Annotated in this window: 55 protein-coding genes and 1 tRNA gene (1 of these 56 running past the window's edge); 23 read left to right on the top strand and 33 right to left on the bottom strand. The window is 66.4% G+C overall.

The genetic code is table 11. From position 1 onward, the window contains the following. Positions 1-1,024, bottom strand: the 5' portion of a protein-coding gene (gene purD / locus OQF70_RS04615) for a phosphoribosylamine--glycine ligase (protein WP_280536122.1). 260 nt of this gene lie to the left of the window's left edge; only the first 1,024 of its 1,284 coding nucleotides appear in the window; the start codon lies at positions 1,022-1,024; its stop codon lies beyond the left edge, outside the window. Between the two features lie 229 nt (positions 1,025-1,253). Here purD and OQF70_RS04610 point away from each other — a divergent pair, with 229 nt between their 5' ends. After that, entirely contained in the window at positions 1,254-3,518 is a 2,265-nt protein-coding gene (locus tag OQF70_RS04610; RefSeq protein WP_280536121.1) for a thioredoxin domain-containing protein, read from the top strand. 43 nt (positions 3,519-3,561) lie between these two features. Here OQF70_RS04610 and OQF70_RS04605 read toward each other — a convergent pair whose 3' ends face one another. The 4 genes from OQF70_RS04605 to OQF70_RS04590 all read right to left on the bottom strand — a co-directional run bounded on the left by OQF70_RS04605 (position 3,562) and on the right by OQF70_RS04590 (position 6,585). Then, the gene (locus OQF70_RS04605; protein WP_280536120.1) at positions 3,562-4,422 is read right to left on the bottom strand and encodes a hypothetical protein; all 861 of its coding nucleotides are present in this window, start codon (positions 4,420-4,422) and stop codon (positions 3,562-3,564) included. A 363-nt stretch (positions 4,423-4,785) separates the two neighbouring features. Next, complete coding sequence (gene pyrI / locus OQF70_RS04600; protein ID WP_092815271.1) at positions 4,786-5,247, bottom strand: aspartate carbamoyltransferase regulatory subunit; 462 nt, start codon at positions 5,245-5,247, stop codon at positions 4,786-4,788. Beyond that, positions 5,244-6,161 carry an aspartate carbamoyltransferase gene (gene pyrB / locus OQF70_RS04595; protein ID WP_280536119.1) on the bottom strand — a complete coding sequence of 306 codons (918 nt, stop codon included), beginning with the start codon at positions 6,159-6,161 and terminating at the stop codon, positions 5,244-5,246. Before pyrB ends, pyrI begins: the two co-directional genes overlap by 4 nt. Before the next feature lie 79 nt (positions 6,162-6,240). Beyond that, a complete protein-coding gene (locus OQF70_RS04590) occupies positions 6,241-6,585 on the bottom strand; it encodes a 2Fe-2S iron-sulfur cluster-binding protein (RefSeq protein WP_280536117.1) in 345 nt (114 codons plus the stop codon). Positions 6,586-6,720: 135 nt separating this feature from the next. Between OQF70_RS04590 and mvaD the strand changes: the two genes are divergently transcribed. Further along, on the top strand, positions 6,721-7,713 hold the full coding sequence (mvaD, locus tag OQF70_RS04585; protein ID WP_280536116.1) for a phosphomevalonate decarboxylase MvaD: 993 nt from the start codon (positions 6,721-6,723) through the stop codon (positions 7,711-7,713). A gap of 199 nt (positions 7,714-7,912) precedes the next feature. Continuing rightward, positions 7,913-9,253, top strand: a complete 1,341-nt coding sequence (locus OQF70_RS04580) for a DEAD/DEAH box helicase family protein (protein ID WP_280536115.1) — start codon at positions 7,913-7,915, stop codon at positions 9,251-9,253. A gap of 29 nt (positions 9,254-9,282) precedes the next feature. On the opposite strand, the gene OQF70_RS04575 is transcribed toward OQF70_RS04580, so the two are convergent. Beyond that, the gene (locus tag OQF70_RS04575; protein ID WP_280536114.1) at positions 9,283-9,684 is read right to left on the bottom strand and encodes a hypothetical protein; all 402 of its coding nucleotides are present in this window, start codon (positions 9,682-9,684) and stop codon (positions 9,283-9,285) included. Positions 9,685-9,815: 131 nt separating this feature from the next. Here OQF70_RS04575 and OQF70_RS04570 point away from each other — a divergent pair, with 131 nt between their 5' ends. Continuing rightward, positions 9,816-11,327, top strand: a complete 1,512-nt coding sequence (locus OQF70_RS04570; protein WP_280536113.1) for a DUF790 family protein — start codon at positions 9,816-9,818, stop codon at positions 11,325-11,327. 130 nt (positions 11,328-11,457) lie between these two features. On the opposite strand, the gene OQF70_RS04565 is transcribed toward OQF70_RS04570, so the two are convergent. Further along, positions 11,458-12,549: a tyrosine-type recombinase/integrase gene (locus OQF70_RS04565; protein WP_280536112.1), complete on the bottom strand. Its 1,092-nt coding sequence runs from the start codon at positions 12,547-12,549 to the stop codon at positions 11,458-11,460. Next, a complete protein-coding gene (locus OQF70_RS04560) occupies positions 12,542-12,946 on the bottom strand; it encodes a DUF5805 domain-containing protein (RefSeq protein ID WP_280536111.1) in 405 nt (134 codons plus the stop codon). The genes OQF70_RS04565 and OQF70_RS04560 overlap by 8 nt, the downstream gene beginning before the upstream one ends. A gap of 1,396 nt (positions 12,947-14,342) precedes the next feature. Here OQF70_RS04560 and OQF70_RS04555 point away from each other — a divergent pair. After that, on the top strand, positions 14,343-15,062 hold the full coding sequence (locus tag OQF70_RS04555) for a hypothetical protein (protein WP_280536109.1): 720 nt from the start codon (positions 14,343-14,345) through the stop codon (positions 15,060-15,062). Between the two features lie 19 nt (positions 15,063-15,081). Here the strand turns inward: OQF70_RS04555 and OQF70_RS04550 are convergent, their stop codons facing one another. Both OQF70_RS04550 and OQF70_RS04545 read right to left on the bottom strand, forming a co-directional pair. Further along, positions 15,082-16,185 carry a DoxX family protein gene (locus tag OQF70_RS04550; RefSeq protein WP_280536108.1) on the bottom strand — a complete coding sequence of 368 codons (1,104 nt, stop codon included), beginning with the start codon at positions 16,183-16,185 and terminating at the stop codon, positions 15,082-15,084. Between the two features lie 206 nt (positions 16,186-16,391). Then, entirely contained in the window at positions 16,392-16,574 is a 183-nt protein-coding gene (locus OQF70_RS04545) for a hypothetical protein (protein ID WP_280536107.1), read from the bottom strand. Between the two features lie 77 nt (positions 16,575-16,651). On the opposite strand from OQF70_RS04545, the gene OQF70_RS04540 reads away from it, so the two are divergent. Next, on the top strand, positions 16,652-17,053 hold the full coding sequence (locus OQF70_RS04540) for a hypothetical protein (RefSeq protein WP_280536106.1): 402 nt from the start codon (positions 16,652-16,654) through the stop codon (positions 17,051-17,053). A gap of 28 nt (positions 17,054-17,081) precedes the next feature. Here OQF70_RS04540 and OQF70_RS04535 read toward each other — a convergent pair whose 3' ends face one another. The 4 genes from OQF70_RS04535 to OQF70_RS04520 are packed head-to-tail and all read right to left on the bottom strand — an operon-like array spanning position 17,082 to position 22,523. After that, positions 17,082-18,089, bottom strand: coding sequence for a cytochrome b/b6 domain-containing protein (locus OQF70_RS04535; protein ID WP_280536104.1), 1,008 nt, complete (start codon positions 18,087-18,089; stop codon positions 17,082-17,084). After that, positions 18,086-18,475, bottom strand: a complete 390-nt coding sequence (locus OQF70_RS04530) for a hypothetical protein (protein WP_280536103.1) — start codon at positions 18,473-18,475, stop codon at positions 18,086-18,088. The genes OQF70_RS04535 and OQF70_RS04530 overlap by 4 nt, the downstream gene beginning before the upstream one ends. Continuing rightward, positions 18,472-19,128: a 4Fe-4S dicluster domain-containing protein gene (locus OQF70_RS04525; RefSeq protein WP_280536101.1), complete on the bottom strand. Its 657-nt coding sequence runs from the start codon at positions 19,126-19,128 to the stop codon at positions 18,472-18,474. The genes OQF70_RS04530 and OQF70_RS04525 overlap by 4 nt, the downstream gene beginning before the upstream one ends. A gap of 11 nt (positions 19,129-19,139) precedes the next feature. After that, positions 19,140-22,523: a molybdopterin-dependent oxidoreductase gene (locus OQF70_RS04520; protein WP_280536099.1), complete on the bottom strand. Its 3,384-nt coding sequence runs from the start codon at positions 22,521-22,523 to the stop codon at positions 19,140-19,142. 186 nt (positions 22,524-22,709) lie between these two features. On the opposite strand from OQF70_RS04520, the gene OQF70_RS04515 reads away from it, so the two are divergent. Next, complete coding sequence (locus OQF70_RS04515) at positions 22,710-24,863, top strand: hydrogenase iron-sulfur subunit (RefSeq protein ID WP_280536098.1); 2,154 nt, start codon at positions 22,710-22,712, stop codon at positions 24,861-24,863. Next, on the top strand, positions 24,863-25,510 hold the full coding sequence (locus OQF70_RS04510; RefSeq protein WP_280536097.1) for a molecular chaperone TorD family protein: 648 nt from the start codon (positions 24,863-24,865) through the stop codon (positions 25,508-25,510). The genes OQF70_RS04515 and OQF70_RS04510 overlap by 1 nt, the downstream gene beginning before the upstream one ends. Positions 25,511-25,586: 76 nt before the next feature. On the opposite strand, the gene OQF70_RS04505 is transcribed toward OQF70_RS04510, so the two are convergent. From OQF70_RS04505 to OQF70_RS04490, 4 genes are all read right to left on the bottom strand, one after another. Further along, positions 25,587-25,724 (bottom strand): hypothetical protein, encoded by a 138-nt coding sequence (locus OQF70_RS04505; RefSeq protein WP_177167428.1) that lies wholly within the window; start codon positions 25,722-25,724, stop codon positions 25,587-25,589. Between the two features lie 100 nt (positions 25,725-25,824). Next, positions 25,825-26,157: a hypothetical protein gene (locus tag OQF70_RS04500; RefSeq protein ID WP_280536094.1), complete on the bottom strand. Its 333-nt coding sequence runs from the start codon at positions 26,155-26,157 to the stop codon at positions 25,825-25,827. Continuing rightward, positions 26,154-26,300, bottom strand: a complete 147-nt coding sequence (locus tag OQF70_RS04495; RefSeq protein ID WP_280536093.1) for a hypothetical protein — start codon at positions 26,298-26,300, stop codon at positions 26,154-26,156. The genes OQF70_RS04500 and OQF70_RS04495 overlap by 4 nt, the downstream gene beginning before the upstream one ends. Further along, positions 26,297-26,551, bottom strand: coding sequence for a hypothetical protein (locus tag OQF70_RS04490; RefSeq protein WP_280536092.1), 255 nt, complete (start codon positions 26,549-26,551; stop codon positions 26,297-26,299). The genes OQF70_RS04495 and OQF70_RS04490 overlap by 4 nt, the downstream gene beginning before the upstream one ends. Positions 26,552-26,734: 183 nt before the next feature. Here OQF70_RS04490 and OQF70_RS04485 point away from each other — a divergent pair, with 183 nt between their 5' ends. Continuing rightward, positions 26,735-26,884 carry a hypothetical protein gene (locus tag OQF70_RS04485; RefSeq protein WP_280536091.1) on the top strand — a complete coding sequence of 50 codons (150 nt, stop codon included), beginning with the start codon at positions 26,735-26,737 and terminating at the stop codon, positions 26,882-26,884. A gap of 83 nt (positions 26,885-26,967) precedes the next feature. Here the strand turns inward: OQF70_RS04485 and OQF70_RS04480 are convergent, their stop codons facing one another. From OQF70_RS04480 to OQF70_RS04470, 3 genes are all read right to left on the bottom strand, one after another. Beyond that, complete coding sequence (locus OQF70_RS04480) at positions 26,968-27,873, bottom strand: hypothetical protein (RefSeq protein WP_280536090.1); 906 nt, start codon at positions 27,871-27,873, stop codon at positions 26,968-26,970. 160 nt (positions 27,874-28,033) lie between these two features. Beyond that, positions 28,034-29,518 (bottom strand): hypothetical protein, encoded by a 1,485-nt coding sequence (locus OQF70_RS04475; protein ID WP_280536089.1) that lies wholly within the window; start codon positions 29,516-29,518, stop codon positions 28,034-28,036. Positions 29,519-29,749: 231 nt separating this feature from the next. After that, positions 29,750-30,592: an MBL fold metallo-hydrolase gene (locus OQF70_RS04470; RefSeq protein WP_280536088.1), complete on the bottom strand. Its 843-nt coding sequence runs from the start codon at positions 30,590-30,592 to the stop codon at positions 29,750-29,752. A 122-nt stretch (positions 30,593-30,714) separates the two neighbouring features. On the opposite strand from OQF70_RS04470, the gene OQF70_RS04465 reads away from it, so the two are divergent. After that, positions 30,715-31,695, top strand: a complete 981-nt coding sequence (locus OQF70_RS04465) for a cysteine synthase family protein (RefSeq protein ID WP_280536087.1) — start codon at positions 30,715-30,717, stop codon at positions 31,693-31,695. A gap of 53 nt (positions 31,696-31,748) precedes the next feature. Here OQF70_RS04465 and OQF70_RS04460 read toward each other — a convergent pair whose 3' ends face one another. The 3 genes from OQF70_RS04460 to OQF70_RS04450 all read right to left on the bottom strand — a co-directional run bounded on the left by OQF70_RS04460 (position 31,749) and on the right by OQF70_RS04450 (position 33,546). Next, the gene (locus OQF70_RS04460; RefSeq protein ID WP_280536086.1) at positions 31,749-32,162 is read right to left on the bottom strand and encodes a hypothetical protein; all 414 of its coding nucleotides are present in this window, start codon (positions 32,160-32,162) and stop codon (positions 31,749-31,751) included. A 69-nt stretch (positions 32,163-32,231) separates the two neighbouring features. Beyond that, positions 32,232-33,215, bottom strand: coding sequence for a hypothetical protein (locus tag OQF70_RS04455; RefSeq protein WP_280536085.1), 984 nt, complete (start codon positions 33,213-33,215; stop codon positions 32,232-32,234). 100 nt (positions 33,216-33,315) lie between these two features. Next, positions 33,316-33,546, bottom strand: coding sequence for a hypothetical protein (locus tag OQF70_RS04450; protein WP_280536084.1), 231 nt, complete (start codon positions 33,544-33,546; stop codon positions 33,316-33,318). Positions 33,547-33,675: 129 nt separating this feature from the next. Between OQF70_RS04450 and OQF70_RS04445 the strand changes: the two genes are divergently transcribed. Next, the gene (locus OQF70_RS04445) at positions 33,676-35,961 is read left to right on the top strand and encodes a PAS domain S-box protein (protein WP_280536082.1); all 2,286 of its coding nucleotides are present in this window, start codon (positions 33,676-33,678) and stop codon (positions 35,959-35,961) included. 98 nt (positions 35,962-36,059) lie between these two features. Then, a complete protein-coding gene (locus OQF70_RS04440) occupies positions 36,060-37,304 on the top strand; it encodes a PAS domain-containing sensor histidine kinase (protein ID WP_280536080.1) in 1,245 nt (414 codons plus the stop codon). Positions 37,305-37,348: 44 nt separating this feature from the next. On the opposite strand, the gene OQF70_RS04435 is transcribed toward OQF70_RS04440, so the two are convergent. The 4 genes from OQF70_RS04435 to OQF70_RS04420 form a co-directional block, all read right to left on the bottom strand. Further along, positions 37,349-37,804: a ferritin-like domain-containing protein gene (locus OQF70_RS04435; protein ID WP_092815355.1), complete on the bottom strand. Its 456-nt coding sequence runs from the start codon at positions 37,802-37,804 to the stop codon at positions 37,349-37,351. Positions 37,805-37,883: 79 nt separating this feature from the next. Next, the gene (locus OQF70_RS04430) at positions 37,884-40,709 is read right to left on the bottom strand and encodes a TRAP transporter fused permease subunit (protein WP_280536078.1); all 2,826 of its coding nucleotides are present in this window, start codon (positions 40,707-40,709) and stop codon (positions 37,884-37,886) included. Then, a complete protein-coding gene (locus OQF70_RS04425; RefSeq protein ID WP_280536077.1) occupies positions 40,706-41,203 on the bottom strand; it encodes a DUF1850 domain-containing protein in 498 nt (165 codons plus the stop codon). Before OQF70_RS04425 ends, OQF70_RS04430 begins: the two co-directional genes overlap by 4 nt. A gap of 172 nt (positions 41,204-41,375) precedes the next feature. Continuing rightward, the gene (locus OQF70_RS04420; protein WP_280536076.1) at positions 41,376-42,407 is read right to left on the bottom strand and encodes a TAXI family TRAP transporter solute-binding subunit; all 1,032 of its coding nucleotides are present in this window, start codon (positions 42,405-42,407) and stop codon (positions 41,376-41,378) included. 201 nt (positions 42,408-42,608) lie between these two features. Here OQF70_RS04420 and OQF70_RS04415 point away from each other — a divergent pair, with 201 nt between their 5' ends. Both OQF70_RS04415 and OQF70_RS04410 read left to right on the top strand, forming a co-directional pair. Then, on the top strand, positions 42,609-43,094 hold the full coding sequence (locus OQF70_RS04415) for a CoA-binding protein (protein ID WP_280536075.1): 486 nt from the start codon (positions 42,609-42,611) through the stop codon (positions 43,092-43,094). A 107-nt stretch (positions 43,095-43,201) separates the two neighbouring features. Further along, entirely contained in the window at positions 43,202-43,432 is a 231-nt protein-coding gene (locus OQF70_RS04410) for a hypothetical protein (RefSeq protein WP_280536074.1), read from the top strand. A gap of 55 nt (positions 43,433-43,487) precedes the next feature. Here the strand turns inward: OQF70_RS04410 and OQF70_RS04405 are convergent, their stop codons facing one another. Further along, complete coding sequence (locus OQF70_RS04405) at positions 43,488-44,189, bottom strand: TVP38/TMEM64 family protein (protein WP_280536073.1); 702 nt, start codon at positions 44,187-44,189, stop codon at positions 43,488-43,490. Between the two features lie 106 nt (positions 44,190-44,295). Here OQF70_RS04405 and OQF70_RS04400 point away from each other — a divergent pair, with 106 nt between their 5' ends. After that, positions 44,296-44,943: a thioredoxin domain-containing protein gene (locus tag OQF70_RS04400; protein ID WP_280536072.1), complete on the top strand. Its 648-nt coding sequence runs from the start codon at positions 44,296-44,298 to the stop codon at positions 44,941-44,943. 70 nt (positions 44,944-45,013) lie between these two features. After that, a complete protein-coding gene (locus OQF70_RS04395) occupies positions 45,014-46,351 on the top strand; it encodes an MFS transporter (protein ID WP_280536071.1) in 1,338 nt (445 codons plus the stop codon). 297 nt (positions 46,352-46,648) lie between these two features. Here the strand turns inward: OQF70_RS04395 and OQF70_RS04390 are convergent. Further along, positions 46,649-46,722: transfer RNA gene (locus tag OQF70_RS04390), tRNA-Lys, on the bottom strand. A gap of 197 nt (positions 46,723-46,919) precedes the next feature. Between OQF70_RS04390 and OQF70_RS04385 the strand changes: the two genes are divergently transcribed. Then, positions 46,920-48,380: a DHH family phosphoesterase gene (locus tag OQF70_RS04385; protein WP_280536069.1), complete on the top strand. Its 1,461-nt coding sequence runs from the start codon at positions 46,920-46,922 to the stop codon at positions 48,378-48,380. A gap of 54 nt (positions 48,381-48,434) precedes the next feature. On the opposite strand, the gene OQF70_RS04380 is transcribed toward OQF70_RS04385, so the two are convergent. Next, positions 48,435-48,731, bottom strand: coding sequence for a PRC-barrel domain-containing protein (locus OQF70_RS04380; protein ID WP_280536067.1), 297 nt, complete (start codon positions 48,729-48,731; stop codon positions 48,435-48,437). Positions 48,732-48,944: 213 nt separating this feature from the next. Between OQF70_RS04380 and OQF70_RS04375 the strand changes: the two genes are divergently transcribed. Then, positions 48,945-50,783, top strand: coding sequence for a DNA mismatch repair protein (locus OQF70_RS04375; protein ID WP_280536066.1), 1,839 nt, complete (start codon positions 48,945-48,947; stop codon positions 50,781-50,783). A 110-nt stretch (positions 50,784-50,893) separates the two neighbouring features. On the opposite strand, the gene OQF70_RS04370 is transcribed toward OQF70_RS04375, so the two are convergent. Beyond that, positions 50,894-51,550, bottom strand: a complete 657-nt coding sequence (locus tag OQF70_RS04370) for a DUF6517 family protein (RefSeq protein WP_280536065.1) — start codon at positions 51,548-51,550, stop codon at positions 50,894-50,896. 278 nt (positions 51,551-51,828) lie between these two features. Between OQF70_RS04370 and OQF70_RS04365 the strand changes: the two genes are divergently transcribed. Both OQF70_RS04365 and OQF70_RS04360 read left to right on the top strand, forming a co-directional pair. After that, positions 51,829-52,023: a hypothetical protein gene (locus tag OQF70_RS04365; protein WP_280536064.1), complete on the top strand. Its 195-nt coding sequence runs from the start codon at positions 51,829-51,831 to the stop codon at positions 52,021-52,023. 98 nt (positions 52,024-52,121) lie between these two features. Continuing rightward, complete coding sequence (locus OQF70_RS04360; protein ID WP_280536063.1) at positions 52,122-52,796, top strand: phosphate ABC transporter permease; 675 nt, start codon at positions 52,122-52,124, stop codon at positions 52,794-52,796. A gap of 29 nt (positions 52,797-52,825) precedes the next feature. Here OQF70_RS04360 and OQF70_RS04355 read toward each other — a convergent pair whose 3' ends face one another. Beyond that, a complete protein-coding gene (locus OQF70_RS04355; RefSeq protein ID WP_280536062.1) occupies positions 52,826-53,038 on the bottom strand; it encodes a hypothetical protein in 213 nt (70 codons plus the stop codon). Between OQF70_RS04355 and OQF70_RS04350 the strand changes: the two genes are divergently transcribed. From OQF70_RS04350 to OQF70_RS04340, 3 genes are all read left to right on the top strand, one after another. Next, positions 53,026-53,721, top strand: a complete 696-nt coding sequence (locus OQF70_RS04350; RefSeq protein WP_280536061.1) for a helix-hairpin-helix domain-containing protein — start codon at positions 53,026-53,028, stop codon at positions 53,719-53,721. The two genes, OQF70_RS04355 and OQF70_RS04350, sit on opposite strands and share 13 nt — an antisense overlap. A 174-nt stretch (positions 53,722-53,895) precedes the next feature. Then, the gene (locus tag OQF70_RS04345; protein WP_280536060.1) at positions 53,896-54,711 is read left to right on the top strand and encodes an aldolase; all 816 of its coding nucleotides are present in this window, start codon (positions 53,896-53,898) and stop codon (positions 54,709-54,711) included. Then, positions 54,711-55,595, top strand: coding sequence for a class 1 fructose-bisphosphatase (locus tag OQF70_RS04340; RefSeq protein ID WP_280536059.1), 885 nt, complete (start codon positions 54,711-54,713; stop codon positions 55,593-55,595). The genes OQF70_RS04345 and OQF70_RS04340 overlap by 1 nt, the downstream gene beginning before the upstream one ends. Positions 55,596-55,721 lie beyond the last annotated feature (126 nt).

The raw sequence follows: 55,721 nt of genomic DNA, 5'->3' as shown, positions 1-55,721 counted from the left end.
CACCCGCGTCCGGGTCCGTCGGGTAGCCATCGGGTACGGCGTACTTACAGACGGTGGCTCGCTCGGCGAAGGACAGCTCCGGCAGCGGCTCGCCGTCGCGAGCGGCGGTGATCACGTCGATGAACGGCGTCTCGAGCACCGGGAGCGTGTTCATCGCCTCCGGGTCGCCGAACCGGGCGTTGAACTCGACGACCTTCGGTCCCTCGGCGGTGAGCATGAACTGTCCGTAGAGGACGCCCGTATACTCCGGCAGCGCCTCGATCACCGACTCGATGACCGTGACGGCGTCGTCGTAGTCTCCGTCGTCCATGAACGGCAGCGAGAACTCGGCGTCGGAGTAGGAACCCATCCCACCCGTGTTCGGTCCTTCGTCGCCCTCGTAGGCGCGTTTGTGGTCCTGGACCGCCGGCGTTGTCCGCACGTCGCCGTTGGCGACGAACGCCTGGATCGTGAACTCCTCGCCGACGAGTCGTTCCTCCAACACGACGCGGTCGTACTCTGATTCCCGGAGGTATTCCTTCGCTTCGCCGGCGGTGACCTGGTCGCCGATCACCTTGACGCCCTTCCCGCCGGTGAGTCCGGCGGGTTTGACGGCGAGGTCGCCGTCGTACTCGTCGATGTACGTGCAGGCGGCCTCCATATCGGTGAACGTCTCGAAATCCGGACAGCCTGGAACGTCGTTGTCCCGCATAAACCGCCGCTGGTAGGCCTTGTCCGTCTCGATCCGCGCCGCCTCCTGCCGCGGTCCGAACGTGTACACGCCGGCGTCATCGAGAGCGTCGGCGACGCCGGCGGCAAGCGCCGATTCGGGACCGATCACGGCTGCGTCCGCATCGATCGACTCGGCGTACTCCGTGATCGCCGCCGCGTCCGTCTCCGAGGTAGTCTCGAACCCCGCCGCGAGCCGGGCGATCCCGGGGTTCCGGTTGCTCGCACAGGCGTGAAGTTCACAATCCGGAGCGAGTGCGCGGGCGATCGCGTGTTCGCGGCCGCCGCCACCGATCAGCAACACGGTCTCGGTCATACGCGAGGGGTTTCCGCACGGTAGTGTAAATCTTGTCGTTACATCCGACGGATACCACCACGATCGTGGATCAGGACCGTGTGTCGACGCCGTCGATCACGGGGGTCGTCGATTCCGGTCGTCGCCGACCTCAACCGCCGTCGAGCCGAGACTCGAGCATTCCGGTCGACGGCGCGCTCGGAGCTTCGAGTGTCGACGGCTTTTCACCGTGGCCGCCGTACCGACGGCTATGTCCACACCGACCGACCGGAACCGGCTGTCCACGGAGGGAAGTCCGTACCTCCGTCAACACGCCGACAATCCGGTCAACTGGCAGCCGTGGGACGATCGTGCCTTCGAGACCGCCGCCGAACACGACGTCCCCCTCTTCGTCTCGGTCGGCTACGCCGCCTGCCACTGGTGTCACGTGATGGAGGAGGAGAGCTTCTCGGATCCCGCTGTCGCCGAGACCCTCAACGAGTCCTTCGTCCCGATAAAGGTCGACCGCGAGGAACGGCCCGACGTCGACGACGTGTTGATGACCGTCTGTCAGCTCGTCTCCGGCGGCGGCGGATGGCCCCTGTCGGCGTGGTGTACCCCCGACGGGAAACCATTCTACATCGGGACGTACTTCCCGCGGGAGCCGACGCGGGGACGGCCCGGGTTCCTCGAGCTCTGCGACCGGATCGGCGACTCCTGGAGCGATCCGGAACAGCGAGCCGAGATGGAGTCCCGGGCCGACCAGTGGATGGCCGCGGCCCGCGATGAGGTCGAGTCCGTTCCGGATCAGCCCGGAGACCCCCCGGGATCGACGGTCCTCGAGGATGCAGCCGCGGCCGCGGTTCGCGGATACGACGAGGAACACGGAGGCTTCGGAACGAGTGGCCCGAAGTTCCCCCAGCCGCGTCGGCTCGATCTGCTGCTTCGAGCCGGTGGTTCCGCCGACCGAACCGCCGACGGAACGACTGACCGGAGCGCCGATGGAACGACTGACCGAACCGACGTCGATCGTGAGGCGGCTACGGACCGGAACGCGGCCCTACAGGCCGCGACGGGGACTCTCGACGCGATGGGTGCTGGCGGGCTGTACGATCACGTCGGCGGCGGGTTTCATCGCTACGCGACCGATCGCTCCTGGACGGTGCCACACTTCGAGAAGATGCTGTACGACAACGCGGAGCTCCCTCGCGTGCTTCTCGACGCGTTTCAGGCGACGGGGACCCCACGATACGGGCTCCTCGCACAGGAGACGTTCGCATTCCTCGATCGTGAACTCTCCCACCCGGACGGCGGCTTCTTCAGCACCCTCGATGCCCGGAGCGTTCCGCCCGCTTCCCGTCGCGGGTCGACGACGGATGCGTCGGAGGCGGCGCCCGATCCGGTTGAAGGTGCATTCTACACCTGGACGCCCACGGAGATCGACGCCGTCCTCGAGGAACCGGATGCATCACTCGTTCGCGACCGGTTCGGCGTGACCCCTGCCGGAAACTTCGAACGCGGGACGACGGTGCTTACCGAATCGACGTCGATCGAGGAACTCGCGACCGACCACGGACTCGACCGATCAACGGTTCGCGACCGGCTGCGTGCGGCCCGCCTCGATCTGTACGAGGCCCGCGAGCGCCGGCCGCGTCCGGCACGGGACGAGAAAGTGATCGCGGGCTGGAACGGGCGAGCGATCTCCGCGTTCGCGGCTGGCGCACGTGCGTTGGACCCGGGGCTTTCGGAGCGGGCGACCGCGGCCCTCGAGTTCGTTCGCGATCGGCTGTGGGACGCGACGGACCGTCGGCTCGACCGGCGATGGATCGACGGCGACCGAACGGGGCCGGGCTATCTCGACGACTACGCGTTCCTCGCGCGCGGCGCTTTCGACACGTATCAGGTGACCGGCCGTCCCGATCAGCTCGGGTTCGCCATCGAACTCGCCGATCGGATCGTTGCGGATTTCTACGACGAGGAGGCAGGCACGATCTACTCGGTTCCGAGCAAGCCCGCCGACGAGCCCACTGATGGGGCTGCTCGTCCGAGCGACCTCTCGGTCCGTCCGCAGTCGTTGACCGACCGATCGCTACCCTCGAGCGTCGGCGTCGCGGTCGAACTGCTCGCCGAGCTCGACGGGTTCGTTCGCGACCGTCCGTACCGATCCGTCGCGGAGACCGTTCTGGAGACACACGCCGACCGGATCCGGGCCGGACCGCTCGAACACGCGTCGCTCGTTCTGGCTGCTGATCGCGTCGCGAACGGGGGGATAGAGCTCGTGTTCGCCGCCGATGACCGTCCCGAATCGTGGCGGGAAACGCTCTCGAAGTGGTTCCTCCCTGGAGCAGTCGTCGCTCCGCGCCCCGCGACTTCGGCGGCAACCACCGACTGGTGTCGGGAGATCGGTGTGGAAGGGGTTCCCCCAATCTGGGACGGTCGGGATGCGATCGACGGGGAGCCGACCGTCTACGCGTGCCGTGGGTTCGCGTGTTCGCCGCCGGAGACCGATATCGAGGCCGCACTCGATTGGCTGTGATCGGCTCTCCACCGGATCGAAGACTGCTCACCCCCGAAGCCCATCACTCCGGCCGGTGCACTTCGCCGCCCCGCGCGTCCGCGTCTCGTCGCCGGAGCGCCGCGGCGGCGTTGGCCGCCTCATAGCCGAACAGGACGTCCTTCGCGTAGGGTTCGACCGCTTCGGTCGCCTCGATCAACGCATCGACGTCGACGTCCGCGGCGTACAACTCGACCGAGAGCGGCGTCTCCGGCGGTGCACCGTGAACGTCGTAATCGCCGCCGAGCCGAGATCGAAACCCCCGAACGATCGTCTCGAGCCAGTAGGTCGTCGCGTACTCGGTGTCGTAGATCGGTACCACGAACTCGTCGACGTGCTCGGCCACCGCGTCGACGTCGATCCCCGATCGCGTGCGAAGGTGTCCCGGGTACGGGTCCGGATGGACCGAGAGATAGGTCCGCCCGGACACCCGATCGGCGGCTGCGGCGACGAAGTCGGTGATCGTGGCCGCCCGCCAGTCCGCCCACTCGTCGTGGTCGCTCTCGTCGAACAGCCGCTCACAGCGTTCACACCGACAGTATCCTTCCCGTGGGAATCCAACGTCGTCGAGCCTGACGTCGGGGGCAACCGCGGCACAGTCCTCAACCATCTCGAGCAGTCCGCGACGGTACTCGGGGTGGGTCGGACAGATGTGGGTCCACTCGAACTCCGGCCGGTCGCGACTTGCCGGTAACCCGCGGTCGTCGACCGGAACGAGCCCCGAGTCATCGTCGGCTGCCGCGGTATCACCGAAACACGACACCATATTGACCGCGTTCGCGATCGGCTCGGCCGCCCGCCCGGTGACGTCTTTCACCTCGTAGAACCCGCGATCGAACTCGCCGATCGATACGTCGTCGGCGTTGCGCGTGACCACCCCGTACATACACGAGGCTACTCGATGGCCGTGGTTAAAAGGGATGTTCGAGAGCCGGACGGGATCGGGTTCGGAGGGAGCGGTATGACCCGACCGGCTCCGTGGTACCGCACGTGTCCGAACGACTCGTTACTCGACTTCCACCGGCTCCTTATCGCCGGAGACGATGAAGTAGACGGTGGCTACGAGGGCCAATGCGACCAGGAGTTTCGCTTTCGTGCCCATATGTAACGGTACGTATCGGATGGCTAAAAACTACCGGGACGGTTCGCATCCAGCGACGGTTCGCGTGCCCGACGTCGGTTTCTCGTGTGGCGTCGATGGGCGACCGTTCCATGAACCTCCGCAGCGTACTTCCCGTGGATCTCTGCCTCACACGTCGATGTGTTCGGCGATCCGGTCACGCAGGATCTCCGAACAGTAATCACATCGCACGCCGTCGTCCATCACCGCAAAGCGCGTCTCGACCGGCTCGTCGTCGTTCGAGATGCAGTTCCGGTTGGGACACGAGAGCACGCCGACGACCTCCGTCGGTCGCTCGACCCGGTTCTTCTCGACCACCTCGTAGTCGCGGACGATGTTGATCGTCGCCTCCGGCGCGATGAGCGAGAGGACGTCGACCTCGGACTGACTCAACTCCCGCCCCTCGACCTTGAGGATGTCCTTGCGGCCGAGCCGATCCGAGGGAACGTTCATCCCGATCGAGAGGCTGAACTCCTCGGATCCGTCGATCCCGAGGATCGCGAGCACGTTCAGCGATTGTCCGCCGGTGATGTGGTCGATGACCGTCCCGTTCCGGATCTTCGAGACGCGGAGTTCACGGTCCGGACTCATGCCGAATCACCGCCAAGGAGCATATCCAAAAGCGCCATCCGAACCGGGACCCCGTTGTGTGCCTGTTCGAAGTACCGGGCGTGGGACGTCTCGTCGACGTCCGCCGCGATCTCGTCGACGCGGGGCAGCGGATGCATCACGGTCAGGTCCGGATCCGCAGCCGACAGTGTGTCGGCGTCGATCCGATATTCACCCGCTATCTGGTGGTATTCGTTCTCATCGGGGAACCGCTCACGCTGGATCCGGGTCACGTATAACACGTCGAGTTCCGGGAGCACCGCGTCGAGTTCGGTGTGTTCGCGGACCTGGGCACCCGACTCGTGCAGATCGAACCTGACGGACCGGGGTAGCCGCAGCGATTCGGGGCTGATGAAGTGCTGGGTCGCGTCGAAGTTCGTCAGCGCGGACGCCAGCGAGTGGACCGTTCGTCCGTACTTCAGATCGCCCATGATCCCGATCGTGAGGTCGTCGAGCCCGTGTCGTTCCCGGATCGTGTGGAGGTCCAAGAGCGTCTGTGAGGGGTGTTGACCCGCGCCATCGCCGGCGTTGATGACCGGCACGTCGACGAACTCGGAGGCCATCTTCGCGGATCCCTCGCTTGGGTGTCGCAAGACCAACGCGTCCGCGTATCCCTCGATCACGCGGACCGTGTCGGCAAGGGACTCGCCCTTTTTCACTGATGAGGACTCGATCGACCCCATATCGATCGTCTCCGCACCGAGCCGTTTCGCGGCGGTCTCGAAGCTCATCTTCGTCCGGGTACTCGGTTCGAAAAAGCAGAGCGCGAGCACGGACCCCGAATATCGTTGCTCGAACGCCTCCCGTGACCCGTCGATCTCGCGGGCCCGATCGAGTACCGCCTCGATGTCGGGCCGCGAGAGCTGTGTCGCGGTGATGAGGTGGTCCTGACGCATCGTCTATCCGGCGGTCGGGGAGCATCTTGAATCCGTCGGGTCCGCAAGCACCGTCCGTTCGGACTCGACGATGGGCCACTCAGTCGTCGGCCGTCGCCGCCCCGGTGGCGTCCGGTTCGGCGTCGTCGCCGGTCGCATCCTCGATGCTCGATGGATACACGCCGCGTTCAAGCGTCAGATCCGATTGCGGACGGGCCATACAGGTGAGTGCGTACTCCTCAGCCTCCTCGTCGGTCAGTCCCCGTGCTGCGGGCTGAGTGACCTCCCCCTCGAGAATATGGGCTGAACAGGCGAGACACATCCCGACTCGACAGGAGTACTCCTGGGCGATCCCCTCCTCGAGACAGGCGTTGAGGATCGTCTGGGTGTCGGACACCTCGATCGACTCGCCGGTGCCGGCGAACTCGACGGTGTACTCGGACATACTGACCGGATTCGCCCAGGGTCGGCAAAACTCTTGCCATCGGATCGGTCCGCAGAACCGGATCGACGATCGTGACCGAACGGCCGGAGCTGACCATTCGCAACGCTAATCCCGCGTTACCCGTTGTGGTGGGGTATGAAAGCCACCGCTCGAGCCCACCCGATACAGGGACTCGTGAAGTACCACGGGATGCGCGACGAGCAGCTTCGGCTCCCGTACCACGACAGCATCAGCCTCTGTACGGCGCCGACGGCGACCACCACCACGGTCGAGTGGGAGCCCGACGCGGCGGACGACACGTTCGTCATCGACGGCGACGTCGTCGACGGGCGGGCCGCCGAGCGGATCGATCTGGTGACCGACTACGTTCGGGAACTGGCCGGGATCGACCACGCGGTCCGTTTCGAGAGCCGAAACTCGTTCCCCTCGAACATCGGGTTCGGGTCCTCTTCCTCCGGGTTTGCGGCGGCAGCGATGGCGCTCGCTGACGCTGCTGGCCTCGACCTGTCGCGTCCGGAGATCTCCACGATCGCTCGCCGTGGGTCCTCGTCGGCGGCGCGCGCGGTGACCGGCGCGTACTCCGTCCTCGAGACGGGACTCAACGACGAGGACTGTCGATCGCGGCGGCTCCCGGTCGGAGAGGGCGAGGACGGGTTCGATCCCGAGGAGGACCTCCGGATCGTCGCGGCGCACGTCCCGGCGTACAAGGAGACCGAGGAAGCACACCGGGAGGCGGCCGCGAGCCATATGTTCGACGCGCGGATGGCACACGTTCACGAGCAGTTGGCCGAGATGACCGACGCGCTCCGTGCAGGGTCGTTCGACCGGATATTCGAACTCGCCGAACACGACTCGCTCTCGCTGACGGCGGCGACGATGACCGGCCCGTCCGGGTGGGTCTACTGGCAGCCCGAGACGATCGCGGTGTTCAACGCCGTTCGAGAGCTCCGGGAGGAGGGCGTTCCGGTCTACTTCTCGACCGACACCGGAGCGTCGGTGTACGTGAACACGCGTAAACAGTACGTCGACGAGGTCGAGTCCCGGATCGCCGAGATCGGGATCGAGACGGACGTCTGGTCGGTCGGCGGCCCCGCCCGCGTTCTCGACCCCAGCGAGTCGCTGTTCTGATAGTACGTCGCTGTGGCGAACAGGCGGAACGGACTCCCCATCACTCGGCGTGTCCGTCCCGCACACCCGCGTGCCACGCCGAGGCGACGTGCTATCGCACGGTGTCGGTGTGTCCCCATCCGATTTGAACCCGATCCCCGTCAGTCGGTGTTCCTTTACCGACGGCTCGCGCAGTACCGGCATACGGAGGAATCGAGGAATGACCGTACGGCTCCGCTATGCGGACGGAACGATCCGGATCGACGCCGACGAGCCGCTGCCACCGCTGCCGGGCGTGACCGAGGACGCTCGCAGCGGGGACCTTCGCGCGCCCGCGTTTCGGTACGCGGAGATCCGCCGCGCACTGAAGGTGGCCGGGCGATCCGTCGACGACGACGTGGTATCGACCGATCCGCTGTCGCTCTCGACTGCCTACGACCTGCGGCCGTATCAGCGTGAGGCGCTCGATGCGTGGGCCGACGCCGACCATCGCGGCGTCGTGGAACTGCCGACCGGCGCCGGCAAGACGGTCGTCGCGATCGCGGCGATGGTCGATCGGGGACGACCGACGCTCGTGGTCGTGCCGACGATCGATCTCCTCGACCAGTGGCGATCGGAACTGGAACGCGAGTTCGAGATGCCGATCGGCCAGTTCGGCGGCGGCGAGCAGCGCCGCGAGCCGATCACGGTCTCGACGTACGACTCGGCGTATCTGAAGGCCGACGACGTGGGCGACTCCTTCGGCCTCGTCGTCTTCGATGAGGTACACCATCTCGGCGGCGAAGGGTATCGGGACATCGCCCGCTTGTTGCCCGCGCCCGACCGACTCGGGCTGACGGCAACCTTCGAGCGACCGGACGGTGCCCATCACGCCATCGAGGACCTCGTCGGCCCGGTCGTCTACTCCGTCGACGTCGACGACCTCGCCGGTGAGCACCTCGCGCCGTACGACGTTCGGCGACTGGAGGTCGAGTTGACCGACGCGGAACGGGAGCGCTACGAGCGCGAACAGGGCGTGTTCGTCGAGTATCTCCGCGATTCGGGACTCACGCTGACGAGCGGCAGCGATTATCAGAAACTCGTCAAGCGGTCGGGGCGGGACCCGCGGGCACGGGAGGCGCTGTTGGCGAAACAGCGCGCGAGAGAGATCATGATGAACGCCGATCGAAAGCGGGACGTCCTCGAGCGGCTCCTCGACCGCCACCGCGACGATCGCGTCATCGTCTTCACCGCCCATACGGACCTCGTCTACGACCTCTCCGAGCGGTTCCTCCTGCCGGCGATCACGAGCGAAACCGGCGCGGCGGAACGACGGGAGATACTCGATCGATTCCGTGAGGGAACGTATTCGCGGGTGATTGCCGCCAACGTCCTCGATGAAGGCGTCGACGTTCCCGACGCGAACGTCGCGATCGTGTTGTCGGGATCGGGGAGCGAACGCGAGTTCACGCAGCGTCTCGGCCGCGTGTTGCGTCCGAAGGAGGACGGCGGTCGAGCGACCCTCTACGAGCTCGTTACCGCCGACACCGCGGAGGAACGCGTTGCGGATCGACGTCGATGAATCACGGGCGTCGCCGAGTGGCTCGTACGTTACGGTTCGACGTTTACCGAGAGACTCCCGCCGTTGATGAACGCCTCGTAGAGGAGATCGAACGTGACCGTGACCTCGATCTCCGCCCCGGGATCGACCGATACCTCCCGCGTCTCGGTCGCCTCCTCCTCGGGCGTCGCCGCCGTTACCACGAGCGTCCCGGTTCGTCGGTCGGCGGCCGTGTTCCCGATCGTCGCGTCGATTCGAAGGGTTCCGTCGTCGCGCTCGGAGAAGCCCCGGTCCACGATCCGCAATCCCGGTGGCTGTGTCGTCTTCTCCGTATCGGCGCCGGGTGGTGCATCCCCGGTCGGCGGGTTTCGTGGGCCGGAGGGATCGCGTCGTTCGAGACATCCTCCGAGAACGGCACCGATGGCGGCGACCACCAGTTCCCGTCGTCGCATACCGATCCGTCCGTTCGAGGACGCATATGTCTATCCCCGCCCCGGATTCACGGCCTCACGGTCGGATTCCGTCGTCCCGCCGGACGTCGCCTCTCGGTGGGTTTTACCGGAGTGACGCCTGATGGACAGCCATGCTTCGGAAGGACCACCTCCGCGTCTCGCGGGCGGGTGGTGCATATACGCCGCAGTTCGTGAGCGAGGCGGACCTGCCCCTCGCCGAGCGGCTCATCGAAACGTTTCGAGAACACGTCGGTGACCGTTATGCCGATCTCCAGGAGGCGGTGACGGCGCTCGAGGCGGATGCCGACGACTTCAAGCTCGTCCGCGGGCTCGCGTCGCTGCTCGAGCGTGAGACGACGTTCGAGACCCGATCGCCGCTGCCGCCCCAACGAGCTCGACGCTCGGCCTTCGAAGCCGCCGAATCGATCGGTGTCGCCACCGCGGCGGAGCGGGAGCGTGCCCTCCAAACCGCGGCGTCGGGCCTGGGGGTCGAACCGGACGCGGTTGACGAGTCGCTGTATGCGGACCGTGAGGATGAACGGATCGCGGTCGGCTTCGAGCCGCGATGGGATGCGGAGACGCTGCTCGATCAGTACAACCTCTCGCTGGCCCAGACTGCGCTCTTCGACGCGACGGACGTTCGGGTCCGGTCGGCCGACCCGAAGCGACTCGTCACGGCGACGAAGCGGCTCGGGCTGCTGTACGAACTCGAACGAACCGACGCGGGACGGGAACTCGTGGTCACCGGTCCCGATACGCTGTTTCGCCGCACCCGTCGGTACGGGACCGCCTTCGCTCGCCTGCTTCGGTCGGTGGCTGCGGCCCCCGACTGGACGGTGACGGCGACGATCGACGACCGAGGGACCGAACGGACGATGACGCTCACCGATGCGGACGTCACCGTTCCGGGCGTCGATCCGGTCGCCGAACCGTCCTTCGACAGCGGCGTCGAAGCCGACTTCGCCGGCCGGTTTCGGTCGCTGGATCTCGACTGGACGCTCGTCCGCGAGCCTGAACCGCTCGAGACCGGTACGAGCGTGATGATCCCCGATTTCGCCTTCGAGTACGACCACGCGGACTTCCGCGTGTTCTTCGAGGTGATGGGCTTTTGGACGCCGGAATACGTCTCCAAGAAGCTCTCGCAGCTCGAGTCGGTCGAATCGGTCGATATGCTCGTTGCGGTCGACGACTCCCTCGGCGTCGGTGAGGAGATCGCGGCCGCCGACCACCGGGTGGTGACCTACTCCGACTCCGTTCGGGTAAAGGACGTCGTCGACGTGCTCAGGGAGTACGAGTCGGATCTGCTGGCCGATGCCGCCGCGACCCTTCCCGACGCGATCCGACCGACGGAGGACGTCATCGAACTCGAAACGATCGCCGATCGGTACGGCGTCGGCGTCGACGCCCTCTCGGCGGTGACGTACCCCGACCACGAGCGGCTCGGCGGGACCCTCGTTCGACCATCAGTCCTTGAGGAACTCGAGGGGCGACTCGAACCGGGAATGCGCCTCGAGGCCGCCGAAGACGTCCTTCGATCGGCCGACATCACCGAGACGAGTCCGGTCCTGTCACGGCTCGGATACCGAACCGAGTGGGAGGGGTTATCGGGTGGGACGATCCGGCCGCTGGAGGGAGGCAATTGATATAGCGGTATATGATTTATTAGTCGGTGAGCGATCGTTTGTGATCGGTTCGTGACCGAATCGTGTCCGATTCGAGCCGACGAAACCGGTCTCGATTTCCCACAGTCACGTCGGATTCGTCCGGAAGCGGCTACAGCAGCTCATAGATGTGCGCCTCGTAGGTCGCCCGAACCTGATCGCCCCAGTTGTGGGTGTAGGTGTCGATGATGTCCTCGGCGACGTCGCCACGGAGGTACTTTACGACGCCCCGATCGCCGGTCCGGTCCCGGAGGTGGGTGGTGAAAAAGTGCCGGAAGTAGTGGGGCGTCACGTTCTCACTCGCGCCACCGCCGGTCCGGTACCACCCGTGGTCCCGGGCGTGTTCTTCGACGATGTGCCGGACGCTTTCGGGGTCGAGACGCTCGCCCCACGATCCCGCCGTGCCGATGAACAGCGGTTCGGCCGGCGAGACGGCGTCCGGCCGGATCGCGAGCCACGCGGTAAGTACGTGCTCGAGCTCCTCGTCGACCGGGATCACCGTCTCCCGCTTCCGCTTGTTGGCGGCCGACCTGATCTCGCCGTTGAGCGGTTCCCCGACTCGCGCATCGCCGGTTACATATAGCGAATCCGGCCGCGACTCCAGCGCCGGCCGAGTGCCGAGGTCGTAGACCGATGCGGCCGGGGATCCGGGCATCGAGACGTCACGCAGATCGAGGTTACACAGCTCACCGACCCGCATTCCGGTCTTGAGAAACGTCACGATCACCGCCCGGTGGAGCGGATGACGGACCCGATCGAGGAACGCCCGCATCGCTGGGACGTCGATCTCGCGACGGGCGGGATCCTTATCGATCGACTCGTCCATCTCCTCCATCACGAGCGTCATCGGGTTCGACTCGAAGGCACCGACCTGCGTCATATACGTGTAATACCGGTGAAGATACGCTGCATACGTCGCCACCGTGCTTTCGGCATGATCACCCCGGAGAGAGTGCACGAACGCCATACAGTCCCTGTGAGTGGCCCGAGCAGTCACGTTCGTCGTCGCCGTTCCGTTTCCCGTGGCATCGTCGTCGGCGTCCGATCGCCCCGATCCCCGCCGATCGGCGACGAACGACTCGAAACGGCGGAGGACGCGCTCGTAGGATCGTTTCGTCCGGTCGGTCTTTCCGTGGTAGGTGAGGTCCTCGAGGAAGTAGCCGACGGGGTCGGCGGGATCGAGAGATTCGGTCTCGCTACTCATCGACCAACACGTACCCGCCGTCCCGCCCTCGATAACGAACGCGTCCTCGATCCTGAAGATCCTCCAGCACTGCATCCAACCGTTCCTCGAGATCGTCGATCACGGCTTCCCGCAGTTCCTCCCAGGAGTGAACCGCCGATTCATCGAGGACGTCGAGGACCCGGTCTTCGAGGCCGTCACCCCCAGGGTTTGAGCCCCGATCATCGGGATCCTCGTCAGTCCCCGATTCGGTCTCGAGATCGGCGGTGAAACCCCGCCGGCCGGCCTGCACCATCGTTCGGACGAACTCGCTGCGCGACATCCCGAGTTCCTCGGCGTGTTCGGACCATTCCGTTTTTTGATACGTCGGAACGTACGTCTTGACCGACGTTCGATCGGTATCGAGATCGGTGCTCATCGGTGACTGATCCGTTTCGGGCCATCTCCTTCAATGTATCTCTTGTTATGCGGATAAAGGCTCTTATCCTCATTTTAGAACCTAGAATTCGACCCGAATATATGGATTATGCGGAAATCTATTACTGATCACCGGCATAGATAGTACTATAAATCTGGATCAATTCTGTTGTATCTATACGGACGTATCTCGCCGTTCGTATCGCCGATCGTCTCGATCGGCGATCGGCTGTGGGCCGAGTCCGTGTTCGAGTACGTGGTCAGGAATTCACTAGTAACATCTTTCGTATATATCGACGTCGTCCTGAGGGCTCGACGTCGTCGCCGACGTGGCGCGGACGCCGGTCGCCACAATCGCTGTGAGAGTCACAGTCACGTCCGCAGCGTACACTTGGTGTCGGATTGCCCGTCCCGTCGACGCCGGCGCCATCGGACGCACACGGCCGTGAGACGGGAACGGCGTCGATCGAAGCACGTCACGGAACGGCTGGCGTGTGGACGCCGACCTCGTTACTTCGAGATCTCGTTGGCGAGCGGTTTCGGACGTGCTCGTGACGTCCGTCGGTGTATACACCGTCACGTCGATCGGCGGTTACGTTCTCACGGTTCTCGGTGTCGGTTGGTGGGTGAGTGGATGGGTGTGTGGATGATGGGTGAGTAGATGGGTGAGTGATGGGAGTAGATGGGTGAGTGGATCGATGTGTCGGCCATCTCTTGGGTCCGTGGACGTCTCGGTGCTTCACGGACGACGCGGTGCGGTACCGGCCGTGCCCGTGCTGAGACGCCGCGGGACTGAGACGACCTCGGGATGGCACGTCAGCGGCGGCGATTCGGTGCCCGGTTGGCGGTACACCGATGGGTCGGCACACGGCGGCGTCGGCACACGGATGCGTCGGTACACGGATGGGACACACACTGGACCGCTCCGAGCTGCAGGACGCCGGCCGTCGTCTCGGTTGTCCTCGCCGTCGCGGAGTCTGCCGGTGCCCGTGGTTCAGTCAGCCAGCCGTTCCGACACCGTCGTCGATCAGCGTGAGCACATGGCACGTTATCTGACCGTATCGATCGCCGTGGTGGGCCATTTCGTCGGGTCGTGAGTGACACCGCGGTTGTGAATCGTGTCGTTCGATCGTCGATCGACCTCGGACGTGAGACGCCGCCGATCGAACGCGATCGTATAAATTGTATATCGCTATATTCAATTTGATCCGTCACCCCCATAGCTTTTGAATACCTGTCCCCAAGAACTCGAAGAATGAACGGGGCGAGGGCGTCCTGCGGACGGACCGCTCCGCGGGGCGATTAGTTGCGAGCCCGCCCCGGGTGTGTCGACGGCTCCGCCGAACTCCCGATCGTTGATCCGCCCGAAACCGTTCCACGAACCGAACATAACCACAATGACTGATACGATCGACCTCGACGATCTCGAGACCGACGACGCCGACGAACCGGCGGCCAATCACGGCGACTGGCTGTGGCGCGAGGAGGGCACCCCCGAGGACGAGCCCGAAGCCCCGACACCCGAGCCGTCGGCGTCGGAGACGCCCGGGAATGGTGGGGCCAATACGGACGTGACCGACACGGACACGACTGACACGGACGCGACTCACGACGGACCCATCCCGCGTGTTCCCCGGAAAAACGAGAGCAAGCCCGCGGGCGTCCCGACCGACAGCGGTGGCTCGGGGGCCGGCGCGACCGTCAGCAACGCTCCCGACGACGCCGAGCCGATGGCCGCCGGCCCCCACGGGGGCGGCGTCGACGACATGACGATGGCGGTGACCTACAACGCCATCTCCGAACTGGCCGATCCGCAACTGGTCCTCGTCTCGGCCCGCGAGTGGGCCGACTGGATCGGCATCGTCGGCGACGTGGACGCGCCGGTCATCACCAAGTTCCAGCGCGAACACAGCATCGACGCCGACTTCTTCAACGGGACGGGAACCGGTCCCGCCGAGCGACTCGCCGATATCGGCAAAACGTCGATGTTCTACGCCGAGCGACTGGCCGTCGTCGGTACCCCCGACGACGAGTGGATCGCCGAGGCAGCCGGCTGGGAGTTCGTCCCGCTCGAAAAAGCCGCCGCGGAGGCCGGCTGGGACTTCGAGGAGGAGTAACTCCTCCGCACAGTGACGGCTACTCGTCGGCCGGGGTGGCTCCGGCATGGGCCATCGCGGGTTTGTCGGCGCCGATGCGGTTGTCCAGCGCGTAGGCGCCCGCACCCGTGATGAGCAGCGCCGAGGCGAGGCTGAAGAGGCCGATGTGGGCGAGAACGGGATCATCCGGGATGCCGAACAGCGTGAGGACGAAGACGCTCAGCGCCGTTATCGCGGAGATCCGGGTGAAGAACCCGAACATAATGGCGAGACCGAGACCGAGTTCGGCGAAGCCGGCGCCGAGCACCCACAGTTCGGCGGGGAAGGGAGCAAGCGCGGTGAGGTCGTACTGTTCGACGACGCTGAGGGCCATCTCGGGAGCCAGCAGCTTCTCGAAGAGGCCGAGGAAGACGAAGGAGAGGCCCATCCCGACCCGGATGATCGTCGGGACGAACCGCTCATAGGGGTCGGCATTGCGATTGAGCCACGACGCGGCGCGGTGAACCGGATCGATCCGCCCGTAGACGGTCCCCTCGGCGGCGGCGACCGTCTGCAGTACCTCGTCGGCGCTGGGTCGGCCGCTGCCGATCAGGGCGATGGCGACGAGGCCGGGGACCCACTCGAAGGAGTACAGCAACAGCGGCTGGGAGACGAGCGCCAGCAGATACACCAGCAATCCGACGATCGCGGCCATACGCGTGGCGATGCCGAAAAGCAGGGCGAACCCGAGGCCGATCTGAAACAGGCGGACGAGCCCGGGGGCGGCGACCGGCTCAACGATGGGATTGAAGAAGTAGCCCGCGAAGCCGGCGCCCACGAGCGGCAGTCCGAACCCGAGGCGCAACAACCACGGCAACAGGTCCCGGTAGCCGGTCATCACGTCGCGGAACACCCCAACATCCCGCTGGAGCGGCCGAACGCGGAGATAGACACCGAGAGCGCCGAGCGTGGCGAGCCCGCCGCCGCCGAGGACGAGGGCGTTGACCGGGTCGGTCAACGCGTCGGCGAGAAAGGCCAACCCCTCACCCGCCTGCTCGGCGTTCGTGACGAACCTGACGTGGGCGGCCGCGGCCTCCGAACAGACCACTGCAACAACTCCGAGAGCGACCACCACGCGCGCGATCGGTTTTACGCTATACGGCATCATAGATCATACATAAATGCGAAGGGTAAAAGTATCGGCGTCGAAGCGTCGTGCGGTCGCACCACGATCGTTGTGAATGAGCGCTACGCTGGTGGCGACAACGCTGATGGCGACAGCGCTGATGGCGACGACGCGACGCCCAATGCCGTCGACGTCGCACCGACGGTGTGGGTCGTGCGTGAGTGTTTGCGTGTGGAGTGTGACGATCAGAACATCGTCGCCCACACGAGCCCCACCACGAACAGCGTGACCGCCGCGATCGTCCCCCAGTCGCTCCATCGCGTTCCCTTGCCCGTGCCGTCGTCGGACTGGGTCAGCACATAGCCGAATCCGACGATCGCCACCAGCGCCACGATGACGGCGTATACGACGTTCAATGCTCCAGCCATATGTTAACACATAACCTTCCGGTACAAAAACGTTACCGGCACAACCGTCTTTAGGTCCCGCTCCGATATACCGACACATGCGAATCGAGTTACGGATATGCAAACACTGCTACGAGGGAGAACACGGGAATCAACGCAAGACCGCAGTGACGAGGGATATGGTCAACTGCGCCGAGCGGGTCCGCGAGTACAAGGACCTGATCGGCCTCGACGCCGTCTACATCACTCGGGTCGAGGAGGGCGACCCCGGCGGGGCGGAGGCGCTGCCGGCGATCGTCGCCAGCATCGAGAGCGACCAGGTGACCCTCTCGGACACCCAACTCGTGATGGAGGACGAGGACGAGAACATGCTCGTCTACCCGGAGCCAAAGGACATCCTCGAGGTCCTCACGCGCAACATCGACCAGATCCAAGAACAGACGCGACAGGACGCCACCGTGGATCTCTCCCAAGAGGGCGCGGAGCTACTGACGGCGTAGCGACCGCAAAAAACGACGGCAAGAGGCGTCAGTCGTCCGAGTTCGGGTCGCCGCCGTCCGCGACCGTCTCACGGTTTCGCTGGCGCCGCATCTCCTTCTCCCAGCGGACCCGCATCACGTTGCCGTACATCGAGAGGATGAGGCCGACGAACAGCACGAACATCCCGATGTTGATGCCGACCGTGAGCAGGAGGTTCGTCACGTCGCCGCTGACGACCAGTTCCCGTGGGACCGGGTAGCCCCCCCGGACGATGCTGCCCATCAACACCGAGACGATCCCGATGACGACCAGCGAGCCGAAGATCGTCGAGACGGAGTGCCAGCTCGGCGAGAGTTCGAGCCCCTCGATGCCCGTCCCCTCGTGGTCCTCGTCGTCGTGGCTTTCGGGGATTATGCTGCGGGGGATGAACGCCTTCGTCTCGACGGGGTAGAAGGCGGGATGCATCCCGTGTTCGAAGATGTGGAACATCACCCCCATCAGCATAATGACCCCCAGCAATCCGTGGAAGACGACGAACGCCATCGCCGCGGTTCGCGTCGCGAAGTACTGCATCAGTCCGGTCTTCGACCAGATGAGCAGTCCGGAGACGGTGAGCAACAGGAGCTCGACGGCGAAGATATAGACGACGCCCTTGCCGACGTAGGACAAAAGCGGGACCTCGTCGGCCTCGTGGCCGGCGAACTGCCGTGCGTGTGGGTGGCGTTCGTCGGCTCGGCCGAGCATAAACTGAACGTCCTGGATGAACGCCTCGGTGTCGGCCTTCGCCGGGAGGATCTCCCGGAAGTTGCTCCGGCCGGTCGGACTGATCAGCATCAGTACCGTCCAGAAGACGATGAGCGCGACGAGGCCGACCCCGGCGATGCGATGGAGCGCGGTGACGCCCGTCGCGCCACCCATCAGCTCCATCATCCACCACAGCTCGGAGTTGAACATGATGGCGTAGCCGGTGAAAAACAGCAGGAACACGTCGAGCGCCAGAAGCGAGTGGAACAGCGTCGTCACCCGCGTGAACTTGCCGTGGTCGAGGTTCGTCATTTGGCCTCACCCCCGTCACCGGAGCCATCCGCCATCACGGTCTCGGGCTCCTCGTCGGTCTCGGGATGGCGCATCCGAGCGGCGATGCGGCGGAAACTCGCCCAGTGGAGAAACACCATGACCAGGATGAACACGCCCATCAGGACGTCGGCGGCGTGGATCAGCGCGATGAGGAAGTCCAGCGCCGGAATCGCGTTGCCGGCGACCCAGTCGGTGCCGACGCCGCCGCCCTCGATGGTGGGGTCGACGCGGAACAGCGTCTCGTAAAACGGCCCGAAGCCGCTGGCCCACCACACCGACAGGACGGCGACGGCAATGCCGACGATCGCCGAGACGAAGACGGCGATCGGGGAGTAGCCCTCGACCTCGGGCGTCTCGTAGCTCATTGGAACTCACCGGCGTCCTCGCCGAAGACGATCTCCATCGCGGTGTCGTTGAAGAACGACCCCTCGTCGCGTTTGTTCAGTTCGTCGGCGATCTGCGAGGGTTGACCGACGAGGATGGCGTCGGTCGAACACTCCTCGGCACAGGCCGGCCCCTTGCCGACGTCCTGGCGCTCCTCGCACATCGTACACTTGTCCATCTTGCCGCCGGTGCCGAACACCTGTGCGGCGCCGTCGTCCTCCTCGGGGAACTGTGGCGCCCCGAACGGACACGCCGACAGACAGTATTGACAGCCGACACACAGATCCTCTCGAACGGTGACGAACTCCTCGTCGGTCTTGATGAGGGAGTCCGTCGGGCACACCGACACACACGGTGCGTTGTCGCAGTGGTAACACTGCATCGGGATGGACGTCTCGCCGGGCGATTCACCCGCCGCGAGTGCGGCCGCGCCGGACGTCCCGGATCCCTCCTGACCCTCCAGCATCGTGGAGATGCTGATGCGTTGTTCGTCGTGGGGAACGTCCCACGTTCGCTTACAGGCGACGACACACCCACCACAGTCGATGCATGCGCCGACGTCGGGGAAGATCCGCGTTCCCTCCCCGACGCTCATCACGCCATCGCCCATCACTTCCTTGTTCGATTGAGACATGTTGTATCACCTCATTGGACGGTTTCGCTGTCACGGACGTCGAAGTTCTTCTGCTGGCCGATGCCGTCGCGGTCCTGCGGGAACTCCAGGTCCGTATCCATCCCGAGTTCCTCCAGCAGGTCCTGGGTGGCCGGTCGGACGGCCACCATCGACACCTTCGTCTCCTGCATCTGCGTCTCGACGTCGTAGCCCCGTGACGTGATCGCGTTCGCGGAATCACCGATGGCGTACGGGACGGTGCCTTCGGGATACTTCTCCTCCTGACTCTTGCCTTTGAACACCCCGCCCCAGTGGAACGGGAGGAACACCTCGCCGTCGTTGGGCCGGTCGGTCACTCGTGCCTTCACGAGCACCGACCCTCGGTCGGTCGAGGAGACGACGACGAGGTCGCCGCCGTCGACGCCGAGGTCGTCGGCCTTCGCGGGCGTTATCTCGGCGTACATGTGGGGTTGCAGGTCGGCGGTGTGGATGTTCGAGCGCGTCTCCGAGCCGCCGCCCTGGTGTTCGACCTGCCGGCCGGTCGTCATGATGGTATCGAGGTCCGGGCCGTCGTCCTGGTTGTGGATGATGTCGTTGGCCCGCTGCTGTTCGGCCGCGTTGTTCTGGTCGAGCCGGTAGAAGTTCCGTTGCTGGCCGTTCGCCGGCCACTCCTCGACCAGCTCCGGTCGCGGGCTCTCGATGGGCTCGCGGTGAACCGGAACCGTATCCAGGAAGCTCCAGACGACCGCTCGCGCCCGACCACGACCGGTCGGCGCGTCGGGTTGTGCGTAGTCGTACTGCTCGTAGAAGTCGGGATCGACGCCCTCCCCGATCATCGTTTGGAGGTAGTCGTCGAACTCCGAACTTCCGGTGTCGGGGTCGTTGAGCTCCTGTGCAGCGGTGTACACCGACTCCTGGTTGTCCAGCGCGTACTGCTGGGGGATCGTCAGTTCGTCGGACTGGGTCGACTGGGTCGGGTCGATGAGGCTCTGCGGTGGCGTGACTTTCCAGCCCGGATACTCCGGTACGCCGTGGATCTGGCCGTCGTCAGCCAGATCCCTGGTACCGGCCCAGTCGGGGACGTAGGGGTCCCGGATCAGACTCAACGCCTCCGCCTCGGTGTCGTATCTGTCGCCGACGGCGTCGACGGTCTCCTGAAGCGGGTAGTCGGCGTCGGTCGGCATGTCGTCCCACTCATCCGGCGTCGGGGCCTGGACGCCCCACCGAGTCCGGAAGTCCTGTCCCCCGTCGTTGGGGTTCATATCGTCGTTCCAGATGATGGGCGTCCCCGGATGTCCTTCGCCCCAGCAGGGCCACGGGAGCATCCAGTATTCGCCCTCGACCGGCGTTCCCTCGGCGCCTTTGAGGTCCTCGCTGGAGAACGCGTAGTCGTACTCCAGATGCTGTTGGAGCCGTTCGGGGGTCTGGCGGTAGCCGATGGTGTTCGTCCCGAGGTTGAACTCCCGGATGACGTTCTCGTAGGACGACTTCCCGTTGTGTATCTCGGGTCCGCTCCCCCAGTCGAAGTGCTCGCCGAGGCCGAGTTCGTCGGCCAACTCCTGCATAATGCGCAGGTCCGGACGGGAGTTGTGTGCGGGCTTGGCGACCGGCTCCGACCACTGGACCGAGCGGTTCGTGTTCGTCAGCGAGCGGTAGTGTTCATACTGGCTCGATGCCGGCAGCAACAGGACCGGCGGGCCGTCCTCGTAGTCCGGCAGGACGCTCGCGACCGAGGGGAACACGTCGACGACGACGAGCAGGTCGAGGTTCTCCATCCCCTCCTTCATCTGCTCCATCTCGCTGATGGAGTTGGCTGAGTGGCCCCAGAAGACCGCGATCTTCACCTGATCGGGCTGGTAGATCGGCGTCTCCTGGTAGCGGTCCTCCTGGTCGAGTGCCGCCTCGAACCAGCGGGCCACCGTGAGCCCGTTCTGGAACATCATCGAGTTCGCAGCCGGGTCGTCGGGCCCGTGGTTTTGGTTGGGCGGGAGCGAATCGGGATCGAGTTCCTCGTTGCCGCTCTGCCGGACGTACTTCTCCGGCGGCATCAGATCGAACTTGTCGTACAGTTCATCGAAGGACGTCGAACCGCTGGTGTAGGGGTTCTTGTCCCAGATCTCGGCCCACCAAGACCAGCCGCCGGGCGTGAGCCCGTAGTAGCCCGGCAGGATGTGACTCGCCACCGCGAGGTCGGTCGCGCCCTGGACGTTGGCGTGACCGCGCATAACCTGCAGGCCGCCGCCGCTCCGGGCCGCGCTCCCGGAGGCAAGGCTCAACGCGGCGTACGAGCGGATGTTCTGGGTCCCGTTGTTGTGCTGGGTACCACCCATTGCCCACTCGATCTGGACGTGCGGACGGTTCTCGTCGATGAGTTCGGCGATCCGTTCGATCTCCTCGACGGAGAGCCACGTGATGTCCGAGACCGTCTCCTTATCGTACTCGTCGAGTTCGACGTCGAGGTCCTCCCAGCCCTGGACGCGGTCGGTGATCATGTTCTGACCCGAGCCGTCGGCGTCCGGGTCCATCGCCAGCCCGTACTCGTCGCGGAGTTCCTTGATGACGCCCATCATCAACGCCACGTCGGTGCCGGGCCGGAAACGCATATATTCATCGGCGTGAGCCGACGTCTTCGTGAATCGGGGGTCGAGGCTGAGGATGGTTCCGCCCCGCTTTTGCCCCTCGAGGATGTGCTGCATCGCGATCGGGTGGGCCTCTGCGGGATTCTGCCCGATGATGATGTTCAGGTCGAAGTTCCGATAGTCCTGAACGGTGTTCGTCATCGCACCGTACCCCCACGTGTTCGCCAGCCCGGTAACCGTCGTGGAGTGGCAGATGCGCGCCTGGTGGTCGACGTTGTTCGTGCCCATGAAGGCCGCAAGTTTGCGGATGGCGTAGGCCTCCTCGTTGGAGTGGTGGGCACTGCCCAGGAGCATCACGCTCTCGCGGCTGTGTTCCTCGTCGACGTCGACGGCGTCGCTCGGCGAGACGTCCGAGTCGGGCCACAGTGCCCGGATGTCGGTCCCGAGACGGTCGTAGGCGGTATCCCACGAGAGCTTCCGCCACTCACCGTCCTCCCGAATCATCGGGTGTTTGAGTCGCTTTTCGGAGTGTTCGGTCTCGTAGATGCCTGCTCCCTTCGAGCAGAGCGATCCGCTGTTTATCGGATGGTCTTCCCACGGCTCCATACCGACGAAGGAGTCGCCCTTCCGTTCGCCGTGGAATCCGCATCCAACCGAACAGTAGTTACAGATCGTCTTTGTCAATTCCCCGTCCGTGTCCTGTCCATCGACCTCGTCGTCGCTCTGGGCGAGTACTCGTCCCGTCGTACCGCCACCGAGTGCGACCGCGCCCGCGAGGGCGCTTGCCTTCATGAACGACCGCCGATCGAGGTCGAGGGAGACTGGTTCCATACTCATACCATTTGTGCGCATCCCGGCATCGGTTGAATGCTATTCACTAGCATATTAGGAACCACCCTATATTAATATACGGGCCCGTGTCCCGGATCGACCACGGTGCGTCGGTGACGGCGGTCGGTCGACGCCGTCCCATCGGTCGAATCGTCGCAAAACCTATATTCGTGGTAGCATTCAACATAGTCGATGAACGTAGGGGCATTCGTCTGCGGCTGTGGCGGTACCTGTGGGCTCGACCTCGAGGAGGTCCGAGAAGGCGTTCGAGACGTCGACATCGTCGCCTCCTCGGAACTGCTCTGTGAGGACGGCCTCGACGGCGTCGAACACGTCATCGACGAGTACGACCTCGACCAGCTCATCGTGACGGCCTCGGACGACCGCTGCCGACAGACGTTCCGTGAGGTGGTCGATCGAAGCGGGCTCCACCCGGACGCGGCCGAGTTCGTCAATCATCGCGAGGGTGCCGCCTGGGTCCACGACGCCGAGGCCGCGACCGACAAGACCGCCCGCCTGCTCAACGCGACCTATGCGGGCCTGCAGGAGGAATCCGTCTCCAGAACGGTTTCCCGGGAGGCGGGCGACCGGGTCGCGGTCGTCGGCGACCCCGAAACGGCGGCCGCCCTCGCCGAGTCGGCGGACGTGACCCTCGTCGCCAACGGTCGCGAGTTGCGGAACGTCGACATCGATCTGGACGACGTCGACGTGGCTCGCGGCGAGGTCGTCGCCGTCGACGGGCGGTTCGGTGAGTTCGAACTCACCCTCGACTCGCGGGTCACTGAAGCCTGCATCGACTGTCTGGAGTGCGTGCGAGAGGGTCCCGACGGCGTCACCGCACGCCCCGTCCAGATCCCGGTCGATGCCCCCGATGGTGAGTGGACCGACGTGTGCCCGACCGACGCCATCGACATGGAAGGGACGACCCGCCGGATCGCCGCCGACCAGGTCATCCGTCCCGGCGCCGATCCGGAGACCCGCGGCGGTCGCGTGGGCTACTACACCGGCCCCACCGACGCCGCCACGATCGCGGCCGTCGAATCCCACCTCGGCGGCATCGAGAAACCCGCCTTCCTCGATCTGGAGATGGACGTCTGTGCCGCAGGTGCCTCCTCCCAGCAGGGGTGTACCGCCTGCACGGACGCGTGTCCGCACGACGCGGTGGGTCGGCCGTCGATCGATTCCGTCGAGTTCGACGAGGTGGCCTGTCAGAACTGCGGCGCCTGCACCTCGGCGTGTCCCACCGGCGCCACCCAGCTTCGGGAGCCCTCGAACCGGCGAATCGCTCGCGAAGTCGAGGCCCTTCTCACGGCGGAAAACGACGACGGCGGCTGGCTGTTCAACCGGGGGTCGAGCGGCATCGACCAGCCGGTCGTCGCCTTCGTCTGCTCGGAACGGGCCGCCGACCGACTGCGCGAATACGGCCGCCGGGCGGCACTCGATGAGGACGTCACCTATCCGCCGGTGCTTCCCGTGGAAGTCAACTGCACCGACACGGTCGGGGAGGCCCACGTCATGCACGCGCTGGCCGCCGGCGCCGACGGCGTCGCGATCGTCGGCTGTGGCGGTTCGTGTCTCCATTCCGGTCCGGACCCGAAGGCCGAACTCGTCGAGCGCCTGAACCGCGCGACCGCGGACCTCGGCCTCGGCGAGCGCGTCGGCTTCTTTGCACCCGGGGCCGACGACCCCGGCCAGTTCATCGAGGAACTCTCCATGTTCGTCGTCGAGCGCCTCGACGAGTCACCGATCCCCGCGGGCGAACACGAGGCGGAGGGCACCATCGAGGGCGACGTCGACCGTCCGGCGTTCGCCTCCCACGCGTGGACCCTCGAATCCGTTCGCACGCTCCTCGAACACGTCGATCCCGACCGGACGGTCATTCGCGGCCTGAAGGACTTCGGCTGGATGGACGTCTCCGACGCCTGTAACCTCACGCCGACCTGTACGAACCTGTGTCCGACCAATGCGGTCCAGCGGACGGACGAGGGCGATCTACTCTTCAACCACGAACGCTGTGTCAACTGCGGCCTTTGTGAGGAGGGGTGTCCCGAGACGGCGATCACGATGCGCGACGGTCTCGACCTGTCGCTGCTGCCCGAGAACCGGGAGGGGATGGCCGACGGCGTGTCGGCCGACCTCGGGGCGGCGTGGACGCGCGTCTACGAGGGTGAGATGCAGGAGTGTGTTCGCTGTGGCAAACCCTTCGCCTCCGCAGGAACCATCGACACGATCCGCGAGGAGGTCGGCGAGGCCGTCGACGGTATCGCACCGGAGTCACCGCATTCGGTCTTCGAGTACTGCGGCGACTGTCGAACGCATCTGCTGTTCGAACGAGGTGACTACTGATGGACGAAACCACAATATACGAGGCACGGCTGGAAGTGATCGATTTCCTCATCGAGGTGTTCTATGACGCACCCAGCGAGGAGTTCCTCGGGGAGCTGTTCTCCGATGCGGTGACCCTTCCCGAAGACGAGATCAACGAGCCGATGGACCGTGGCTTCGGGCGGCTCGAGGCGTTCATCGAAGCCAACCGGTCACGGTCGGTCGCGGACGTCGCCGACGATCTCCGGACGGAGTACACCCGGCTGTTCGTGGGACCACGACCGCCGGCACTCCCCCACGAGACCTACTACCGCGAGGACACCGAGTTCATCGGTGAGGGACTCGTGGAGCTGGAGGCGGACTACTCGGCGGCCGGCTGGACGCCTCACGAGGACTACCCCGAGGAGAACGACCACCTCGCCGTCGAACTCGCGTTCCTCCGGAATCTCGTCGATCGCCAACGGCGTGGCGAGGAGGCGGCGTTCGGCTACGAGCGAGTGTTCCTCGACGAACACGTCGGACGATGGAACGAGGCGTTCCTCGAAACGGTTCGAGAGGAACTCGACGAGCCGGACGCCGAGGCGAACCTCTTTCTCGCCGCTTCGGAGGTGTTCGTCGGTCTCATCGAGTTCGAGGACGAACTCGTCGCCCAGCAGGTACCGAGCTAGCCAGCAGGTACCGCCGCGACGTCCCGTGGGTCGAGGGTAAAAAGCCCCGTCATCAGTCGTATTCGCCGTGGAACGGCTAGTCGTTCAGAGAGACGTCGCCGTCGACCTCGCCGGTATGGAGTTCGTTCGGCCAGACGCCGTGGTCCCATACCTCGAACCCGTTGAACGTCTCGGTTGCACCCGTGGGACGCCATTCACCGTCCTTGTGTGACATACTGAAGCATACTTGGGGCGGCGTATTAAGAGTTGTGTGGGCCCGCCGGATGCCGTTGGGTGGTCGACGTGGTGGCTGGCGGGATGGTCGGGTCCGTTTCTCACGTCGGCGGCGCGTTCGAGGGGCGCTCCTCGTCCTCGAGGAAGACGCGTGCGAACAGGTCGACGTGGAGCGCGAGCACGTCCGACTCGTCGAGTCCCTTCGCGGCCGCCTGTCGCTCGAGGAAGGTCGCCAACGCGTCGGTCGGCTCGAGGTGGACGGTCCGACCGTCGACCTCGAAGTCGACCTCGTTGGCGCCGGCGACGAGGTGTTCGACCTCCAGCAGCGCCTGTTCGACCTTGGTTTCGAGCGCCTCGTCCCGGTCCTCCAACCGGGCCTCGCCCCACTCCTCGGCGGCCGCGACGAGGCGGTCGCTAGCCTCGAAGGAGATCAAAACGACACCCCCTCCTCGGCCTCGAAGGCGGTCTCCCAGACGGTCTCCTCCTCACAGACCGGACACCGCTGTCGGAGTGCCGATCGCTCCATCCTCGTGAAGTCACCCATCTGCCCGCATTCGGTGCATTCGAAGTACGTCATGTTGGCGGCCAACTCTCCGGCGCCGGCTCCTCTTCACCCAGTTCGCCGAACAGCGCGACCAACAGCACGACGAGGGCCCCGAGCACGATGAGCCCGATCACCCCGCCAACCGCCGACCGACCGACGTAGTCCATCGCCGTCCACTCGATCAGTCCGAGAACCTCGAACCAGACGACGACCGTCCAGATGGCGACTGCGAGGGCCCCGATCGTTATCCACCGAGTCTGCTGGAACGCGGTTCTAATTCCCATGGTACCTACCCACATTCACGTGGGACGGGAAGGGTAAAAAATGTATTCACTGCTTGCCCCAACACATATATCGCTTCGTCCGGTAGACGGACCACCGATGGCTCACCGGGCCGCTGCGGTACCCGGGATCGGGGACGAGCGTATCGACGACCATCCGGACACCGGTGAGCCGAGGATCGAGACATGCCCTGGGGAGTACATACGGAGTTCACCGACGAGGAGGGACCGGACGTGGAGATCGACGAGGACCAGGAGGTCGTCGACCGGGGTGAAACGGGCTCGGAAACCACCGAGACGTTCGACATCGACGACGCGATCTCGAATCTGGATTGACCGGGGCCCGGTCCTGTTTTTCCTGCGGACCCCGATCGACGTGCCCGTCAACCGGAGTTGGGAGCGCTACCGATCGGCTACAGTTACACCGAGAGCACCGACTCCGCCTCCTCACGCACCAACCGGTCGCGGACGCGATCGATCGTCGTCGACGCCTCGGCCGCGTTGGCCATCAGGACGGTCTCGCTGGGGAAGAGGTGTTCCCCGAGGACGAGCCCGTGTTCGCGGGCGGTCGATCCCGTAACCGTCAGATAGACGCCGATGCCGGTCTCGGCGATCGCCGCCTCCTCCTCGTCGGCGTCCCGTGCGGGATACGTAAAGGAGACGTCCCGGGTCGCGTCGGTCCCGAGCACGGCGGTGACCAACCGCTCGTACCGCGGGGAGATACAGAGGTCGCCCTCGTAGGTCTCGACGAACGACCGGTCGAGATCGGCGCCGGCAGGGAGGAGCTCCGGCGTCGCCATCAACGTGTGATACACGGTGTCACCGAGACCAGTCACGACGCGTACGTCAGATTCCTGGGGATCGATCCGCGTGTTGACGTCGTCGAGCCCGGCCACGCCGGAGGGACGGAGATCGACGACCTCCTCCAAGACGAGGTCAGCCGAGTCGAACCCCAGCGCGAACTCGTGGGTGCGGAGCGCGCGGAAGGGCTCCTCACGGCCGACCAGATGCACCGGCACGTCGCCGACGTCGACGATGACGGAGTCGAAGACGATCCGACGCGGCATTCCGTCGCGGTCGTCCCGAAGCAGGGTGTATTCGGGTGCGTACGGATCCGCCGGCGACGAGTAGGCCGCGAGTCGCTCGTAGGGACCACGGGACTCCTCGACGCCGCCTTTCGTCACGGCCTTTTCGTACCGAAGGGTCGAACTGACGTCGTCGGCAAGCGACTCGGCGTCCGCCCCCACCACACTCGCGACGCGTTCCAACACGGCCTCAAGCGGGCGCCCCTTCCTGGGAACGGCGATCGGTACCGGCGTAGTCATCGGCGGTACTCCGCGTTCGAGGGTCAAACGGGTTGCGGAACGCGTCCCAGTGTCGGACGGCGCGATCGGTCCGTCCGTTCATCCCCACCCGCCATCCGTTCACCCACCATCCGTTCACCCGCCCACCGTCCACACCCCGTCGCGGACGCCTCGAACGGCCTTAGGTTCCGAACGCGTCGCTGAGGCGGTCGCGGAACGCCTCGAGCTCGGCCAGCTCGTCGTCGATCCGGTCAATCTCCGACTCGAGCGTCTCGACGTCGCCATCGACGTCCTCGAGGTCGTGGACGCGCGTGTCCAGATCGGCGATGTCGCTCCGAACGTCGCCCATCTCCTCGTCCAGTACGGCGACGGTTCCGTCAACGTCTTCGACGGTCGCCTCGAGATCCGTGACGGTCGTTTCGAGGTCGGAAACGGTCGGCTCGATGGACTCGACGTCCGCCACCCGGTCCTCGAGGTCGGCGACGTCGTCGAGGGCGTCATCGAGCGTCCCCTCGACCGCGTCGAGGTCCTTCCGAACCGATCGGCGGGCGTCGGCGGCCTCATCGATCCGGGCTTCGGCCGCGTCGAGCGCAGTCGCCACGTCCTCGACCTGCTCGCGGGTCGACTCCAGCACCTCCGTGGCCGTCCCCTCCTCGTCGATGAACTCCTCGAGCGCGTCCGCGTAGGCGGCCAGATCCTCCATGCGCGACTGGAGCCGACTGATCCGGACGTCGACGCTGCGCGGCGTCCCCAGGTCGAGTTCCTCCCGGAGGGTTTCGAGGTCCGCCTCGGGAACGTCGCCCGACCGGATCTCGGCCGCGAGCGCCGACGCGACGGAGACGTCCACCGCGCCGGTTTCCTCGTCGGGCTCATTGGGCTCGTCGTCGATCGTCCCGGGGTCGTCAGCTCCGGCATCGTCGGTCGTGGCGTCTGCATCGGCGGCATCTGCATCGGCGGCGTCGGCAGCAGCGGCGTCGGTATCGGCCTCAGCCTCCGTGTCATCGTCGGCACCCTCTCCGGCGTTCCGGCCGTCGACGGTGACGGACGTCGCGGCGGTAACCGCGGGCGACGTGTCGGCATCCATCGAGTTCGGCGACGGCGCCTCGTCCCCTCCGTCGGCCGCATCGGCGTCGGCGGCGTCGGCAGCAGTGTCGGCGTCGGCGGCGGGAGCCACGTCGGCGTCCGTGTGACCGTCGACCGCCGGTCGTCCCTCGTCCTCCATCCCGGGCAGCGAGTCGCGGTCGCCGGCGACGACCTCCCGAACCGGGTCGTTCCCGTCGGCGCCGAGGACGTCCTCGATCGATTCGCCCTCCGGGACGTGATCGACCGTCGGCGGTGTCAGAAACGCGTCGGAGTCGATCCCGTCACCGCGGATCCCGAAGACGGTTCGGACGGTTGCACCCGGTTCCAGAAGGCGATCGAACTCGACCCGGTGATCGCTGTATGCGGTCCAGTGCTCGCTCCCGAAATCCGGGTGGAACCCGACCCGCTCCATCGGAAAGTCGTCGGGGATCGTGTCCGTCAGCCGGACCCGGACCGGCTCCGACCGGTTCGACTCGACCCGGAAGGTGACTGCGGGGACCGGAAACTCGTCGGTCGCGAACGACTTCTCGACGGTAATCCCGTCGGCTTCGACGACGCGTTCGGACCGTTGGGGATCGCTCATAGGCAAGGGGTTCGTTACCAGCCTCTTAAATCGCACGGGGAAACTATCAACGACGAGAACTGCGTGACCATCGGGAGGCTGCGGGACTGGAGGTGGACTGCGGGACTGGAGGTGGACTGCGGGACTGGAGGTGGACTGCGGGACTGGAGGTGGACTGCGGGACTGGAGGTGGCCTGCGGAACTGGAGGTGGACTGCGGACCGAGGGGAGGTCGTTGCTGGGACGCCGACGACTAGAGATCGACGCGATCGCCGATCTCGACGAGCTCGAGGCGTCGTGGGTGGTCGAAGCTCCGGACGTGGGGGTACAACGCGGTCGGGTCCGCCGTCAGTCCCTTCCACATGTCCCAATGGGTCGGCAGCAGTCGGTCGATCTCCAGCGTGTTCGCGGCGTCGACGATCTCCGTCTCGTCCGAATACCACTTGGTGTGTTTCGGCTCCCGCGTCTCCTTGTCCGGAATCGTGCCGGCCGACCCGAACGCGAGGATCCCCAGATCGATGTCGTAGGCGTCGCCGATTTCGGCGAACGAGTCCGTCGGCTTGGTGTCCCCGCCGTGGAAGATCGTTCCCGAGTCGTGTTCGATGACGTAGCCGACCGGATGAGTCGCGTCGGGATCGTTGACGGGGACGACGTCGACGGCGAACTCGCCGACGCGGAGCGTGTCTCCCTCCGTGATCGCCGTGAACTGGTCGGTCGAGACGTCCCAGTCGTCGGCCCACGCCTCCTCCTCGGCGACCGCAAGCGAGTCGTCGGGCGCGATCAACTCGGCGTCGGTGTTCGCCAGGATCGGCGCCTGGGAGGGCCCGTGTGCGTGGTCGCTGTGTTCGTGGGTGATGAACAGCGCGTCGCCGACGGTCACGTCGGTCGGATCGAACGGCACGGGGATCATCCGGGTCGTCCGCGGCGGGTCGCCGATTCCCAGGTAGGGATCGATCCACAGCACCGTCCCGTCGGATCCCTTGATCGCGAAGCCGTTGCAGCCGAGATACCACAGCGCGACCGTCTCGGGGTCGGCGTCCTCGATCGCGCGAGGCAGCCAGTCGCCCCAGTCGGACTCGCCGAGAGCGTGCGTCATACCGCAGCCTGCGGTCGGTAGCTCCCTAACCGTTGCGAAGGCGAGCGCCGGGACGGTACCGATGGCGACACGCCACCGGCGCGATGGAAACCTACACAAGCCGCCACGTCCTTCCTTCCGGTATGACTGCCTTTCGGGAGCCGCTGTCGTCGGTGAACGAGGCGATCGGCGAGACGCCGCTCGTCCGCGTTCACGACTCGCCGGACGCGGCGCCGGTGTACGCGAAGCTGGAGTCGTTCAACCCGGGTGCCAGCATCAAGGACCGGATCGGGAAGTATATGCTCGAACGGCTGCTCGAACGCGGCGACGTCGATCCCGGCGGCACGGTCATCGAACCGACCGCCGGCAACACGGGGATCGGGATCGCCGTCGCGGCCGGCCGGCTCGACCTGGAAGCGGTGTTCGTCGTCCCCGAGCGCTTTTCCGTCGAGAAACAGCAGTTGATGCGTGCGCTCGGCGCCGAGGTCATCAACACGCCCAGCGAGGAGGGGATGGGCTACGCGATCGAACGCGCGCACGCGCTCGCGAAGGAACTCGACAACGCGATCGTGCCCGAGCAGTTCTCGAACCCGCTCAACGCCGAGGCCCACTACGAGACCACCGCACCCGAGATCGACGCGGCGCTCGACGGCGAGGTCGGCGCCGTCGTCGTCGGCTGTGGCACCGGGGGGACGCTGATGGGGCTGGCCGAGTACTTCCTCGAACGCGATCCGAACACCCACATCGTCGCGGTCGAGCCCGAGGGGTCCGCCTACCGCGAGTTCTTCGACGAGGACGTTCCCCACGAGGCGTACAAGACCGAGGGGATCGGCACCCACGACATCGAGACGAACGACCTCTTTGACCCGGACCTCGTCGACGAGATCGCGACGATCCCGGACCGCGACACCCACGAGGAGATGTCCCGGCTCGCCGCCGAGGAGGGCCACCTCGTCGCCTCCTCATCGGCCGCCAACAGCGTGGCCGCCCGGGAGATCGCCGACCGGATCGACCGCGGCGACCTCGCGGTCCCCCACGATACCGTCGTCACCGTGTTTCCCGACTCCTCCGAGCGATACCTCTCGAAGGGAGTCTATCGCGACTACGAGGAGTGGGAGGGATAGGAGTCACGGGACGGAACGCCCGGTGGGAAACGACGGGATGGCGGTGAGGTTCCCTACTCGGCGGAGCCCGTATACAGCACGACCGCGACCGCGGCCAACACGAGTTCGGCGGCCTTCGCGACGACGGCGAGCGGGTTGAGGCTGCCCTGCATGTAGAAGGCGTCGACGCCGACGCCCTGGAACCCGAAGAACGCGACGACCGTCACGACGGCGTACGCGGCGGCCACGAGGAACAGTTCCCGTCGCCAGTACGTGGTCAGGTACACACCGATCCCGCCGAGGAACCCGAGTCCGTTGAGCAGGAAGAGAACGCCGAGCATTCGGTTGAACGCGAGCACGTTCGACCCGAGCAACAGGTGGACGATGCCCGTGACGGCGGCCGCGACGATGGCGACGTATCCGATCGGGGTCGCGGGGAGGGTCAGGCTCGATCCGTCGGCGGTGGACCCGCTTTGGGTGGCACTCATACTCACGGGTACAACTACCACGGTAATCAATCCCGGGGACGTATCCTCCTCCGTGATGCTCCGAAACAGTCACCGCCCCGTGATCCGGCGGCCGCTCTCGCCCAGGCCGTGGACGATCTCCCGGCACCGCGTACACCGGCGGACGCCGGCGGCGATCCGGGTGAATCCGGTCCCGAGCTCGTTGCCGTGGTCGACGCCCCACGGAAGCTTGCAAGCGGGACAGCGCCGGGGGTGGTGTTTGGCCGGCGGTCCCCGGTCGACGTCGGCGCTCGGCGTCGTCAGGTAGTCCTTGTGGCGCCGGATACTCATCGAGATCTCCGCGATCGCGGCCCCCGAGAGCCGTTCCTGCAGTACGTCCAGCTGTCTGCAGACCCGCCGATACCGTTCGACGATCTCGTCGGGGTCGAGGTCGCCGATCGGTTCCTCGAGGTCCACGTCCTCGAGCCGTCCCTCGTCGAGTGGATCGGAATCGGTGCCGTCGCGTGCGTCCGGTCGGTGCAGCCATCCCGGTTGTTCCACCGCATCGGTGGCGGTTCCATCGTCCCCGGCGTCGTCGTCGGCGCTCCGAGCAGCGGTGCCAGAGCCGGAATCGCCATCGGCTCCGGTGGGTTCATCCGGTACGTCCCGCCGGCGCCAGACGAACGCCGCGTTCAGGTCGTAGAACTTCCGGAGTGCGCTGCTGTACATCCCGTACGCGAGCCGGCGATCCACCGCCTCCTGCAGTTCGGCCTTCATCACCGGCCGCTGGAGGCACTCGTCGTAGTCGGCCTCGTGCTCGTCGGGCGACGTCGATCGGGACACCACGCCGACGAGCTGACAGTACGGGTTTCGCGTGAGCAGCTGCGTGCGGACCTCCTCGCCGGAGTCATCGAGTGCCGTCACGGAGAGACACGCGACCGCGACGGTGGCGTCGAACGCGGCGGCGACATCGTCGGGATCGGCAACAGTCCGGACCTCGATCCCCTCGAGCCAGCTCTCGAAGAGGCCTCGCAGCGTGTACGACTCCTCGAGTACAAGCACCGAGTAGTCGTCGACGAGATCAAGGTCGGCCATCTTCGGATCCCCCTCGAACCTGTCACAGGGTTGGTCGTGCGGGGGATATAGTTCACGGTCAGCGCGAGATCCGCACCGGATGATTCGAGATCAGCCCCGGTCACTTGCGCTGCCAGACGTACACGGCGATCACGATCACGCCGCCGAATCCCGTGGTGTACGTAAGCACGCCGGCCGCGAGCGCCCAGACGACGGCGTACTCCTCATCGCGGGCGGTCGCGTCGGCGTAGACCCAGTAGGCCACGCCGATCGAGACGACGAGCCAGAGGACGATGAGCGCGAGGATCACCGCTTCGGGACCGACCGGAACGCCGAACTGGAGGGGCGGCATACGCGCGAATCGGTGGTATCACGGCAAAAAGCCATCGGCAGATCGGTCCCGCGGGACTGGCCGCTCCGGAACCGATACCGGATCACGATGGGGAACCACTATTACGTTGTCGGCACGATACGTCGGGATATGGATCCCCCCATCCAGGTGCTACACGTCGACGACGACCCGGCGTTCCTCGAGATGGCGGCGACGTTCCTGGAGCGGGAGAGCGACGCGATCGAGGTGGTCACCGCCACGAGCGTCTCCGAGGGCCACGCCGTGTTCGACGAGCGGTCGATCGACTGCATCGTCTCGGACCACGACATGCCCGGCCGAAACGGGATCGAGTTCCTGGAGTCGGTGCGTGCGTCGTCCCCGGAGGTTCCGTTCATCCTCTTTACGGGCAAGGGCTCCGAGTCGGTCGCGAGCGAGGCCGTCTCCGCCGGAGTCACCGACTATCTCCAGAAGGAGTCCGGCACCGACCAGTACACGATCCTCGCGAACCGGGTCGAGAACGCCGTCGATAGGTACCGCGCCCGGCGGTCTGCACGGGCACAGCAACGGCGCCTCGAGACGCTCGTCGACAACGTCCCCGGCGTCGTCTACCGCTGTCGGAACGAGCCGGGCTGGCCGATGGAGTCGATCGAGGGGGAGTGTGAATCGCTCACCGGGTATTCGGCCGACCGGATCGAGTCCGGCGACCTCACCTGGGGCCACGACGTGGTCCACCCCGCCGATCGGGAGGACGTCTGGGAGACGGTCCAGACGTCGATCGCGGTCGGCGAGCCGTTCGAGGAGACGTACCGGATCCGGACCGCCGCGGACGAGACCCGGTGGGTCTGGGAGCGGGGTCGCGGCGTGTCCGTCGACCACGAGGTGGACGAGGTGGCAGTCGCCCGCGAGGCCGAGATCGGTGACGATGCGGCCGTTCTCGAGGGGTTCATCACCGACATCACCGAGTCGAAGCGCCGGGAGCGCCGCTTCGAGGCGATCGTCGAGAACACCTCCCAATTCACCGGTCTGTTGGACCCCGACGGGACGATCATCGAGGCCAACGAGTCGGCGCTCGCGTTCGCCGGCGTCGACCGTGACGAGGTGCTCGGAACGCCGCTGTGGGAGGGCCCGTGGTTCACGGAGTCCGATCGTGCCCGGCGTATCGCCCGGGAGGCGGTCGACACGGCCCGCGACGGCAACCCGTATCACGCCGAGGTCGCGATCAGCGGCGCCGACGAGTCGGCGATCATCGACTTCACCGTACACCCGGTTACGGACGCGGACGGTGAGGTGACGCTGTTGATCCCGGAGAGCCGTGACATCACGGCCCTGAAGGAGCGTGAACGCGAACTTCGGCGGTTCCGGCGTCGGTTCGAGGCGGTGTTCGACGATCCCGCCGTGTTGGTCGGACTCCTCGCACCGGACGGGACCGTACGCTCGGTGAACTCGACCGCGCTCGGGTACGTCGAGGTCGACCACGAGGACCTGGTCGGCGAACCGTTCCCCGAAACGCCCTGGTGGCCCGAGGATCGTCGCGAGGACGTCCGTGAGTGGGTCGCGGCCGCCGCCGCGGGCGAGTACGTGGAGTTCGATGCCGTCCACGCCGCCACGGATGACGGTCCGTTCTCCGTCGAGGGAACGTTTCGACCGGTCGTCTCGGAGGGTGATGTGAACCACACGGACGGCGACGTCACCGGCATCGTCGTTTCCGCAAAGGACGTGACGGAGCGGCGCCAGCGTGAGCGCGAACTCAAACACCACGCCGAGCGATTCGACGAGTTCGCGAGCGTCGTCTCACACGACCTCCAGAGCCCGATCACCGCCGTTCAGGGACGGCTCGAGCTCGCGCTTGAGACCGGCGACCTCGAGCACGTCGAGCGGGCTGCCGAGGCCATCGACCGCGTGGACGCCCTTCGAGCCGACCTCGCAGAGACGCTGCAGACCGGCGAGATCGTCTCCGAGACGGAGACGGTCCCGCTCGCGGACGCGGTCGAGGATGCCGTCACCGCGGTCGATCCGCCCGACTCGATGGCGATCGACGTCCCGGACTCGGTCGACGTCGAGGCCGATCCCGACGCGTTCGCACGCCTCCTCGAGAACCTCCTGCGGAACTCGATCGAGCATAGCTCGACCAACCCCCGCTCGCACGCTCGCGAGGACGCAGCCGAGCATACCGACGGCGACGACGTTACCGTCCGGTTCGATCGACTCCGCGAGGGAGGAGCGACCGGCTTCGTCTACGAGGACGACGGTCCGGGGATCGATCCGGCGGACCGTGACCGGGTGTTCTCACCCGGATTCTCGACGAAGGACGGTGAGTCCGGAAGCGGGATGGGAATGACGAGCGTCCGGCAGATCGTGACCGCCCACGACTGGTCGATCCGGATCGCGGACGCGGACGTCCTCGATGGGGCCCGGTTCGAGATCCGGACCGACTGACGGCCCCGGTCTGCAGCGCTCACACGGCGAACCGGTCCATCATCCGACATATCGGCAAGCGTTTACGGCTCCGGTAGAAAGGGAGGTATCAGTGGAGAATGGGACGGAACACGGGATCGGACACGGGTGGTAACGCGGACGCCGACGACGCGATGCCCGCGGACGTGACCGCGCTCCCGGTCGATGAGGGGGAGTTCTATCGGACGCTGGTGGAGAACGCCGCGGAGGGGATGTTGACGATCAACGCCGACAGCCGGATCGTCTACGCGAACCCGGCGATCGAGGACATCCTCGGCTACACTCCCGAGGAGCTCGTCGGCAGCTCGAAGATGCGGATCATCCCCGAACGCCTCCGGCCGGTCCACGGAGCGGCGCTCGCGTCCTACGTCGAAACCGGGGAACGCAACATCGACTGGGACGGCGTCGAACTCCCGGCGCTGCACAAGGACGGCCACGAGGTACCGACGCTCATCAGCCTCCGGGAACATCGCCACGACGGCGACCAGTATTTCACGGGGATCGTCCGGGGCATCACCGACCGAAAACGGCGAGAACGCGAACTTCGCCGGCGCAAGGACCGGCTCGACGAGTTCGCGGACGTCCTGGCACACGACATTCGGAACCCGCTGTCGGTCGCACAGGGCTACACCGAACTCGTCCGGGAGGACCACGATGCGCCCGAACTCGACCGCGTCGTCGACTCGCTCGGGCGCATCGAGGAACTGATCGACGACCTGCTGGCGCTCTCGAAGGAGGGTGCCCTGATCGGCGACACCGCCCCGGTTGATCTCGCGGACTGCGTCCGGGAGTCGTGGAACGGCGTCGACACCGGCGACGCGGAACTCCGGATCGAGGCGCCGCTGGGAACGATCGACGCCGACCGAAGCCGGCTGCGTGACCTCCTCGAGAACCTCTTTCGGAATTCCGTCGAGCATAGCTCGACAAGCCCCCACTCGCAGGCTCGCGAGAATTCCGTCGAGCATAGCTCGACGAACCCCCGCTCGCAGGCTCGCGGGGATTCCGTCGAACACGGCGACGAAGCCGTCACCATCACGGTCGGGCTGCTCCCGGATGGGTCAACGGGTAAACCGCCGGACGGCTTCTACATCGCGGACGACGGACCAGGTATCCCTGACTCGATCCGCGGGGAGATCTTCGACCGCGGCTACTCGACACGGGACGGCGGGACGGGATACGGTCTCGCGATCGTTCGCGGCATCGCGGAGGCACACGGCTGGACGGTCTCGCTGGCGCCGCACGAGAAACCCGAATCCGGAACCGGCGCGCGGTTCGAGTTTCGGAACGTCGAATTCGTCTCCGTGGACGCCTCACCGAAGCGGTAGACGTCCGGTCGGAGCGGTGGACGCCTCGCCGAAACGGTGGCTGCTCAGTCGGACCGGTACTCCTTCTCGAACCCGCGGAACTCGGTGCGGTGGGCCTCCTCCTCGGCGAGGATCGTCACGGCGAGGTCCTCGGTGACCGGGTCGTTCGCGTCCTCGGCCGCGTCGATGAGGTCGCGGTAGGTGTCGATCGCGTCCTCCTCGGCGTCGAGTACCCCACGGATGACCGAGAGGACGTCCGTGGAGTCCGCGGGCGGCTGGAGGGAGTCCTGGCGGGCCGTGAACTCTGCGGACCCCGGCGGTCGGGCGTCCAGCTGTTTGAGCCGCTGGCCCAGCTGTTCGGCGTGGGCAAGCTCCTCCTGGATGTCGACTTGCAGACTCTCCTTGATCTCCTCGGCGCGCACGCCATCGAGGACGATCGCGTTCGTCTGGTAGTTCATCACCGTCTCGATCTCGTCGCTATACGCCTTCCGGAGCAGCTCGATGACGCGGTCGTTTGACATACGATCGATCGTTTCGGCCGCGGGGTAATGGGTGTTCTGGCGAAGCCAAATCCCGGGGCAGCGATCGGGGTCGGCCGGCTCAGACGGACTCGGAGCCGGCGGCGACCGTGGTTGCCCCCGCGTCCGCGTCGGTTTCCGTATCGGGACCGCCGCTTTCGCCGTCCGCCTTCCGGCGGTTGCGAACCGTAAGCAGGGCGAACAGCGCGAAGCCGACGCCGCGAAGGGCGAGATCAAGCAGGAGCGCGTCCACCGAGACGGAGATCCCGACGAGTCCGAGCGTGTCGAAGACGGCCTCGGAGAGCAGTCCCGGCGCCATCAACAGCAGGGAGCTGCCCGCAAACCCGATCCGCCCGGCGCGATCGACGCGGGTATACAGCGTTCCGATGACGGTGGCGCCGAGCGCGATCACCCCGAGGAAGACCCCGATGACGGGCACGAGGATCTCGGGGATCGAGTAGGAGAGCTCCGCGAGGTCCTCGAAGCCGACCACGCGGTAGCGTTCACGGATCGGGAGTTCCCCGGCGTTGGCCTTCTCGCGGAGTAGGACGATCCCCGGGGCCAGCACGAACGCGAACGGGACGATCGCCTTGTTCAGCGACAGCGAGAACGCCTTCACGCCGGTCTCGAAGGGATCGGACTTGGCGACCCCGCTTGCCGCGTAGGCCGCCACCGCCACCGGCGGCGTGATGTCGGCGATGACGCCGAAGTAGAGGATGAACAGGTGGGCGGCCAAAAGCGGGATGCCGAACTCCACGAGCGGCGTCGCCAGCATCGAGATGAGGATGATGTAGGTGACCGTCGTCGGCATCCCCATCCCGAGGATGATGCTCGAGACGGCCGTCACGAGCAACATAACCACGATCGACCCGCCGGACAGGGCGAGCAACAGCGAGGTCAGGTTCGGGCCGAGCCCGGAGACGCTGATGACGCCGGGGATGATCCCGGCGGCCGCGACCGCGATCACGACCGGAACCGCGGTGCGGGCACCCTGCTCCATCGAGGTGACGACGAACGTCCCGAGCTTGAACGGCTGGCTCTCCTCGAGGTCACGGCCGGTTCGGTCGCCGATCGAGGCCGCGGTCTCCTGCACCGAGGGGTTGAGATCGAGCAGCGACGCGTCGAGGTCCGGTTTCGAGAGCAGCGTCAGGACCCCCGCAAGCATCGCGTACCACTCGATCCGCGAGAGAATGGCGCCGGCCGCTTCCCCGACGGGAAGTCCCGTGCCGCCGCTTCCGGTCACGAGCCCGGTGATCGGCACCCCGGCGATCGCGTGGCTGGCCAGCTCGACGCCGACGATCGCCGCGAAAACGCCGAGGAGCCGGGCGCGCGTCTCGTCGCTGTACGCCGAGACGAGCGCTATCAGGGCGACGAGCGCGACGAGCGTGAACCACGCCGACCGCGAGACCGACAGCCGTTCGATGATGAGGTAGTACAACAGCAGGCCGATCGGGACGAGGTAGAACCAGCCGCGCGTGAGGTGACTCCACATGGAGACGGTGTCCGCATCGGACACGCCCCCGATCCCCTCCTGGACCGCCTTGAGGTGGACCATCACCCAGACGCCGAAGAAGAAGACGATCGCCGGGATCGTCGCGATGATGATGATGTCGGCGAACGGCGTCGCGGTGTACTGGACCATCAGGAACGCGGCCGCCCCCATCACCGGCGGCAGGATCTGTCCACCCGAGGAGGCCGACGACTCGACGGCGCCGGCGAACTCCGGCGAGTAGCCCGACCGCTTCATCAGCGGGATGGTGAACGCGCCGGTGGTGACGGTGTTGGCGATCGACGAGCCCGAGATGGTCCCCATGAATCCGCTGGCGAGGATGCTCGCCTTCGCCGGCCCGCCCTTCCGGCTGCCGGTTGCCGCGTACGCGAGGTCGATGAACCACTGGCCGGCCCCGCTCATCTCGAGGAACGAGCCGAACAGGATGAAGATGTAGATGAAGCTCACCGAGACCGTCACCGGAATCCCGAAGACGCCGTTCTCGGTGTTGTACCAGAGGTTCTGTACGATGTCCGGCCAGGTGAGCTCCGGGATCGCGAGCAATCCGAGGAACGGCGTGTTCCCGCTGATGAGGTATCCCCAGCGTGCGTAGACGATGAACGTGGCGACGATGATCATCAACGGGAGGCCCAGCGTCCGTCGGGTGGCCTCGAGCACGAGCAGGACGCCGATCACGCCGAGCGCCATCGCGTAGGAGAACTCGCTCACGAACGGGACGCCGCCGAGGATCGGCTGGAGGAACATGTACACCTCGGTGACCGGACGTCCCGAATCGATCCCGAAGACGCGCATGTTCTGGATCTCGGCGAACTCCGTCAGAAAGTAGATCGCCGACAGGATCGCCGCGGCGATACAGACGAGATCGAACGGCGTCACCCGGTCGCGGTTCGGGTCGATGAACGCCCAACGGACCGCCGATCGACCCCTCGCGAACAGCCGCGTGAGTGGGTTCCGATCGCCGAGCCGGTTCGCGATCGCCGGGACGATCCGACCGACGTTCCGCGATACGATTCCGTCACCCATACTCCCAGGGAACAGCAGGAACGTGAGCACGAGCGCGAATGCCACGTGGATCGCGTTCGCCTGTAGGAGCTGTAAGGAGACCTGTATGGGCGCGAGCGAGAGCCCGCCGATCTCGACGGTCGGGAGCCAGATCGTGAACGTAAAGCTCCGTGCGGCCAGATACAGCTGGAAGATCGAAAACAGGATCCCGATCGCGGCGACCGCCACCGCGGCGATCCCCTGTAGCGAGCGGCGGCGTTCGATCTCCTCGATCAGCTCCTCGGCCTCCTCACGGGAGACTTCCTCGGCCGCCGGCGCGGCCGCGTCAGCTGAGTCCCCGGAATCGCCGTCGTTCGGGTCGTCGATGCCGCCGTCCGTTCGGTGGGTCGTGGTCATAGGATCATCTCGAGAAGCGACCGTTGTTCGATGTGGATGGTGACGTCGTTGCCACGAGTCGCCGCGACGAGGTCGTGACGTCGTCCGTCGACGATCAGCGTGTGGTCGGCGATCCGCCCCGGCGAGACGGAGAGGCTGTCGAGCTCGGTGATCGGTTCCGCGGGGTCATAGACGAGGGTCCCGTTGACGGTCGTGACGTCGACGCGGGACGGGAGCCCCCAGCCGTAGGACTCGAACTCCATCCGCGTGTTCACGAGCGTGTCACCGTCCACCCGGTACTCGTCGTAGACGCGCGACTTCTCGACGCTGTGGGTGTACTCCAGGGCCACCGTGCTCCCCTCGCCGACCGACTCCGTGAGGTAGCGCTCGCCGGTGTGGACGTCCTCGACGACCAGCACGCTTCCGACGGGAGCGCTCGCCACGAGGCCGACGATCGCGAGGACGACCGCCAGACTGAGCGCGGTCCGGGCGGTCAGTGAAGAAAGGCGGCCCATATTTCCGGATGTTAGTCGACGGATCAGCTTTGAAACGCTTTTGAAACGCGTCCCGCCCCGTGGTGGCACGGGACCGACGCGGTACAGGGCGGACCGACTCGGGGTCGCGTTCGCGTCCCCGTCGTGTCAGCCCGTGTCTGCGCTGCGTACGCGTTGACGTCTCGTGGGTCGTCTATGCGTCGAAGTACGCTGCTGCGCCGTCGTGCAGTTCGATGGACATCCCGTCCTGTGCGCTGTCGGCGGTGATGAAGTCCGTCTTGATCGAGAGCTCGTCGAGGTTGTCGAAGATGGCCGCGGTGACCGTCTCGACGGTGTCGGCGGGCACGTCGGAATGCGTCGCGATCATCGCCTGGACGGCGACGGTCTCGACGTCCTCGTCGACGCCGCTGTAGGTGCCGGCGGGGATGGTGTCGTTCGCGAACCAGGAGGCGTCCGCCTTGACCGCCTCGCGGTTCTCGCCCGCGATGGACACGATCTCGATGTCGTTGGTGTTCGCGAGGTCCTCGATGGCGCCGACGGGCCAGCCGCCGACGACGAAGGCCGCGTCGATGTCGCCGTTGGCCAGCTGTTCGGACGCCTGCGAGAAGCCGGCGTTCTGCTCGGTGAAGTCCTCAATGCCCAGCGACTCGAGGATCTGCAGCGCGTTGACCTGCGTCCCCGATCCGAGGTCGCCGGTGTTGATCGTCGCGCCGCTGAGGTCCCCGACGGTGGAGATGTCGTTCTCCGCCAGCGTGACGAGCGTGATCGTCTCCGGGTACAGCGTTGCGACGCCCTGGAGGTTCTCGATCGGGTTGTCCTGGAAGGCGTCGATGCCCGTCCCGTTCTTCGCGAAGGAGGCGATGTCGTTCTGGATGAGCGCGAAGTGGGCGGAGCCGTCGGCGAGACTGCCGACGTTCTCCACGCTCGCACCCGTGGACTGGACGTTCAGCGAGAAGTCCGTGTTGGCCTCGACGACCGTCTTGAACTCGTTCGAGAGCGGGTAGTAGGTCCCGCCCGTGCCACCGGCGTGCCAGCTCAGGCGGTTTTCGGTTCCGCCGTTGCCGTCGCCGTTACCGTTGCCGTCGCCGTTACCGTTGCCGTCGCCGTTACCGCCGCCGTTTCCGTTGCCGCTGCCGTTTCCGTTGCCGCTACAACCGGCGAGACCGGCGAGGCCGGCCGCACCCGTTACTTCGAGGAATCGACGTCGTGTTCGTTTGGATGACATACCACTATAGAACAATCAATGGGTACATATATATCTATTTATTCACTTATATATGGGTCGAAACGTCGGATGAATGATTCATTACTCGTCAGAAATATAGTCGATTGTTAATATGTGCCTCGGTGATACATAGCTATAACCGTCGCCGATCGAGGCCGCAGTTGCCCGTCCGTTTTTAGCCCGGGATCGCCTACTGGTAATATGAACGATCCTGACACAGCCGATTCCAGCGCAACCGACCCCGACGCAACCGACCCCGACCCGGCGTCGCCTCTCGAGGAACGGATAGACGCGCTGCTCGACGCCGAAACGGTGGCCGTCGTGGGGTGTTCAAGCACGGCCGAGAAGGCGGCCCACCGGATACCCAAGTACCTCCAGGAGAACGGCTACCGGATCGTTCCGGTGAACCCCAACGCCGACACCATCCTCGGTGAACCGGCCTACGACTCCCTGACGCAGGTTCCGCGAGACGTCACGATCGACGTCGTCGACGTGTTTCGACCCAGCGAAGCGGTTCCCGGCGTCGTCGACGACGTCCTCGAACGGCGCGAGGTGGCCGGAGACGTCGACGGCCTCTGGCTCCAACTCGGGATCCGCAACGACGACGCCGCCGAACGCGCGGCCGCTGCGGGGATCGCCGTCGTGCAGGACCGCTGTATGAAGGTCGAACACGAGCGACTGCGGTGACCCGCGAGGACGTACGGCGCCCGGTCGATGTTCGACCCCGGTCGGCACTATTGGAGATATCCCCTCGACGCCGTCAGACCCAACCCCCTCGACGCCGTAGCACCGATATGCCCCCCATCGATGCCGGCGACATCGAGACGGTCGTCGGCCTCGTCGCCGATCGTCCGGGCAGTACAGCTCCGGAGCTTGCCGACCTCGTCGCCGCCGCGGGGATCGACCCCGACCGGACGAACAAGCTGTTGCAGGCGGGGGTTCGCCGGGGCGCGCTCATCGAGTCCCGATCGACCTATTGGGTGGTCAGGGACGAGACGGGGTCTCCCAAGAGTATCGACGAGTGATCTCGGGGCCCCGAGGACATCGGCGAGTGGATGGTGGATGACACCACCCAACCCATCAGAACGGCAGGCGTGGCTCTGCCCGCTGGAGGAGTTCGCGGATGGCGTCCTGCTTGAAGTAGCCGACCACCGAGGCCGTGATGATGATCCCGATGAGCAGCAGTCCCGTTCCGATCTGACCGTCCGCGAACTCGCCGCCGGCGTAGACGGTGAGGACGTATGCGGGGAGCCGACCGACGCTGATGATCGCGATGAACGTCCGTAGCCGCAACGTCGTCAGGCCGCTGAGAAAGCAGATCGCGTCGTCGGGCAGCCCGGGGATCAACACGAACACGAGCAGCCCGGGGATCCCGACGCGCTCGACGAACCCGTCGAAGCGTTCGATCACGTCCTCGTGAAGGATATCCTCGACGAACGACCGGCCGAACCGCTTTGCGAGCGAGAAGGCGATCGCGCTGCCGATGAGGACGCCGGTTAGGCTGTAGACGGTTCCCAATACCGATCCGAACAGGTACCCCGACACGAGCGCGACGATCTGTCCCGGGATCGGCGCGACGACGACCTGGGTGGCCTGGATGAGGACGAACACCAACGGTGCGAACACGCCGAATTGGGCGATCCAGACCCGCAGTTCCGCGGCGTCGAAGACGAACGGGGCGTATCGCCGCAACAGCAGATACAGGGCTCCGAACGCAACGAGCAGGAGGGCTAGCCCGACGAGGCCGCGCCACCGATCGGCCCGGGAGGAGAATATCTGCATTCGACGTCGGCTACGTGATCGGTCGACTTGAACGTTGTCGATGCGTCACCGAACGGCGTCGATCGCTCTCGGAGCCGATAAGTGTCCGCGCCACCGATCCGGGTGTATGCGTTCATCCCGCCGTACCGTCCTCTCGTCCGTCGGGACCGCCGCGACGATCGGCGTCGCGGGCTGCCTCGGCGGCGGCTCGGACGTCCCCGACTACGACTGTGACACGAGTTCGCCGGCCGATGCTCCCTCGGAGCTCCCACGCCCCGTCCTCGGCGACCCGGACGCCGACGTCACCGTCGCGGTCTTCAAGGACTTCGCGTGTCCCCACTGTGCGACCTGGGAGCTGGAGGAGGCGCCGACGATCGAGTCGGAGTACGCCGACCCAGGAACCATCCGGTACGAGCATTGGGACTTCCCGATCCCGGTCGACGACACGTGGTCGCTCGGGGTCGCAAGCGCCGCCCGCGGCGTCCAGGATCGGCTCGACGACGAGGCGTTCTTCTCGTTCGCCAAGACGGCCTTCGAACACCACGAGTCGTACTCCTGGGACGTCGTCGGCTACGCCGCCGAGGAAGCCGGCGCCGACCCATGTCCCGCGATCCGTGACGGCGAGCACGGCACGTACGAGACGGTCGTCTCCAGCGACCGACAGACCGGGATCGACCGCGGCGTCGAGGCCACTCCGACGGTGTTCGTAAACGGGGATCCCGTCGCTGAGCCGACGGCTGACGCCGTTGCGACCGCGATCGAGAACGCACGGTGACGACTGCTCGCGGCACCCGGCCGCGTCCCGACCCGATGCGTCTTTCCACCCGTCTCCCGAACGACCAACCATGAGTCGTCTCGGTCGGTCGATCGATCGGCTTCGATCGATCGGCTCCAGTACCCTCCACCGGACGCCCGCACGCAGTCCCTCGGCTCACGGACCCGATCGCCGCCGGCTTGCCGCGGTCGTCTGGCTCGTGTTGGTCTCACAGGTCCTCGTCTATCCCGGCGTCCCCGCCATCGTCGACGCGCTCGGCGCGCCGGCGGGCAGCAACGGCGTGAGCGGTGGGATGTGGTTCCTCACCGCCGAGTTCGCCGCATTCGTCGCCTTCGCCGGCGTGTGGGGTGCGGTCAGCGACACGCTCGGTCGGCGTGCGTCGCTCGTGGTCGTCGGTGCGCTCGGCGGCGCCGCCGCGTATCTGACGCTCGCACTGGCGCCGCAGCTCGGGATCGACTTCGTGACGGCGCTGCTCGTTCGCCTCGTCGGCGGCGCGTTCACGATCGGCGCGTTCTCGCTCGGCATCACGATGCTGATGGATCTGGATGGCGGGCACGGTCGGAACATGGGCGCGGCCGGGGTCGCGATCGGCTTCGGGGCCGCCCTCGGGTCGGTCGTCGGCGGCGGACTCGCCGACGTCGACCCCTTCTACCCGATCTACGCGAGCGCCGGGGTGCTGTTTCTGGCCGCGCTGCTCGCCGTGACCGTGACCGACCGCGCCGGCAACGCCGACCCGAACGCAGCCGACGATCGGGGAGTCACGGCGGTCGACGACCCGGACCCCGCGACGGCCGATGATCCGGGTTTCAGGGACGTGCTGGCCCGGATCCGCTCGGTCCCCGGTCTGCTCGTCCCGTTCGCGTTTGGGTTCATCGACCGGCTCACCGCCGGCTTCTTCGCACTCGTGGGCGTCTACTACTTCCAGGAGGGGGCCTTCGAGCTGTCGGCGTTCGGCGCGGGACTGACGCTGGCACTGTTCTTCCTCCCGTTTGCCATCCTCCAGTATCCGATGGGCGTGCTCTCGGACCGGATCGGCCGGTTTCTGCCGGTCGTCGTCGGGTCGATCGCCTACGGGTTCGTCATCATCGCGGTCGGCCTGGCACCGACGTACCCGATCGCCGCCGGGCTGATGGTGCTCGTCGGGGTCTGTGGCGCGCTGGTCGCCCCGGCGACGATGGCGCTCGTGACCGATCTGGTCGGCGTCGCCGAACGCGGGGCGGCGATGGGACTGTTCAACGTGTTCGGATCGCTGGGCTTTCTGACGGGGTTTCTCGTCGGCGGAACGGTCACCGAGGGGTTCGACTACCTGACGGCGTTCCTCGTCGTCGGCGGGATGGAGATCCTGATCGCCCTCGCGCTGTTTCCCGCAGTCAGGTCGATCACCGGCGAGGTCGAGTCGGCCGGGTAGCCGCCGGTTGCAGTGCCGTCGATAGAGTCAGCAATCCAGCAGCCGAGCAGTCAGCAACCCGAGGGTGTTTTGGAAGAGTCCTCACACCAAACGGGAATCGCTCGGTACAGGGAACCCACTGTGTCACTTCATCAAGCTCGAAGCAATGCAGGAACGGATCATCAAGAATCAGCGTGGCATTCTGCAGATATGAGTTACCTCCGTGTTTCTCACGCGGACTGTGAGTGCAGGGAGGGATCGATACGGCGTCCGGGAACGGTTCACTCGACGGTTCGCGTTGCTCACCGTCTCGTTGCACGGGCCGGGAGGGAGTTGAACCCCCGACCGACGGATTAAGAGTCCGTCGCTCTCCCTAACTGAGCTACCGGCCCTCACGAGCACCTATCCGGGTCATCATAAAAGGACTTTCGTCTTGCCCTCGCGGGCCGCCGCCCCGACGGCGTCGGGGGACTCCGATCGAACCGACGGCCGCCGTCGCATCGATCGAGGAACCGACCGGGTATCGGCGATGATACCGAGGGAGGCAAGCGCGCCTGTTAAGTGTCGGGCCGCCGGAACCTGCGTACCAATGAGTACCGGGCGTGGCGGAACGGCACGGACGCGATACGCGATCCTCGGCTGCGGAAGCGTCGGCCACGCGGTAGCCGAATCGCTGACCGAGCGCGACAAGGACGTGTTGATTCTCGACCGCGACGAGAGTCGCGTCGAGGCGCTCCGCGACCAGGACCTCAACGCCCAGGTGCAGGACATCGCCGACCCGAGCGTCGCCGACGTCGTCAACGACCGGGACATCGTCCTCATCCTGGCCTCCGACGTCGAGGCGAACAAGGACGCGGTGACGGCGCTCCGGGAGCGCAGCGACGACCACTACGTCGTCGTCCGGGCCTCCGACCCCGTCAGCGAGGACGAGCTGCGCGAGTTGGGTGCGGACGTGGTGATCAACCCCTCGACGGTGATCGCCGACTCCGCGCTGCGGTCGCTCGAGACCGGCGAGTTAGAGTACATGGCGCGCCAGCTCGCCGACATCCTCACCGAGACCGACGGCGAGATGGCGATCCTCACCCACGACAATCCCGACCCCGACTCGATCGCCTCCGCGACCGCGCTGCAGGCGATCGCGGAGTCGTATGACGTCGAGGCCCACATCATCTACCCGGGCGAGGTCGGCCACCAGGAGAACCGCGCGTTCGTGAACCTTCTCGGGATCGAGTTACGCTCCCGGGCGGAGGCCCCCCCGCTTGCCGACTACGAGACCGTCGCGCTCGTGGACCACGCCAAATCCGGGGATCCGGAGATGACCCTCGACGCAGACGTCGACGTGTACATCGACCACTTCGAGTCCGAGCACGAGTACAACGCTCGGTTCGTCGACATCCGAACCAACGTCTCCTCGACGTCGACGATCCTCACGAAATACCTCCAGGAGTTCGACCTGTCACCCTCCGAGGCGGTCGCGACCGCCCTGCTGTACGGCATTCGGGCCGAGACGCTCGACTTCAAACGCGACACGACGCCGGCGGATCTCACCGCCGCGGCCTATCTCCACCCGTTCGCGAACCACGACACCCTCGAGCAGGTCGAGTCCCCCTCGATGTCGCCGGAGACGCTCGACGTGCTCGCGGAAGCGATCCAGAACCGCCAGGTGCAGGGCAGCCACCTCTTCTCGAGTGCCGGCTTCATCCGCGATCGCGATGCCCTCTCGCAGGCGGCCCAACACCTGCTCAACCTCGAGGGGATCACGACGACCGCGGTGCTCGGCGTCGCCGACGAACACATCTACCTCGCGGCGCGTTCGAAGGACATCCGGATCAACATCGGAAACGTCCTCCAGGACGCCTTCGAGGACATGGGCGAGGCGGCCGGACACTCCACGCAGGGGTCCGTCGAGATCCCGCTCGGCATCTTCACCGGGATCGAGGCAAGCGAGGAGAATCGGGACACCCTGTTGCAACTCACCGAGGAAGCGGTCCGCCGCAAGCTCTTCGACGCGATGGGCGTCGAGGGCTCGGAGGGATCGAACGGGTCCTAGTCCGAGGATCCTCGTCCGGGAACGGTCCTCCGTCCGAGCGGGTTCAATCGGGAGTTACGCGACCGCTTCGTCGACGTCCTCGTCGCTCTCGACGTCGAGCCGCTCGATCACGTCGTTGATGAGGATGACGTCGCCGACCGCACGCACCCAGCGGTACGGGACGATGACGCCCTGACCGGGCTGGACGCGCGACCGGAAGAGCTCGCCGTTCAGCTCCGCGAGCGCGAGTCCCGTGACCGCCTCGGCGTCGAGGTCGAGCCGGACGTCCTCGACCTCGCCGACGAAGACGCCGTTGTTCGAGTACACCTCGCGACCGACGAGGCTCGTGATCTCGTCTGGCGTTGGTTCCATACACACGTGGTTACCAGCATACCTATTAAGGGTTGGTTGTCCGGCCGACGGACGTCTGACGGGAGCCACCGTCCGTGGACCGATCGCGAGTCCGATGACGGTCATCGCGAGGCCGATGGCGTCCGGCGCGAGGCCGATTCCGGCGCGGCGACCGACGACTCACGACGCCAGGATCGGCGAAAGCCACAAGCAGCCGCGTCGAGACGAACGCGTATGCGACTGGCGGATTACTGGGGCGTCGGCCCGAAGACGAGCGAGCAGCTCACGACGGAACTCGGCACCGAGGCGGCCATCGACGCGATCGAGTCCGCGGACGTCCGCGCGCTCGTCGACGCGGGGATCCCGCGCGGCCGCGCGACGCGGATCCTCCGTCGTGCCGCCGGCGAAGCCGAAATGGACGTGCTCGCGACCGGCGATACGCGATCGGTCTACGACGATCTCCTCGCGCGTGCCGCCGGCTACGCGCTCACCGAGCACGCCGCCGACCGGATACGCGTGCTCACCCCGCTTGCCGACCGTGACCGGATCGAGGACCGCCTCACGGACGTCCTCGCGGCGCGGGACGCGTGGGGCGGCCTTCCCGAGGCGGACCGAGAACGGGTTCGGGAGGCCTTCGCGGCCTACGACGAGGCCGGCGGCACCGACCGGGCCGCCGTGGAGACCGCGATCACGCTTCGGGAGGTCGATCTCGCGGGCGAGCCGTTCGCCCCGCTCGCCGATCTCGACCCGGAGACGCTCCGGGACGCGGCCGGCGCGCTGGGATATCTCCGGGAGTCGCCGAGCGAGGCCGGCCGAGCGGACGAGGCCGAGGTCGACGTCCTCGAGGGCGCCGACGCGGAACTCGACCGGTTGCGTGACCAGCTCGCTACGGCGGCGGAACTCGAGTCGTCCGCGTTCGACGTGATCGACGACGTCCGGGACGGGTCGGTCCGCGACTTCGAGTCGTTCAAAGGCGGCGTGATCGATCACGTGGCGACGCGGACGTCCATCGATCCCGGTCGGATACGGGCCGCCGCCCCCGAGGACGCGGTCGACGCGGCCGACTTCGTCTCGGGGACGCTGCGGACGCTGCGCGAGGAGCTGGCCGAGGATGTCACCGGGCGCGAGGCGACCGTGGTCACGGACCTTCGCGACCGGATCCACGGGGCGGACGGCGACGTCGAGACCGCGGTCGAGGTCGTTTCGGAGGTGGCCTTCCTGCTCTCGCTGGGACGGTTCGCGGCCGAGGAGGACCTTCGCCGGCCGGAGCTCGTCGACGACGGGATTGCGGTGTTTCGCGCACGAAATCTCTTCATCGAGGGATCCGTCGAACCGGTGACCTACGCGGTCGGGGACCACTCGATCGAGTCGGAATCGGCCGGCACGACCGAATCTGCCGGATCGACCGATTCCGCACCGCGGCCGACATCGCCCTCGACGGTGCCGCCGACGGGCGACCGCGTGACGGTTCTCACCGGCGCGAACTCCGGCGGAAAGACGACGCTGCTGGAGACGCTGTGTGCGGTCGCGCTGCTCGCCGCGATGGGGCTTCCCGTTCCGGCCGAGCACGCCGAAGTCGGCCGATTCGACCGGATCGTCTTCCACCGACGCCACGCCTCCTTCAACGCCGGGGTGCTCGAGTCGACGCTCAAGTCGGTCGTGCCGCCGCTGGTCGAGTCGGGACGGACCCTGATGCTCGTCGACGAGTTCGAGGCGATCACCGAACCCGGGCGGGCGGCCGACCTGTTGAACGGGCTCGTCGACCTGACCGTCGATCGGGGCGCGCTCGGCGTCTACGTCACCCACCTCGCGGACGACCTGAGTCCGTTGCCCGAGCGCGCGCGGATCGACGGGATCTTCGCCGAGGGACTCACGCAGGATCTCGCCCTGCAGGTGGACTACCAGCCGCGGTTCGGAACCGTCGGCAAGTCGACGCCGGAGTTCATCGTCTCGCGGCTCGTCGCGAACGCCGACGACCGGGCGGTCCGCGGCGGCTTCGAACGCCTCGCGGAGTCGATCGGCGAGGAGGCGGTTCAGCGGACGCTCTCGGACGTTCGCTGGTCGCCGGAGTGAATCGGCCGGAGAGAATCGGCCGGAGCGAATCGGCTGAGAGAACCGGTCGTCGGTTGTGGAGCCGATCGCCGGGCGGCCCATCCCCTATGCCGGCTCGACACCCAACCGGGTCAGGCTTCGGCCGGGTGCTCGAGCGAGTCGAGCAGGGTCTCGACGTGCGCCCGCTCCTGGTCGGATCGTTCCTGCGGGTAGATGCCGACCGGGATGAGGAAGTCGTCCTCGTGTCTCAGCGATCCGGTGTGGACGTTCACGTCGACCTCCTGACCCTGGAAGGTTGCCGTGCCGGCGAAGATCGCGACCTCGTAGTCGCTGCCGAGCGTGGTGGCCGTGGTCCGTGCCCGCTGGCTGCCCACGCGCAATCCCTCGTACTGGGAGGCGACCAGCTCGACGAGTTCGGCCTCGTCGTAGTCGCTGACCGGGTTGAGTGACTGGCCGGCGATCTCGAAGGCCGGCGTCGAGACGACGGCGAACACGCCGGTCCGCGCCTCTCCCAGAAGCGGTATCTCGAGGGCTTTCTCGTACGTCGCGACGGCGTTCGTGGCGACCACCGTCCGTTCCTGACCGGCGATCTCGAACGTCTCCTCGAGCGTTTGCTCCTCGATCCCCTGGAGTTCGTACCCGGTCGACTCGGAGACGTTCGACTGAACACGGGCCGGACGTGCGCTCTCCTCGAGCGGCTCCGATCCTGTGAGAAACCCGAGACAACCGCTCGTCGATCCGATCGTCGCGGCACCGATCCCCCCGATGATCGACCGTCGCGTAGTCATAAGTCCGGATTACGGGTGTGCATACATAAACCACCCGGCGCGGTGTCGTCGTATCAGTGAATCGAAAATACGGTCCTCACGGACCACCGGACCGGGAACGAACCGGGAACGAGACTCGATGGAAATGGAGGTGCAGAACTCCATATACGTATTTTTAATTCGGATACAAGACCACAAACATAATATCTTAGCCCGATGTAGGTGTGTTTTATTTCCTAAATTCCCCAATATATGTCCTATAATCAAGTTATAAGTTGGTTCGGTGGGTAACGGTGGATATGTCGACCCAACCGTCCACGACGCCGGACCCGACCTGGACCGATCCGACCGACTGTCCCTTCTGTGGCGCCTCGCTGCCGGACCCGGGCGCCGGCTTCATCGACCACATCCGGAAGAACGACGACTGTGAGTCGGGGTTCGACGACTGGCGGGAGAACGTCGTCGGCGACATCGGCGGCGAGTGGAGCGGGTAGCCGCGAAGCCGGAGACGAGGTCGGCCACGACGCCGTCGTTCCGGACCCCGTCACTTGCGACGGCGTGTTTTTAAGTGGCATCGCGCGGGATCGGACATATGGTCGATATTGCCGCTCTCGAAGGGATCGACGTCGCGTTGGTGCTCGTCGGGCTGGTGTTGGCGTTCGTCGGGGCTGCGGTGTCGGTGTACGCCGTCACGCTCACGGGGTTCCTCGTCGGGGGCGGCGTCGGATACATCCTCGCGCCGAGCCTGGCCGGGGTTTTGACGCTCGAGGGCGGCCTCCTCTCCGCGGGCGCGGTCGCGATCGGCGGCGCGGTTGGCGCGTTCCTCGCGTACGCGGGGCTCTCGATGGCCGTTCTCGGAATCGGCGCGATCGTCGGCGCCTTTCTCGGTCGCTTCGCGGTCGGCCCGTTCTACGTCGAGGGGCTGCTCCCGCTCGTTGGGGCGACGCTGGCGGGGGTGGCCGTCGGCGCCCTCCTCGGGTTCGTCCTCACGCGGACGACCCTCGTGTTCTCGACGGGCTTCATCGGCGCCGCCTTCGCCTCACGCTCGCTGACGATCGCCGATTTCGGGGCCGCAACCGACCCGATCGCGCTCGACCCGTTGCTGTTCGACCCGACGGCCCCGGCCTTCCTCGCGGTTCTGATCCTCGGGATCCTCACGCAACTCGGGCTGTTCCGGTTCGGATACGTCACCTCGATCATCGGGGTGCTTCCGGGTGCACGCCGGTGGACCGCAAGCGACGACGGCGACGGTGAACACGGCGGGTGATCGAGAGGGTCACCGGGACGCCTGCGCCCTCAGGGAAGCGGGTCGAGGAACGGGTCCGACTCCTCGTGGATGACGGCGCCCGCGGCCGTGCCGTCATCGCCGATGAACCGCGCCGGAACTCGCCGTCCTCGCGTGCGTTCGCCCTCGACGTCCGATCGGTCGTCGAGCCGACACGCGGAGAAACGTTGAAGTATCGGATCGACGAACGACCGGTACCTGGTGACCGCTCGTGAGCGAAACATCGTCGGATGATTCAACCACCGACCTGACCGAGCTCCGGTGGATCGGCCCGGCGACGGCAGCCGAGCTCGAGGCTGCCGGCGTGGATGCGACCGACGTCACCGCAAAGCGCGTTTCCTATCGGTCGCTCGTCGATACCGGCGTGAACCCCGGCGTCGCCGCCAAGATTCGCCGCGAGCACTCGCTGTCGTGGTCCTTCGAGGCCGGCGAGGGGCTCGAGAGTCGATCGACACAGATCCGCGGGCTCGGCCGTGCGGAGGCCGACTGGATCGCCGCCTCCGCCGGCGACTGGGTTGACGGATCGGGGACCGACGACGGCGGATCGAACGCCGACGATCGTGGGCCGACGGCCGAGTCCGTTCCCGACTCCGGAACCGAATCCGGGACTGACTCCGGGACCGATTCCGGGAGCGGCGACTGGGTTCCGGGCGACTGGCCCGGCCTCGACGACCGGTCCACGGAGTTCGTCCCGGCGGAAGCCGCCTGGCGGGAGCGGTCCCGGCCCACGCCGGTCACCGACCTCGAGGCGGTCGATGATTCCGGCGCCGACCTCCTCTCGGAGGCCGGGATCACGTCGATTCGAAGCCTCGCAACCGCCGACCCCGACCACGTCGCGGACGTGCTGGACGTCGACGCCGATCGAGTGAGTGGATGGCACGAGGCGGCACGCTCGGCGAGCGACTGAGTCCGGGAGGGCGGTGTGCGGACGCCGGACTCACGGCCCACCGTCCACAGTCCACGGGCCCACGACGCGCCGCGGGGACGCCGCCGTCGACGGCGACGCACCGCCAGCACCCGTGATACGCCGCCAGGGATGGTACCGTAGTGCTTTTGATGGCGGTTGCCGGATCGACAAACGATGATCCAGCACGCCGACGACGCCATCACGCGAGACGGGAAAATCCTCATCCTGGCGTACGACCACGGACTCGAACACGGCCCGGTCGACTTCGAACCGAACCCGGAGACCGCCGACCCCGAACGGGTCTTCGAGCTCGCGACCCACGACGCGGTGACCGCGCTGGCGGTCCAGAAGGGCGTCGCGGAGGCGTATTATCCATACTACGAGACCGACGTGACCCTCCTGTTGAAGCTCAACGGCACCTCGAACCTCTGGATGGGCGAGCCGGACTCGGCGGTCAACTGCTCGGTGGAGTACGCCGCCGATCTGGGCGCCGACGCCATCGGGTTCACCCTCTATGGCGGCTCCAACCACGAGATCGAGATGGCCGAGGAGTTCCGCGATGCCCAGGAGGACGCCCGCGAACACGATATGGGCGTCGTGATGTGGTCGTATCCGCGCGGACAGGGGCTGAAGAACGACACGAGCTCGGACACGATCGCCTACGCGGCCCGCCAGGGCCTCGAACTCGGCGCCGACGTCGCGAAGGTGAAGTACCCCGGCTCCGCCGACGCGATGGCCGAGGCCGTCCGGATGGCGGGCCCGACGAAGGTCGTGATGTCCGGCGGCTCGAAGACCGACGACCTCTCGTTCCTCGAGACGGTCGAGTCGGCGATCGACGCCGGCGCCAAGGGGCTTGCGGTCGGCCGGAACGTCTTCCAGCGTGAGAACCCGACCCAGCTTCTCGACGCGCTCGAGGGCGTCATCTTCGAGGAGCTGTCGGCTGCCGAGGCGCTGCGGCAGGCCGGCGGCGACCCGGACGCGGCGGAGTGATGTCCGGGACACCAGACCGGGACGTCGCGGCGGTCGTCGACTCGGTCGTCGACGTCATCGCCCGCTCGGCCCCCGAGATCCGGGCCGCACTCCCCGGACGGCGCGTCGAGAGCGGCACCGACAACCCGTCCGGGGAGACCGTGATGGCCGCGGACGTCTACGCCGACGACCTCCTTGCGGACCGCCTCGCGGCGGTCGAGAGAGTGGGCGAGTTCGCGAGCGAGGAGCGCGAATCGCCCGCGGACGTCGGTGACGGCCTCGCGGTCGCGATCGACCCCCTCGACGGATCCTCGAACCTCCGGTCGAACAACGCGATGGGAACCGTCGTCGGCGTCTACGACGCCCCGCTCCCGGCGTCCGGACGGGACCTCGTCGGCGCGGCGTACGTCCTCTACGGCCCGATCACGACGATGGTCGTCGCGACCGAGGACGGCGTCCGCGAGGAGGTCGTCGAACCGGCCGACGACGGCGTCGACCGGACGGTCGTCGCGGAGTCGGTCACGCTCCCGGACGACCCCACGGTCTACGGCTTCGGCGGTCGGGTCCCCGACTGGCCGCCGGCCTTCGAGGCGTACGCCCGCGAGATCGAATCGGAGCTGAAACTGCGCTACGGCGGCGCGATGGTCGGCGACGTCAACCAGGTGCTCACCTACGGCGGAGTCTTCGCGTACCCCGCGCTCGAGGACGCGCCGAACGGCAAGCTCCGCCTTCAGTTCGAGGCCAATCCGATCGCCTACATCATCGAGCAGGCCGGCGGCGCCGCCTCGGACGGGGTGCAGGACGTCCTCGACGTCCCACCCGAGGGAGTCCACCAGCGGGTCCCGCTGCACGTCGGATCGACGTCCCTGATCGACCGTCTCGAGGACGCCTTGGTGTCGACGTAGCGATTCGGGTCCCGGAACCGGCTTATCCTCCCCATCCCGCCCACCGCCCCGGCCGGCCGATCCCCAGACAACCTTTTACCCGTTCACACGGTTGGTTCGGTATGCGCAGGGGGGACTATCGGGTAG

Source organism: Halopenitus sp. POP-27 (genome assembly GCF_029889855.1).
Classification (GTDB): Archaea; Halobacteriota; Halobacteria; order Halobacteriales; family Haloferacaceae; genus Halopenitus; species Halopenitus malekzadehii.
The sequence above is the reverse complement of the archived record's forward strand: the minus strand, read 5'-3'. Positions and strand labels throughout refer to the sequence as shown.

Excerpts from the sequence above, each read along its gene's own strand:
- OQF70_RS04610 (WP_280536121.1), top strand. The coding sequence starts at position 1,254 with ATGTCCACACCGACCGACCGGAACCGGCTGTCCACGGAGGGAAGTCCG.
- OQF70_RS04605 (WP_280536120.1), bottom strand. The coding sequence starts at position 4,422 with ATGTACGGGGTGGTCACGCGCAACGCCGACGACGTATCGATCGGCGAG.
- pyrI (WP_092815271.1), bottom strand. The coding sequence starts at position 5,247 with ATGAGTCCGGACCGTGAACTCCGCGTCTCGAAGATCCGGAACGGGACG.
- pyrB (WP_280536119.1), bottom strand. The coding sequence starts at position 6,161 with ATGCGTCAGGACCACCTCATCACCGCGACACAGCTCTCGCGGCCCGAC.
- OQF70_RS04590 (WP_280536117.1), bottom strand. The coding sequence starts at position 6,585 with ATGTCCGAGTACACCGTCGAGTTCGCCGGCACCGGCGAGTCGATCGAG.
- mvaD (WP_280536116.1), top strand. The coding sequence starts at position 6,721 with ATGAAAGCCACCGCTCGAGCCCACCCGATACAGGGACTCGTGAAGTAC.
- OQF70_RS04580 (WP_280536115.1), top strand. The coding sequence starts at position 7,913 with ATGACCGTACGGCTCCGCTATGCGGACGGAACGATCCGGATCGACGCC.
- OQF70_RS04575 (WP_280536114.1), bottom strand. The coding sequence starts at position 9,684 with ATGCGACGACGGGAACTGGTGGTCGCCGCCATCGGTGCCGTTCTCGGA.
- OQF70_RS04570 (WP_280536113.1), top strand. The coding sequence starts at position 9,816 with ATGCTTCGGAAGGACCACCTCCGCGTCTCGCGGGCGGGTGGTGCATAT.
- OQF70_RS04565 (WP_280536112.1), bottom strand. The coding sequence starts at position 12,549 with ATGAGTAGCGAGACCGAATCTCTCGATCCCGCCGACCCCGTCGGCTAC.
- OQF70_RS04560 (WP_280536111.1), bottom strand. The coding sequence starts at position 12,946 with ATGAGCACCGATCTCGATACCGATCGAACGTCGGTCAAGACGTACGTT.
- OQF70_RS04555 (WP_280536109.1), top strand. The coding sequence starts at position 14,343 with ATGACTGATACGATCGACCTCGACGATCTCGAGACCGACGACGCCGAC.
- OQF70_RS04550 (WP_280536108.1), bottom strand. The coding sequence starts at position 16,185 with ATGCCGTATAGCGTAAAACCGATCGCGCGCGTGGTGGTCGCTCTCGGA.
- OQF70_RS04545 (WP_280536107.1), bottom strand. The coding sequence starts at position 16,574 with ATGGCTGGAGCATTGAACGTCGTATACGCCGTCATCGTGGCGCTGGTG.
- OQF70_RS04540 (WP_280536106.1), top strand. The coding sequence starts at position 16,652 with ATGCGAATCGAGTTACGGATATGCAAACACTGCTACGAGGGAGAACAC.
- OQF70_RS04535 (WP_280536104.1), bottom strand. The coding sequence starts at position 18,089 with ATGACGAACCTCGACCACGGCAAGTTCACGCGGGTGACGACGCTGTTC.
- OQF70_RS04530 (WP_280536103.1), bottom strand. The coding sequence starts at position 18,475 with ATGAGCTACGAGACGCCCGAGGTCGAGGGCTACTCCCCGATCGCCGTC.
- OQF70_RS04525 (WP_280536101.1), bottom strand. The coding sequence starts at position 19,128 with ATGTCTCAATCGAACAAGGAAGTGATGGGCGATGGCGTGATGAGCGTC.
- OQF70_RS04520 (WP_280536099.1), bottom strand. The coding sequence starts at position 22,523 with ATGAGTATGGAACCAGTCTCCCTCGACCTCGATCGGCGGTCGTTCATG.
- OQF70_RS04515 (WP_280536098.1), top strand. The coding sequence starts at position 22,710 with ATGAACGTAGGGGCATTCGTCTGCGGCTGTGGCGGTACCTGTGGGCTC.
- OQF70_RS04510 (WP_280536097.1), top strand. The coding sequence starts at position 24,863 with ATGGACGAAACCACAATATACGAGGCACGGCTGGAAGTGATCGATTTC.
- OQF70_RS04505 (WP_177167428.1), bottom strand. The coding sequence starts at position 25,724 with ATGTCACACAAGGACGGTGAATGGCGTCCCACGGGTGCAACCGAGACG.
- OQF70_RS04495 (WP_280536093.1), bottom strand. The coding sequence starts at position 26,300 with ATGACGTACTTCGAATGCACCGAATGCGGGCAGATGGGTGACTTCACG.
- OQF70_RS04490 (WP_280536092.1), bottom strand. The coding sequence starts at position 26,551 with ATGGGAATTAGAACCGCGTTCCAGCAGACTCGGTGGATAACGATCGGG.
- OQF70_RS04485 (WP_280536091.1), top strand. The coding sequence starts at position 26,735 with ATGCCCTGGGGAGTACATACGGAGTTCACCGACGAGGAGGGACCGGAC.
- OQF70_RS04480 (WP_280536090.1), bottom strand. The coding sequence starts at position 27,873 with ATGACTACGCCGGTACCGATCGCCGTTCCCAGGAAGGGGCGCCCGCTT.
- OQF70_RS04475 (WP_280536089.1), bottom strand. The coding sequence starts at position 29,518 with ATGAGCGATCCCCAACGGTCCGAACGCGTCGTCGAAGCCGACGGGATT.
- OQF70_RS04470 (WP_280536088.1), bottom strand. The coding sequence starts at position 30,592 with ATGACGCACGCTCTCGGCGAGTCCGACTGGGGCGACTGGCTGCCTCGC.
- OQF70_RS04465 (WP_280536087.1), top strand. The coding sequence starts at position 30,715 with ATGACTGCCTTTCGGGAGCCGCTGTCGTCGGTGAACGAGGCGATCGGC.
- OQF70_RS04460 (WP_280536086.1), bottom strand. The coding sequence starts at position 32,162 with ATGAGTGCCACCCAAAGCGGGTCCACCGCCGACGGATCGAGCCTGACC.
- OQF70_RS04455 (WP_280536085.1), bottom strand. The coding sequence starts at position 33,215 with ATGGCCGACCTTGATCTCGTCGACGACTACTCGGTGCTTGTACTCGAG.
- OQF70_RS04450 (WP_280536084.1), bottom strand. The coding sequence starts at position 33,546 with ATGCCGCCCCTCCAGTTCGGCGTTCCGGTCGGTCCCGAAGCGGTGATC.
- OQF70_RS04445 (WP_280536082.1), top strand. The coding sequence starts at position 33,676 with ATGGATCCCCCCATCCAGGTGCTACACGTCGACGACGACCCGGCGTTC.
- OQF70_RS04440 (WP_280536080.1), top strand. The coding sequence starts at position 36,060 with ATGGGACGGAACACGGGATCGGACACGGGTGGTAACGCGGACGCCGAC.
- OQF70_RS04435 (WP_092815355.1), bottom strand. The coding sequence starts at position 37,804 with ATGTCAAACGACCGCGTCATCGAGCTGCTCCGGAAGGCGTATAGCGAC.
- OQF70_RS04430 (WP_280536078.1), bottom strand. The coding sequence starts at position 40,709 with ATGACCACGACCCACCGAACGGACGGCGGCATCGACGACCCGAACGAC.
- OQF70_RS04425 (WP_280536077.1), bottom strand. The coding sequence starts at position 41,203 with ATGGGCCGCCTTTCTTCACTGACCGCCCGGACCGCGCTCAGTCTGGCG.
- OQF70_RS04420 (WP_280536076.1), bottom strand. The coding sequence starts at position 42,407 with ATGTCATCCAAACGAACACGACGTCGATTCCTCGAAGTAACGGGTGCG.
- OQF70_RS04415 (WP_280536075.1), top strand. The coding sequence starts at position 42,609 with ATGAACGATCCTGACACAGCCGATTCCAGCGCAACCGACCCCGACGCA.
- OQF70_RS04410 (WP_280536074.1), top strand. The coding sequence starts at position 43,202 with ATGCCCCCCATCGATGCCGGCGACATCGAGACGGTCGTCGGCCTCGTC.
- OQF70_RS04405 (WP_280536073.1), bottom strand. The coding sequence starts at position 44,189 with ATGCAGATATTCTCCTCCCGGGCCGATCGGTGGCGCGGCCTCGTCGGG.
- OQF70_RS04400 (WP_280536072.1), top strand. The coding sequence starts at position 44,296 with ATGCGTTCATCCCGCCGTACCGTCCTCTCGTCCGTCGGGACCGCCGCG.
- OQF70_RS04395 (WP_280536071.1), top strand. The coding sequence starts at position 45,014 with ATGAGTCGTCTCGGTCGGTCGATCGATCGGCTTCGATCGATCGGCTCC.
- OQF70_RS04385 (WP_280536069.1), top strand. The coding sequence starts at position 46,920 with ATGAGTACCGGGCGTGGCGGAACGGCACGGACGCGATACGCGATCCTC.
- OQF70_RS04380 (WP_280536067.1), bottom strand. The coding sequence starts at position 48,731 with ATGGAACCAACGCCAGACGAGATCACGAGCCTCGTCGGTCGCGAGGTG.
- OQF70_RS04375 (WP_280536066.1), top strand. The coding sequence starts at position 48,945 with ATGCGACTGGCGGATTACTGGGGCGTCGGCCCGAAGACGAGCGAGCAG.
- OQF70_RS04370 (WP_280536065.1), bottom strand. The coding sequence starts at position 51,550 with ATGACTACGCGACGGTCGATCATCGGGGGGATCGGTGCCGCGACGATC.
- OQF70_RS04365 (WP_280536064.1), top strand. The coding sequence starts at position 51,829 with ATGTCGACCCAACCGTCCACGACGCCGGACCCGACCTGGACCGATCCG.
- OQF70_RS04360 (WP_280536063.1), top strand. The coding sequence starts at position 52,122 with ATGGTCGATATTGCCGCTCTCGAAGGGATCGACGTCGCGTTGGTGCTC.
- OQF70_RS04355 (WP_280536062.1), bottom strand. The coding sequence starts at position 53,038 with ATGTTTCGCTCACGAGCGGTCACCAGGTACCGGTCGTTCGTCGATCCG.
- OQF70_RS04345 (WP_280536060.1), top strand. The coding sequence starts at position 53,896 with ATGATCCAGCACGCCGACGACGCCATCACGCGAGACGGGAAAATCCTC.
- OQF70_RS04340 (WP_280536059.1), top strand. The coding sequence starts at position 54,711 with ATGTCCGGGACACCAGACCGGGACGTCGCGGCGGTCGTCGACTCGGTC.